The sequence below is a fragment of the Algoriella sp. genome (genome assembly GCF_036647415.1).
GTDB lineage: Bacteria > Bacteroidota > Bacteroidia > Flavobacteriales > Weeksellaceae > Empedobacter.
Genome location: NZ_JAVXKG010000026.1, coordinates 1 through 52036 on the forward strand (window position 1 = coordinate 1; position 52036 = coordinate 52036).

40 protein-coding genes and 1 tRNA gene are annotated in these 52036 nt (G+C 28.4%); 17 read left to right on the forward strand and 24 right to left on the reverse strand.

Features of this window, described 5'->3' with window-relative positions; translation table 11 throughout:
* The first annotated feature begins 1100 nt into the window (after positions 1-1100).
* From RSC72_RS11160 to RSC72_RS11180, 5 genes are all read left to right on the forward strand, one after another.
* Entirely contained in the window at positions 1101-2138 is a 1038-nt protein-coding gene (locus RSC72_RS11160; protein WP_332545415.1) for an o-succinylbenzoate synthase, read from the forward strand.
* Entirely contained in the window at positions 2135-2740 is a 606-nt protein-coding gene (locus RSC72_RS11165) for a DUF1684 domain-containing protein (protein WP_332545412.1), read from the forward strand. The genes RSC72_RS11160 and RSC72_RS11165 overlap by 4 nt, the downstream gene beginning before the upstream one ends.
* Position 2741: 1 nt before the next feature.
* Positions 2742-3764 (forward strand): AMP-binding protein, encoded by a 1023-nt coding sequence (locus RSC72_RS11170; RefSeq protein WP_332545410.1) that lies wholly within the window; start codon positions 2742-2744, stop codon positions 3762-3764.
* Between the two features lie 94 nt (positions 3765-3858).
* Complete coding sequence (locus RSC72_RS11175; RefSeq protein WP_332545408.1) at positions 3859-4731, forward strand: tetratricopeptide repeat protein; 873 nt, start codon at positions 3859-3861, stop codon at positions 4729-4731.
* 30 nt (positions 4732-4761) lie between these two features.
* Positions 4762-5142 carry a hypothetical protein gene (locus RSC72_RS11180; protein ID WP_332545407.1) on the forward strand — a complete coding sequence of 127 codons (381 nt, stop codon included), beginning with the start codon at positions 4762-4764 and terminating at the stop codon, positions 5140-5142.
* Between the two features lie 53 nt (positions 5143-5195).
* Here RSC72_RS11180 and RSC72_RS11185 read toward each other — a convergent pair whose 3' ends face one another.
* The 3 genes from RSC72_RS11185 to RSC72_RS11195 form a co-directional block, all read right to left on the reverse strand.
* Positions 5196-5534 carry a hypothetical protein gene (locus RSC72_RS11185; RefSeq protein WP_332545406.1) on the reverse strand — a complete coding sequence of 113 codons (339 nt, stop codon included), beginning with the start codon at positions 5532-5534 and terminating at the stop codon, positions 5196-5198.
* Positions 5535-5641: 107 nt separating this feature from the next.
* Positions 5642-6667, reverse strand: a complete 1026-nt coding sequence (locus tag RSC72_RS11190; protein ID WP_332545405.1) for a pirin family protein — start codon at positions 6665-6667, stop codon at positions 5642-5644.
* 99 nt (positions 6668-6766) lie between these two features.
* The gene (locus RSC72_RS11195; RefSeq protein ID WP_332545404.1) at positions 6767-7519 is read right to left on the reverse strand and encodes a tetratricopeptide repeat protein; all 753 of its coding nucleotides are present in this window, start codon (positions 7517-7519) and stop codon (positions 6767-6769) included.
* Positions 7520-7595: 76 nt separating this feature from the next.
* On the opposite strand from RSC72_RS11195, the gene mce reads away from it, so the two are divergent.
* Together mce and RSC72_RS11205 are read left to right on the forward strand one after the other, a co-directional pair.
* The gene (gene mce / locus RSC72_RS11200; protein WP_332545403.1) at positions 7596-7994 is read left to right on the forward strand and encodes a methylmalonyl-CoA epimerase; all 399 of its coding nucleotides are present in this window, start codon (positions 7596-7598) and stop codon (positions 7992-7994) included.
* Between the two features lie 89 nt (positions 7995-8083).
* Positions 8084-8157: transfer RNA gene (locus tag RSC72_RS11205), tRNA-Ile, on the forward strand.
* Between the two features lie 63 nt (positions 8158-8220).
* Here the strand turns inward: RSC72_RS11205 and RSC72_RS11210 are convergent.
* From RSC72_RS11210 to RSC72_RS11240, 7 genes are all read right to left on the reverse strand, one after another.
* Positions 8221-11337 (reverse strand): hypothetical protein, encoded by a 3117-nt coding sequence (locus RSC72_RS11210; protein ID WP_332545402.1) that lies wholly within the window; start codon positions 11335-11337, stop codon positions 8221-8223.
* The gene (locus RSC72_RS11215; RefSeq protein WP_332545400.1) at positions 11327-11860 is read right to left on the reverse strand and encodes an ABC-three component system middle component 1; all 534 of its coding nucleotides are present in this window, start codon (positions 11858-11860) and stop codon (positions 11327-11329) included. Before RSC72_RS11215 ends, RSC72_RS11210 begins: the two co-directional genes overlap by 11 nt.
* The gene (locus RSC72_RS11220) at positions 11844-13202 is read right to left on the reverse strand and encodes an ABC-three component system protein (protein ID WP_332545398.1); all 1359 of its coding nucleotides are present in this window, start codon (positions 13200-13202) and stop codon (positions 11844-11846) included. Before RSC72_RS11220 ends, RSC72_RS11215 begins: the two co-directional genes overlap by 17 nt.
* A gap of 3 nt (positions 13203-13205) precedes the next feature.
* The gene (locus RSC72_RS11225) at positions 13206-14270 is read right to left on the reverse strand and encodes a ComEC/Rec2 family competence protein (RefSeq protein ID WP_332545396.1); all 1065 of its coding nucleotides are present in this window, start codon (positions 14268-14270) and stop codon (positions 13206-13208) included.
* 2 nt (positions 14271-14272) lie between these two features.
* A complete protein-coding gene (locus tag RSC72_RS11230; protein ID WP_332545394.1) occupies positions 14273-17302 on the reverse strand; it encodes a type ISP restriction/modification enzyme in 3030 nt (1009 codons plus the stop codon).
* Positions 17303-17395: 93 nt separating this feature from the next.
* The gene (locus tag RSC72_RS11235; protein ID WP_332578508.1) at positions 17396-20011 is read right to left on the reverse strand and encodes a KAP family P-loop NTPase fold protein; all 2616 of its coding nucleotides are present in this window, start codon (positions 20009-20011) and stop codon (positions 17396-17398) included.
* A 75-nt stretch (positions 20012-20086) separates the two neighbouring features.
* Positions 20087-20353, reverse strand: a complete 267-nt coding sequence (locus RSC72_RS11240; protein ID WP_332578509.1) for a helix-turn-helix transcriptional regulator — start codon at positions 20351-20353, stop codon at positions 20087-20089.
* Between the two features lie 339 nt (positions 20354-20692).
* Here RSC72_RS11240 and RSC72_RS11245 point away from each other — a divergent pair, with 339 nt between their 5' ends.
* Positions 20693-21229 (forward strand): hypothetical protein, encoded by a 537-nt coding sequence (locus RSC72_RS11245; RefSeq protein WP_332578510.1) that lies wholly within the window; start codon positions 20693-20695, stop codon positions 21227-21229.
* 7 nt (positions 21230-21236) lie between these two features.
* On the opposite strand, the gene RSC72_RS11250 is transcribed toward RSC72_RS11245, so the two are convergent.
* From RSC72_RS11250 to RSC72_RS11280, 7 genes are all read right to left on the reverse strand, one after another.
* Positions 21237-21773, reverse strand: a complete 537-nt coding sequence (locus RSC72_RS11250; RefSeq protein ID WP_332578511.1) for a hypothetical protein — start codon at positions 21771-21773, stop codon at positions 21237-21239.
* A gap of 193 nt (positions 21774-21966) precedes the next feature.
* The gene (locus RSC72_RS11255) at positions 21967-22815 is read right to left on the reverse strand and encodes a toprim domain-containing protein (protein ID WP_332547045.1); all 849 of its coding nucleotides are present in this window, start codon (positions 22813-22815) and stop codon (positions 21967-21969) included.
* 197 nt (positions 22816-23012) lie between these two features.
* Positions 23013-24266 carry a primase-helicase family protein gene (locus RSC72_RS11260; RefSeq protein ID WP_332547043.1) on the reverse strand — a complete coding sequence of 418 codons (1254 nt, stop codon included), beginning with the start codon at positions 24264-24266 and terminating at the stop codon, positions 23013-23015.
* A 111-nt stretch (positions 24267-24377) separates the two neighbouring features.
* Positions 24378-24656, reverse strand: coding sequence for a helix-turn-helix domain-containing protein (locus tag RSC72_RS11265; protein ID WP_332547041.1), 279 nt, complete (start codon positions 24654-24656; stop codon positions 24378-24380).
* Positions 24657-24763: 107 nt separating this feature from the next.
* Positions 24764-25915 carry a hypothetical protein gene (locus RSC72_RS11270; protein WP_332578512.1) on the reverse strand — a complete coding sequence of 384 codons (1152 nt, stop codon included), beginning with the start codon at positions 25913-25915 and terminating at the stop codon, positions 24764-24766.
* Positions 25912-27153, reverse strand: a complete 1242-nt coding sequence (locus RSC72_RS11275) for a tyrosine-type recombinase/integrase (protein WP_332546633.1) — start codon at positions 27151-27153, stop codon at positions 25912-25914. Before RSC72_RS11275 ends, RSC72_RS11270 begins: the two co-directional genes overlap by 4 nt.
* Positions 27154-27568: 415 nt before the next feature.
* Positions 27569-27742, reverse strand: coding sequence for a hypothetical protein (locus RSC72_RS11280; RefSeq protein ID WP_332546631.1), 174 nt, complete (start codon positions 27740-27742; stop codon positions 27569-27571).
* 610 nt (positions 27743-28352) lie between these two features.
* Here RSC72_RS11280 and RSC72_RS11285 point away from each other — a divergent pair.
* The 3 genes from RSC72_RS11285 to RSC72_RS11295 all read left to right on the forward strand — a co-directional run bounded on the left by RSC72_RS11285 (position 28353) and on the right by RSC72_RS11295 (position 31969).
* Complete coding sequence (locus RSC72_RS11285; RefSeq protein WP_332546629.1) at positions 28353-28775, forward strand: SRPBCC domain-containing protein; 423 nt, start codon at positions 28353-28355, stop codon at positions 28773-28775.
* 460 nt (positions 28776-29235) lie between these two features.
* A complete protein-coding gene (gene katG, locus RSC72_RS11290; RefSeq protein WP_332546627.1) occupies positions 29236-31449 on the forward strand; it encodes a catalase/peroxidase HPI in 2214 nt (737 codons plus the stop codon).
* 307 nt (positions 31450-31756) lie between these two features.
* Positions 31757-31969, forward strand: a complete 213-nt coding sequence (locus RSC72_RS11295; RefSeq protein ID WP_332566018.1) for a hypothetical protein — start codon at positions 31757-31759, stop codon at positions 31967-31969.
* Between the two features lie 59 nt (positions 31970-32028).
* On the opposite strand, the gene tamL is transcribed toward RSC72_RS11295, so the two are convergent.
* The 4 genes from tamL to RSC72_RS11315 all read right to left on the reverse strand — a co-directional run bounded on the left by tamL (position 32029) and on the right by RSC72_RS11315 (position 43600).
* Complete coding sequence (gene tamL / locus RSC72_RS11300; protein ID WP_332566017.1) at positions 32029-34377, reverse strand: translocation and assembly module lipoprotein TamL; 2349 nt, start codon at positions 34375-34377, stop codon at positions 32029-32031.
* Positions 34377-39869: a translocation/assembly module TamB domain-containing protein gene (locus RSC72_RS11305; protein WP_332566016.1), complete on the reverse strand. Its 5493-nt coding sequence runs from the start codon at positions 39867-39869 to the stop codon at positions 34377-34379. The genes tamL and RSC72_RS11305 overlap by 1 nt, the downstream gene beginning before the upstream one ends.
* A 123-nt stretch (positions 39870-39992) precedes the next feature.
* On the reverse strand, positions 39993-41021 hold the full coding sequence (gene glsA, locus RSC72_RS11310) for a glutaminase A (RefSeq protein WP_332545757.1): 1029 nt from the start codon (positions 41019-41021) through the stop codon (positions 39993-39995).
* Between the two features lie 152 nt (positions 41022-41173).
* Positions 41174-43600, reverse strand: a complete 2427-nt coding sequence (locus RSC72_RS11315; protein ID WP_332545756.1) for an outer membrane beta-barrel family protein — start codon at positions 43598-43600, stop codon at positions 41174-41176.
* A gap of 211 nt (positions 43601-43811) precedes the next feature.
* On the opposite strand from RSC72_RS11315, the gene RSC72_RS11320 reads away from it, so the two are divergent.
* On the forward strand, positions 43812-44138 hold the full coding sequence (locus RSC72_RS11320; protein WP_332545755.1) for a hypothetical protein: 327 nt from the start codon (positions 43812-43814) through the stop codon (positions 44136-44138).
* Positions 44139-44184: 46 nt separating this feature from the next.
* Here the strand turns inward: RSC72_RS11320 and RSC72_RS11325 are convergent, their stop codons facing one another.
* Entirely contained in the window at positions 44185-45252 is a 1068-nt protein-coding gene (locus tag RSC72_RS11325; protein WP_332545754.1) for a patatin-like phospholipase family protein, read from the reverse strand.
* A 105-nt stretch (positions 45253-45357) separates the two neighbouring features.
* Here RSC72_RS11325 and RSC72_RS11330 point away from each other — a divergent pair, with 105 nt between their 5' ends.
* Both RSC72_RS11330 and ccoG read left to right on the forward strand, forming a co-directional pair.
* Entirely contained in the window at positions 45358-46239 is an 882-nt protein-coding gene (locus RSC72_RS11330; protein WP_332545753.1) for an AraC family transcriptional regulator, read from the forward strand.
* Between the two features lie 224 nt (positions 46240-46463).
* Positions 46464-47918: a cytochrome c oxidase accessory protein CcoG gene (gene ccoG, locus RSC72_RS11335; protein ID WP_332545752.1), complete on the forward strand. Its 1455-nt coding sequence runs from the start codon at positions 46464-46466 to the stop codon at positions 47916-47918.
* Positions 47919-47964: 46 nt separating this feature from the next.
* Here ccoG and RSC72_RS11340 read toward each other — a convergent pair whose 3' ends face one another.
* The gene (locus tag RSC72_RS11340; RefSeq protein WP_332545751.1) at positions 47965-48288 is read right to left on the reverse strand and encodes a HopJ type III effector protein; all 324 of its coding nucleotides are present in this window, start codon (positions 48286-48288) and stop codon (positions 47965-47967) included.
* Positions 48289-48446: 158 nt separating this feature from the next.
* Here RSC72_RS11340 and RSC72_RS11345 point away from each other — a divergent pair, with 158 nt between their 5' ends.
* On the forward strand, positions 48447-48767 hold the full coding sequence (locus RSC72_RS11345; RefSeq protein WP_332545750.1) for a hypothetical protein: 321 nt from the start codon (positions 48447-48449) through the stop codon (positions 48765-48767).
* A 97-nt stretch (positions 48768-48864) separates the two neighbouring features.
* Here the strand turns inward: RSC72_RS11345 and RSC72_RS11350 are convergent, their stop codons facing one another.
* Entirely contained in the window at positions 48865-49356 is a 492-nt protein-coding gene (locus RSC72_RS11350; protein WP_332545748.1) for an SPOR domain-containing protein, read from the reverse strand.
* Between the two features lie 409 nt (positions 49357-49765).
* On the opposite strand from RSC72_RS11350, the gene RSC72_RS11355 reads away from it, so the two are divergent.
* Together RSC72_RS11355 and RSC72_RS11360 are read left to right on the forward strand one after the other, a co-directional pair.
* A complete protein-coding gene (locus tag RSC72_RS11355) occupies positions 49766-51184 on the forward strand; it encodes a c-type cytochrome (protein ID WP_442879143.1) in 1419 nt (472 codons plus the stop codon).
* A 22-nt stretch (positions 51185-51206) separates the two neighbouring features.
* Positions 51207-52036 (forward strand): TAT-variant-translocated molybdopterin oxidoreductase (locus tag RSC72_RS11360; protein ID WP_332578513.1); only part of this gene is annotated, 830 nt, incomplete at its 3' end.

The following is a 52036-nucleotide window of genomic DNA, read 5'->3' on the forward strand; positions in this document are numbered from 1 at the left end:
GGGAGGAAAATAAGTAATAAAATACGCAGCAAAAATGCGCAATTTTGTATAACGAACCTTGTATTTGCGAAGAACGGGGAGAATTTGAACGAAGTTCAATTTCGTACGTTCAAGCAAATTGCTCATTTTATGAAACTAATTTAAGTAGAAGTTTTCATAAAAGCAATTTTGCGAGCGGAAAAAGCTGGGTTGAAAGTTTACTTTCAGCCCGTTTTTTCGTAAATACAATGTTATACATTGTTGCGAAATGTTTGAAAAATGGAAGAATTGGAGTTTTGGAATAAGTTTTAAAGTTTGAAAAAAATGATTTCATTTTAGAAAAAGCAGAATTTATGGTTTGAAAATATTCAGATGAAATAGTTCGAAAAATTATGAAAAAAGACTTTCGGAAATAGGAAAATATTGTTCGTTTTAAATAATGAAATTCAAGAAAAAACAACAAAACAGAATTCGAATAATTACTAAACTTGAAATAAATTTTCCTATAATTTTATAAAAAGATGAAACGTAGATTTAGAAAATTTTACTTTTATTTTCATTTATAACGCTCGAAAAATAACTGAATCCGAAGTTTGAAAATAGTGAGAAATAGAATTTAATTTGGGATGAAATATGTAATAAAATACACAGCAAAAATGCGCAATTTTGTATAACGCTCGTCGGATTTGTGATAGTCCAAAATTTAGTAACGAAGTTACGTGAATTTTGGATTTCTCAAATCCTATGATGTACGCAGTTCGAGCGATAGCGAGAATTGTGGATATCATAGGATGTAATCCGACGAGCGATGTAGCGCAATTCATAGCGGAGCGAAGAATTGCGCTACATCATTGTTTTTTTACGAAATAAAAATTTAGTTAGTTTCGTGAAAAAACATCTATATCTGTATTTCGTTAAATAATCCTCTAATATAATTATTTTTAAGGAAATTAGATACTTATGGAATAAAAAAAATGTGGGATAGCGAAGTAAATTGATCTTAATTTAAAATATAGAGTGGTGGATAGCGAAACAATTTTGTCAGATTCTTTTACATGAATTATGTTATTTTTCATCCAAAACATTTATCCTAAATAATCATATTTGTCTAACTTTGAAATATGAAAGCAAGTTTTGAACCTTATACGTTAATTTTCAAAAATCCGAGCGGAACTTCGCGTGGTGTTTTGACAGAAAAATTAACTTATCTTTTTACAATAGAAGAAGATGGAAAGGAATATATTGGCGAATGTGGTTTGTTTGTCGGATTAAGTTTTGATGATCGCCCAGAATATGAAGAAAAATTGCAATGGGTTTGTGATAATTTAGATTTGGGAATCGAGGAACTTTGGTCGCAATTGCGCGAATGGCCTTCTATTCAGTTTGGTGTAGAGCAGGCTTTTCAGAGTTTGTTTGCCAATCGCTATAACGACAATTATACAGATAAATTAAATCCAGATTTGTACGAATCTGCTTTCTCAAAAGGAGAGAAGGGAATCCAAACAAATGGATTGATTTGGATGGGTTCTATCGATTTTATGCGCGATCAAATCAAAGAAAAATTAGCAATTGGTTATACATGTCTTAAGCTTAAAATTGGTGTTGATTGGGAAAATGAATTTAAAATTATTCAGCAATTGCGCCAAGATTTTTCTGCTGAAGAATTAGAATTACGTGTTGATGCAAATGGTGGATTTACTTTTGAAGAGGCGAAAGTTGTTTTAGAACAATTAGCAGAATTAAAAATTCATTCTATCGAACAACCTATCAAAGCAGGAAATATAGAGCAAATGGCAGAATTGTGTGCAACAACGCCAACGCCAATAGTATTAGACGAAGAATTAATCGGAATTGTTTTTCAAGAAGATAAATTAACACTTTTAGAGAAAATAAAACCGCAATATATTATTCTAAAACCAAGTTTGGTTGGTGGAGTTAGAGGTTCTTTAGAATGGATAAATGCTGCTGATGCGTACGAAATTCCGTTTTGGATTACATCTGCATTAGAAAGTAATGTTGGCTTAAATGCTATTGCGCAATGGACAGCAATTCTTTATCCAGAAATGCCTCAAGGTTTGGGAACTGGCGGATTATTTACCAACAATTTTCCCAGTAGATTAGCGTTAAAAGGAGAGTTTTTATACAGAAATAAACCATGAGAAATAAATTATTTTTAGCACTTACCATTTGTGTGATTTTGGTAAGTTGTAATTCTACAAAACAATTGATAAAAATCGAAGATATTCAACTTTATCAAACAAAATTGGCAGCAGAATATACAAATCCAAAAACAACGCCTTTGGTTGATGAAGAACGTACAAATTTTAAAGGAATTACGTTTTTTCCTATTGATACAAAATATATGGTTAAAGCAAAATTTACACCAATAGAAAATGGTAAAATAATTCCGTTTCCGACTTCGGCGAAAAAGATAAAAAATTACAAAGAATACGGAACAGTAACTTTTATGATAGATAATCAACAACAAACGTTGACGGTTTATCAATCTTCACCAATTATGGAGAAGTACGAAGATAGTTTGTTTTTGCCTTTTATGGACGAAACAAATGGCGTAACTTCTTATGGTGGTGGTCGTTATTTGGATTTGAGTATAAAGGATTTGAAAGACGAAATTATCTTAGATTTTAATCAAGTTTATAATCCATATTGTGCGTATAGCAAGCATTATAATTGCCCAATTCCACCAGCGAATAATATTTTAGATGTAGAAATTAACGCAGGGGTAAGTTATCATAAATAGGATGTTGTATTTAGATTTTTCTCAAGATAATTTTGATATTCAAACCATTATTCCACAGAATGATTTTGAACAATCTGTAAAAGACTTTTTGGTTGATTGGTTTTCTGATTCTGATGTTATGATTGTGCATACTTCGGGTTCTACAGGAACGCCGAAAGAGATTATTTTGACCAAAAAAAATATGCGAAAAAGTGGAAATATGACAGGAAAATATTTGCATTTACAACGTGGTAATTCTGCACTTTTAGCAATGCCAGTTACGTACATTGCAGGTAAGTTGATGTTAATTCGTGCAATAGAAATCGGTTTGAAATTAATTTGTATTCAACCAACTTCTCATATTTTGTTAGATGAAATCAATAATGGGATTAATCAAAAGTTAGATGCAATAGATTTTGTTGCTTTAACACCAATGCAAGTCGAAAATTCGATAGATTTTGTGTTAAAATGTAAGAAATTAATTATTGGAGGAGCGCCGCTTTCAGATAAAGTAAAACAAGAGCTTTTTTCGTTTGATAATGAAGTTTACGAAACGTATGCAATGACAGAAACGATTACACATATAGCTTTCAAACAAGTTGCAAATCATAAATTTCCGAATATAAAAAATGCTTTTGAAGCTTTTGATGAAGTAAAGATTTCGCAAGATAATCGTGGATGTTTGGTGATTGATACGCCTTACGACGGTTTACAAGTTGTGACAAATGATATTGTAGAAATTATTGATGAACATACTTTTAATTGGATTGGACGCGCAGATAATGTTATAAATTCGGGAGGAATAAAACTTTTTCCAGAACAAATAGAAGACAAAATAAAGCCATTTATTTATTCAGAATTTTATATTACATCAAAAAAAGATGAAGTTTTGGGACAAAAATTAATTTTAGTGATTGAAGGTTCGGTACAAGAAATTGATTTATCAAAAGCTAATTTAACCAACTATCAAGTTCCAAAAGAAATCATTTTTCTAGCTGAATTTCCACGAACAGAAAGTGGAAAAATAAAAAGACAACAATTTTAAAATAGGAAAAATCATCAAGAAATTGATGATTTTTTTGTTTGATGAAACAAAACTCCTCAAAAAATCTTAATTTTATCCTACTAAAACCAATATTGTGGATTATAATCGATTATTTAATGACATATTTTTTCTGATTTTAGATGATCAAGTAGACGAAAATCAATATCCAGTCTGGAAAAATTTTACGTTTATTCATAATCCAATTCAACAATTAATTAAAGCGCAAGATTTACTAAATCAAGTGCTACAAGAGTTTCCACGCGATAAAAAAGCGTTATTTCTGAAAGGTGTTGTGCAACGAAATCTGAATTTTAATGAAGAATCTATTCTGTATTTATTAGAGGCGAAAAAGGAAGATGATTATCTGTTTGCAGCCAATTTTTATATTGCGGAATATTATATACAAAAGCTGAAATTTGAGGAAGCATCGAAGTATTTGCAAGAGTTAGAAATTGTATTTCCGGCAAACAAACGTTTTTTATTTCTTTCGGCTTTGGTTAATTTGGAGTTATTTAATTTTGATGAAGCGAAGCGTTATCTTAACCTTTTGTATCAATTAGAAGAAGATAAATTTGTGTTAGAAATGTTGAGTAAAAATCTGCAAATTACAGAAGAAATTGTCCTTAATACTTCGAATCGATTGGTGTTGAAAAACTTTAAATTGAAGAGTTTTAATTACAATCTTCAACTCAAAACAAATTTGATTTCGTTTTATAAAAATTTTGCTGATATTGGTGTTAATTTTAATGGGATAAATTGTTTTATTTTGGCTTTAACTCTAAAGCAAATAACACTTTATCCGAAATTTGAGAGCCTTGAAGTTTATAATGTTCAAACCGTTTTAGATTTTATAGATGTGGATAAAAAAACAGTTAAAATGCGATTAGAAGATATTGATTTTGAACATGATTTTGTGCAAAATTATACTGAATATTTAACGGTTGAAGCGTTGTTAAAAGAGGATTAATTTTTCTATTTTTGCAAAAATATATATACGATGGAATTGGTAAATAATAAGGAAGATATTTTTGATAATGTAGAATTATTTTTGGAGTATTTGGAAATGGGAACTCCGCAAGAACAGGAGAAAACTATTCAATTAATTAAAGAATCAAAAACATTTTTAGTGATTGACGCTGATGAGGTTTTGGTTTTTGTGCCAAGTAGTTTTGCAGGATTTAAGGAAAATTCTATCGAAAATTTTATGGGTAAATTATCTGAAAATACAACCAATGATATTTTGACTAAAATTATTGGTTCTACACCAAAAATTGATAAAACGTATGACGAATTATTTCTTGATTTTTGCGATGAAATAGAAATTTCGCGCAACGATGTGGGAATTTCTCGCGATTATTGGATTATAAAATCAGTTTGATAAATAAAAAATCCTTTAAGAATTTAATTCAATAAAGGATTTTAAACTATTTTTTAACTAATTGCATTATGCAACGGTTTATTTATAGGTTTAATGCCTTCTAAGGCACTATTTATTTCACATTTTAACAAACCACTTCCTCCACCAAAATGATGAATTTGTATAATATTTGTGTAATTATCATCAACCCACTTTTCTGTTTCTTCAACTTCAGAAGTTCCAATTCCACTGCTGTATAATAAGATTTTGATTGGATTATTTTGTAAAATTACTTTCAAATCTTCTTGTTGAATCGCAGGAAAAGCTTTCCATTCTTCATTATTATTGATAATACGTTCTAGCGTATCAATGATTTCTTTATTTTTCCCGAAAACAGCTATTTCTATTTGCATAATGTTGTCTTTTTTGTAAAGTAAGTTATTTAAAACTTGATTTGTATTGATTTAAGTTAAATAAATTTATAAAAAAACTCAACTTTGTAGTTGAGTTTTACTATTTTCTAAACGGCTGGTTTATCAATTACTTTATCAAAATCGTAACTTGCAAAACGTCCTGCATCTTTCGGATTTACTAAATCTGACTCTTTGTCGCCCCATGGCCAACCTCCAAACTCTGTTTTTCGGTATTCATTAAAGGCTTCTTGTAACTCTTGTTGCGTATTCATAACAAAAGGTCCATAAGCAGCTACAGGCTCGTTTATAGGCTCTCCTTCTAAAATCAAAATTTTAGCTGGAGAATCACCATTTATAATTTCTATTTCTTGATCTCCCATCAAATCTGCTAATTGATCTTGTTGTAATTTGTAAGAATCTATATCAATAGTAGATTTTCCGTCATAAAACAAAACATAACGCTTCATTGTAGAAGATACATTAGGCAAAGTAAATGTAGTGTTAGGGTCTAAGGTAATCATTGCAATACCTACGTGATTGTTAGGATCTGCAGCCCAAGAATTTTTAAGAGGATCTACAGATTTTACACCTTGATATTCTCCTAAAACAACTTTTACATTAACATTTGCACCATTTTTATCTTCAAAATTACCTTCAGGTAAATTCTCTTTCCAAATCATTTTATAATCTGGATCGGTTAATTTATTTTTTCCAGGAAGATTTAACCAAATCTGAAATAAACGTAAAGGATTTTCTTTGTCATCATTTACCAAAGGAAACATTTCTGAATGTAAAACACCAGATCCTGCGCTCATCAACTGCACATCGCCTTGTCCGTATCTACCTTTTGATCCTTTAGAGTCAAAATGATCTGCAAAACCTTCTGGCACGATAGAAATAATTTCAAAACCTCTGTGTGGATGATGTGGAAAACCCGGAATTTTTTCTCCGTGATACATTCTCCAATCATTTTCAGGATTAAAATCGTTACCTTTTTTTCTTCCACTTAACGATTCATTTGGTCCCATTTCTCCATTTCCTTTCGGAAATTTATCGTAATGATGAACTCCCATAATATATGGATCGCTAATAGGCATTGGCCCGCTTACTTTTGATATATTTTTAACTTTCATAGTCTAAATTTGATGTCTTTATATAAACAAATTCTATACCCAAACATTTATTTGCCAATATGTCAGTTAATATAATTGATGAAAATAATTTACTTATTTTTAATTCAGATTTTCTAAATAAGAAAGTCTTTCCGATGCTAAATAAAACTCAGGATTTAGATGTAAAGCCTTTTTATATTCCTCGATTGCTTCTGTCTGTTTCTCTAATTTTTCTAGAATTGCACCTCTGTTGTAATACGACAAGAAATGTTCTGGATTAAGATTAATTGATTGATTAAAATCTTCTAAAGCTTTTTCTAAATCTCCAACAACAAAATATGTATTACCTCTATTGTAATATGATAAGAAATGTGGTTTCATCTCAATCACTTTTGTGTAATCGCTAATTGCTTTGTCAAATTCTTGTAGTTGATCGTAACAAAATGCACGATTATGGTAACATGATTCGTAATCTGGATTAATTTCTAATGCTTTGTTGAAATTTGCAATTGCATCATCAAACTTGTTCAAATTCATCAACACATATCCTTTTTGATGATAAGCAACAAAACTTTGTGGATCAATTTCGATCACTTTATCAAAATTTTCTGCTGCTTTTGTCGGATTATATTGATTAAAATTTGCCATACCTCTATAGAAATAGAAATTAGGATTTTTTGGATCCAAATCTATCGCTTTATCAAAATCTTTGATTGCATCAGTATTTTGCTTCATATAATATTGACTTAATCCGCGTCCGAAATACGAATTAGCCACCTCAATTTGTCGTTTAATCGATAATGTAAAATAATCGATTGCTTTTCTATACTGACCTTTTCGGAGATATAGATTTCCATCATCATAAAAACTCATAGTTCAATATTACAACAAACTCTCGAAATTTTAAATAAAAATTTTAGAAAACTCTATCTTTACAAAAAGACATACAATGAAAATAGAACATATAGGTATTGCGGTAAAAGATTTAGGAATTTCAAATGATTTATTTGAAAAATTATTAGGAGCTAAACCTTATAAAGAGGAGCAAGTAGAGTCGGAAGGAGTGCGAACTTCTTTCTTTGAAGTTGGAGAATCTAAGATAGAATTGGTCGGTTCTGAAAAAAAAGATAGCGCAATTGAAAAATATTTAGAAAAAAATCGTGAAGGAATTCATCACATTGCTTTTGGTGTAGAAAATATGGAATTCGAAATTGAACGTCTTAAAAATGAGGGATTTATTTTTATAAATGAAACACCAAAATTAGGAGCAGATAACAAGCGTGTTGTGTTTTTACACCCCAAAACGACCAATGGAGTGCTAGTAGAGCTATGCGAAGATGTAAAATAATTTTGTTATTTAAAAAATAAGCATTAATATTGCACTCGAATTAAGCAGTAAACCTCAGCACTGAGGAGTAATTTAAAGCTATAAATTTTGGTCCTATAACTCAGCTGGTTAGAGTAGCTGACTCATAATCAGCAAGTCCTTGGTTCGAGCCCAAGTGGGACCACTTAAAATCCCGATAAACGCACTGTTTATCGGGATTATTTTTAAAAGGGGGTTGGTTTGGGGGTTAATATTTGACTTTTCCAAAAGCTTCTAATTCTAAAAACTTTGAATCAAACAAATTTGGTGGCATTTTTTTCATCAACAGATTATGAAAATTCTCATCATGAGTTGATAGAATAATTTGTTTACCCTCATTAACAACTAGGCTTCTAAATAAATCAACAGTAGATAAAACATTTACACTATCCATGGACTGTATAGGATCATCAATGAAAACACAATTATATTCTATTGAATTTAAAGCACTTGCTAAAAATATGCTTAAACTTAATATATTAATTTGAGCAGTGCTAAAATATAGATTTGGTATTAGGACATTTTCATTTTTAGTATTCTCAACAAAAACATCCAATCTTGGATGATCATAATCAAAGTTGGCCTTAAATTTTACTGACTTAAATTCGGGATGTGGATCTATTTTTTTATATAGTTTATTGATCAATTCTTCGTGGAAGAAATTTTTGATTCGATTTTCAAGATAAGTTCTGGCATTGTCGAGTTCTTTTTTTATAACACGTTCTACTTTCTTTTCTAAAAAGTCAAGATCTTTTATAGCATTAGCCAGTTTCAATTTAGCATTTTCTGATTGGAGAAACGGCCAAACATTCTCACTATATTTCTCCAGTTTTTGGTATTCTAATTTTATAGATCGTGTATGTTCCAAATCACTCTTGTATTTTGTCTGCTTATCTTCAATTATATTTAATAGGATCGTCTCGTTCATATGGGACGAATCAATATCCAAATTGTCTTTTAGGAAGTAATCGTAAGTAGTTAATTTGGTATCATTTTCATGAATTAATTTGGCCAAATCTAATTTCTCTTGCAACAAATTCTCTTTTTTAAACGATGTTAGCTGTTGATTAAGAGAAGCATTTTTTTCATTAGCTTCTTTAAGTTCAATAGCCAATTGACTTATATTTTGTATAAGTGAGGAATCTTTTTGGAAAATCAAATTTTTATTAATTTCTTTGTCTGGAAAATATTCATTAAACCATCGTTTTACAAAAAGATATTTGTCATTATTAATTAGACTTTTATTTTCTTCTTTAAGTAAATCTATCTGGTTTTTCAAGAAAAATAACTGCTCCTTGAACCTATCACTGGCTTCTTTATTAACAGAGAGTTTAGGATTAATAATATCTCTTAATTTATTAGCTTCTATTATGTTTGCATCAATTTGTTTTTCAAAATCTTCAATCGACAATCCTTTCAAGTCAAGTTTTTGAATTTTGTTCTTCTCTTTTAAGATATTCAGTTCAACCTCAATACCTTTAATATTCAGTTTTAGACTTTCCAAAGACTGTCTTTCTTCCTGATTTTTAATAGATAGTCCATCTAATTGCTGTGTATAAATATCAAGAAGCTGTTCCCTAGTTTCTTTTATATTTGTAGCTAAATCAAAAATGCGATATTCACTCTTACTTTTTTGAGTAAGAAGTGTTTTCAATGTTTCATCTAATGCCTTATTATTAGTGATTTTTTCAACTAATGTAATGTACGAGCCATATACCTGTTCACATAAAGGACAAGAGGACGCTTGACGTTCATCAACTATAGATAGACCTGTTTTTATAAAATCTGATATTGTTTGATTTAATGTTTCTTGTTGTTTAATAGTTGTGTTAAGAGATTTTAATGCTGTATTTTCATTATAAAGTAATTGCTCACTTTCTTTTAATGTATGCACTAATTCACTTATCTCTCGATTTTCGTCTTTATAAAATTGAGGATATTGACCATCTGTTATTTGCTTGATTATTTGTTCTAAATTCGTAATAGAACTATCTAATTCACGCTGTTCTTTTTCTTTCTTATCTACCTGTACCTTTTTATCGTTTAGTTCCTTATCTGTTTTTTCAATTAAATTATTTAGAAGTTCAGATTCTAATTTTATTTCAGGAATCTTAGTTTTTTTAGTTGCCAATTCTTCCAATTGTCTTAATACCGTTTCAAGTTGGCTTCGTAATTCTATTTCAGTACGATTTAGCACACCCAATTGCTTATTAATATCCTCAATACTATCATCGGTTTGCGATATTAATCTAATTTTCCCCTGTATTTCATTTAATATCCGTTCATATTCCAGAAAATCTGAAATCACCTTTGTTACTAGATTTTTATCATCTATATAATTTTGTTGTAATTTCTTTATATTATCTATTTCTATTCCTATTTTTTCAAAACTTTCAAACTTCTCTATCAGAGTTTGTATTTCGAATAACCTCTTGTGATTTGTTTGATTAATATCTTTAATAGAGAAGTAGGCTTTAATTCCAATAATCGAATCATTGCCTGATTTTAAGATATCTATATATTCTAATAATTTAATCAATTTAGATTCTTGATTACTGGAAATAGTTCTATTTGCGATAATATCTTTGAGTCTCTTTATGTCTTCTTGTGTACTTTCAAGTGACAAAAATGTTAAAGACTTTTCTTTAAAAATTTCTATTAATAATTGAATTTGATTATTGACAGTTTTAAGTAAATTTTCAGAATCTATATTTTGACAACGCTTTTCAAAGTCTGCTATATCCTCTTTAAGTTTATTCTTTTTAGTATTTTGAACAGAATAGGTTTGTTTAAGTTTATTATAATATTCGCTAATTATTGATAATTCAGGTCTATCCATAAACTTCTCATAACGATATTCCCCGTCTTGTTCAGTAAGAAATGCAGTTATCCATTCTTGGGATAAAATTACTTTGTGAAATTCGTGAGTAATAGGTTTATTCTTTAAATTTAAATCGTGAATTTGATTACCATGCTTTTTAAATTTTTTAATAATAGGGAGATTATTAGCAGAATCTGTTGTAATATTTACATATGTTTCTCTTTCCTCAGGTGAATTAATATTTCTTATAAAAGATAATTCGTTTTGTTGAGTTTGACAATCCGCCAATTTATCAAGTTCTCTATTACCTACAAAAAATCTATTTATAGAACCTGTTATACCATATTCGACTGCGTCATAGAACGATGTTTTACCAAATCCATTAGGTGCGTACAATGAAATAAAACCTGCTGGTTTATCTGACACTGTTGTTAAGTCAAATGTTGCGTCTTTAGGATCGTCATATATTCTAAAACCAGAAATTTCAATTTTTTTAAACTTCATCGCTCTCTACCTTTTTTAATTCTTGAATAATTTCGTCAAGTCCATTCTTGATATCTTCTGTAATTTTCTTTTTATAAGGAATTTCATTTAATATTTTCCAAATATTTAGATTTGGTTGGAATTGATTTTCTACAAAATCCATAATAGACTGTATTTTTATATCATCATTCTTTATATGTTCTTGAATAATTATTTCAACATCTTGGTTAGGATATATAATAATTTTTCTACTTGAGAATGTGTCGTTTTCAATGATATATTTTAGATCATCTTTTATTTCTTGTTCTAGAATAAAAAATAGATAAATATTCCATACACTAAATTCATTTCTGAGCGACGATTGAAAATGTACAGCGATAAATTCAGTAATAGCTTTCCATTTATTTGTTAGATTTTCTTCATCTTTAATATTTATAAAAAAAGTTGGAATAATGCCACCAAAATTTATCTCACTATATTCGAATATGATATCAGGAAACTCATCTTTTATATCAGATCGTAATTCTTCAGTTAAATAGTTCATGGTATTCTTGCTTTAGTTTAGTTAATAGTTGTGCTTCATCTAGATGTTCATATTCCTCTAGTTTATTAATAATGCATTCTGTTTTATAGTAATCTAGATGAACAAAATTAAATGACTGAAAAGGATCAATGCCAAAGTCCGTTCTAAAACCTCTAACATCTTGAACTTTAGTAATATTACGTGGTATTCCGTTAGCAAACTTAAATGGTTTTTTTGGTGCGTTTTTAGAGTTTATCACTACTGTATTACCTTTTTTCAAGCCTGTATAGTCTGACTTTGAAAGTTTATCTTTAAATAGCGTTGTACAATCCTCTACGTGAGTATATTTTAATCTAACGCAATCAAATATTTCAAGCAATAGTTTTTCATCAAGATTCTCATCTTTTACTATATTGAAAATGGTTAAAAACTCAAGCCATCCTATCCAAATATTTATTGTATCCAAGCAACTGAATTCATCCTCATCAATCAATAATTTATAATTGAATAGTTTTTTTATACTTATAGGAGTTAACCCTGAATTTATTACTTCAAAAGCTTTATTTCTTAAGTATGTTCTAGTATCTTCTATTTTATTTTCGTCAATAAAGTCTACTTCCAGTGTGAAAGCAATATCTTGAAGAAAATCAAATTTACCTAAGTAAGTGGGATGTAGTGGAGTTAGCAATCCATTGTTTTCCTCATAATTGATTATCTCAGAAAAATATTTCATAGGAACAAAACATATTTTACCATTAGCCCAGTTCGCATGTTTCATTTCGCTTTGTATTCCAATAATATAAATATTTTCGCCTTGGATTGAAAGTATGCCCCCACCTGACATCCCCTCAATTTGAAGCTTGTTAAGAGTATCATTTATTAGCTGTGCATTTTTTAGGCCTGTAGCTGGTAATCCTAAATCTCTAATCTTGTAGTCGGTATCCTTGTTTCCAATTGCATTACCCCGCATTTGATTAGGAAATCCATACAATGAATAAGTGTCAATTTTATTAGGAATTTCGATTGATATTATTTTGTCGAACCCTTGTAAAGAATCAATTTTTAAAATTGCAGCATCAGCTTCTTTATGAGGAAAATAAGTTTGACCTTTTGTTAGAACAAAGGGAATTATTTGCTCTTGCCAATGACCATCAACATTAACTTGCCTCATAATTGATATTTCTGTTCCGTCTTGAGTTACAAACTTTATATCATTACCATCTTTATCCTGTTTTACACCTTCAAACAGATGCTTAGCAGTCAAGATATACATATAACTATTTTCAGCTATGATAGGTTGAAATAAACAACCACTTCCATCCATTACCCGAACAGTATACAGCTTTAATTCATCTAATGTCATAATTTAAAAATCTAGTTCTTTGGTTATTCGGGCTTTTATATAAAAATCTTGTCGATCTTGTGGATTAAATATATCATTTCGAACATGCTCATAATTAAAGTGAAAAATTGCTTTAGGATTAGCATTTATTATTCTAGCTAAAGTTCTTTTATTGGGATGATTATGCCCAGAACTATCGGTACTGATAAAGTAATTTTCTGTTTTTACAATTTTTAACAGTTCTTTGTTAGTATTTGCCTTACTACCATGGTGAGAGACCTTCATTAAATTTACTTCTAAAGGATTATCTTTGTTATATCCAAGTGCTTTTAATTGTTTTATTACACCTTTGGGATGTGAATCGCCCAAAAATAAAAAGTGTTTATCTTTAAAAGTCATTATAAATGAAATAGAGCTCCCGTTTTTCACACTACGATCCTGGCTAAATTTGAAGTCAGATTTATTTTCTTCTTCAATAAAATCTTTGATGTTTTTATGCCAGTCTTTTCCTTTACCAGCAGTATATGCGGAATCACCAGTTTTATCTTTATATTCTTTTAGAAGTCTAATTAATTGTTCTTCACTAGGAGATAAGATTTGAATTTTTATACCACATTCCTCAATTTTTTGCCCCTGAATTATAATCTTTTTATTCCAAATATCTTTGTCAATTAAATAATCCTCAAAATCTATTGCTTCGTGAACTCCCGTTTTGGTATCTGAAAAGATTTTTAATCCCACTCGTAAATCTTCAATTTCTGGTTCATTGAGATAAGTTGCAATTAATTTCCCAGAATTAAACCAAACGTTTTTAACCATTTCATAGGCTTTATCATCTAATTCAAACCACTTTAGTAAACCACATATATGATCATTGTCTATATGAGTTAAGATTAGAAGATCTATCGTTTCACCACTGTCTTTAAGATAATCTAACTCAGTTTTTAGATCACCTTGTGTATTTGCATTTTGAGAATAATACGTTTCAGAAGTACCCCCATCTATTAATATATTACGATTTTGTTTGCCATCGTTAAAAGAAATTAAAAAAGAATCCCCATTTCCTGCTTGTAAAAATTTTATTTTCATTTTTAAATTTCAAACGTGTTATCAATTTCTTTCATTAATCGGTCTGTTTCCGTAAGCGCTACAATTATTTTATTGTAGTGCATAATATCCTCGAAACCTAATTCAATTTCTTTACGGTCTTTTAACCATTTTTGAGCAGGTTGATAACCTCCGATGTAGAAATTCCAAGCGACTTCGGGTACATTATCAAAGTATTGTGTATCGTTAATATATACTTTACCATCTGCATATTTTGGTTTGCCAACAATGTTAGATCCATCTATAGGATATGAAGAAATAAAATCATCAACTTTAGGAGATTCTAATAAATGTATTTCTCTAATCTGTTTTCCTAACGCTACAAGCTCCCAAAATTGTTTTTGGTCTGTTGGGTAAGGTACACGAGGAAAATCGATTTTAAGGAACTCTTTATACGTTTCTCGATATTTTGGAGAATGTAAAACCGCATAGATATAATCTAAAATATCTATTGGATAAAATTGATTCGTTTCTTCTGTTTGATTTGTGTAATCAGGTTTTTCGGGTGAAAAGTGTAATCCTAATTTTTCTCCTATTTCATTTACGATCTCCATATTAAGATTTGGAGTTCTTTCTGTAGTATCTACTATACTCGTTTGATTCAAATTTTTATATTGATATAGAGGTGCAACGTTTGATGTTGAAGTTGTACCTGGACGAACAGCACCTTGATCACTTAGTTCTTTAGTTATAAATGGTGTATTTATATCATTATTCGAAGAACCTCTTTGAAATATTAATCCAATATTATTAAAACCTATAAAATGTTTCATAGTCTTAATTCTAGATCTACCAATTTTTTTTAAATTAAAATCAACAAATCTAAAATCGAAAGCTTTAAATAAATAGACTTGGTTATCTTTAGTGTCAAATTTTTTAAAATTAACTAATTCTTTATCATTATGTGTTCTAATACAAGGAGATGATTCTAAAAATAAATCTTTTACTGAAATGTAATTATTAAATCTATACTCTAAATTTGAATCAACGAGACTCCAATGCTTGTCTCTTTCAGCCTCTAATAATTTCCAATTTATTGAATTTATATTTTCAGAGTATAAAAAATCATATTTAAATTTTCTTGATCCTAATAAATCAAAAATTCTTAATTTATTTGAATCCTTTTTACCATTTGAAACAAATATATTTATTGATACTCCAGTTAATATATCAAAAACATTTTTATCAATCTTCCCATTTTCATCATATTCTTTTTTAGTTGAATCACCATGTAAATCAAGTATATATATTGAATCAAATGTCTTTATTAAAGAATTTCTCATATTCTTAAAAGTAACACCATTAACAAATGCATTTGGACATATGAATGCTAAAATTCCACTTTTATTTTTTTTGATTAATTTCTCGGATAAAGCAATGAATTTAACATAATCATTATCCAATGAAACAGTATTTCTTTCGTTTAAATTTTCCTTGTAAATAGAGATTAAACTTTTAGTAAAATCATTATTATTATTTGAATTTCTATTATATGGGGGATTACCAATAACCACCATTATAGGCGTATCTTTCTTAATAACATTGGCTTGTGCACTTTCGTCCGAAAGCCAAGAACTAAATAATGTACCCGTTTCTTTATGTGCATCTTCTAATGAATTGGTTAAGAATATACGAAAACGTTGGTCGTCTGTGCTTTTATACCCTGTTTCTTGCAACAACATATCCATTTTGAGATGTGCCATTGCATAAGAAGCCATTAATAACTCAAATCCATTCAAACGAGGGATCAAGTCTTCTTTAACATATTTTGGCCACAAACCTTCCATCCCTTTAAATTTTGAATGAATATGTTTTACGGTTTCGGCTAAGAAAGTACCTGTACCAGTTGCAGGATCTAAAATTTGAACGCGATGTATTTCTCTTTCTTCTTGTTTATATCCAGTAGATGAACGCTTATCAGGATTTTGTGAATCAACTTTGATTCTTGTTTTAGACGTATCGGCTAATCCACGAGGTAAACCAAATTCATCTTTCAAAATATCATCTACTGCTCGTACTATAAAATTTACCACAGGTTGTGGCGTGTACCAAACTCCTCTAGCTTTACGTAATTTACTATCATATTCAGACAAAAATGTTTCGTAAAAGTGAATTATAGGATCTTCCATCTTGGTAGATTTTCCAAAATTCTGCATAATCTTGGCTACATCAGTTGCTAGGAAAATAGAGACTAATTCGTCAACAATCCAAACTAAACGATCATCTAAATCAAAACCTGCAATATCTTGGAATAACTTACGTAGAAAGGGATTAGATTTTGGGATTAGTTCAGCAGCTTCTAAACGAGAAAATGTTTCTAATGTTGGATCGTTATAACGAGCAGCAAACATCCCATAAGCAATTGTTTGTGCATAGATGTCCGCAAAAGATTTATTATTAATATCGTGGATTAACATTCGTTTGAAAGTATTCATCTGATATTTTAAATCAGAAGCTCTCTCATGTTTATCATCATCATTTAAAGATTTTTCGATAACATCAGCCATTAAACGTGCCTTACCTGCTAATAATTCAGCAAGACGTTGTGGACTTTTTATAGTTTGTGAAACTGTTTCAGCAAAGTTTTTAATTAAACTTGTAAATGTTTCGAAGTTTTCGGGTTTAGCAATTATTTTACCATCTACTAATTCCGCAATTTCAATACTTGTTGTTTTTTCTCCATCACGATAAAAGTCAAAAAGCATATAATCCGTAATGATTAAGTTGGATAAACCATTACGGTATCTATCGAATTGCTCTTTCAGTGTTTTGCTGTCTAATTTTACACCAATATCTTTTGCTTCAATATATCCTACAGGAATATTTGCTTTACCTTTGGTTAAAACATAATCTGGTGCGCCACAAGCTACACGAGCAGGTTCATTAGTTACTAAAATATCTGAAGGTAGAATAGAGGCTAATAATGTTTGTAAATCACCTCTGTATGAGTGTTCTCGTGCATTACCTGTTTGATAAAGTCGGTTTAAATTTTCTAAGTATTGTTGGGTTGTCATTTTAAGTTTTAATATGATTCTAAAATTACAATATTTTAGATTAAATTAAAAAGAATTAAAATGCGTTAAAGTAGTGTTGATTTGGTTATATTGTTAAAAGTTTTTTCGATACTTTGATTTTTCTAGTTTTTCAATTAAAGGAGGAAAATTGATGTTGATTTTATTATCTTCAATCATTAAATCCTTATTATTATCTAAATCACCTAATTTGTTCATGAAATCAATAAAATCGACTCTAAAAAATGACGGATTTTTTAATTGTTTATAAAAAGATTTAGATTGTAATATTTTTTTTAATTCATTATAACTACCAAAAATTTTAGGTATTTCTTTAGAAATGCCAATTTTGTTATCATTTTTTTCATCGTAATAAAAACTTTGTGTATTCACAAAACCTACTAAAATACTATCAAGATCTTTTTTCATAAATTCTTGAAATATTACAATCGCTTTTGGATGAATAAATTTTTCTTCAAAATGTCTATTATCTATAGTTTTCCATTTTTTGAAATAACAATTGTAAAATAATCCCCAAAAATCTGAGTTAATTGTTTCATTATTTTTATTAAAATTTTCAAAGAAATTAACAACTACATTATAAAATTCGTCTTTTTTGTAAAATTCATTTTCATAGATATTTTCATCTACCATTTTACAGTAATGTATGATAGAATAATCATAAGAAGCTTTATTTAGAATATCTAACACAAAAGACTTTAGTTCAGTATAGTTACCATTATAGTATATATCACTAAATTCTTTTATTCTTCCGATTGTATTATACCATAAAGTTTTATAATTAATATTGATAAAATCACTAGAAATTTCATAAATGTAAAAACATATTGATATTAAATTTTCATAAATCTTTTTACTATCTAAATTATGATAGTTTGTATTATAAAGATAATATAGCACTGAGTTAAGTTTACCTTCAGATATGTATTGATTAATTCTTAATACCATTTCTTGATATGATAAATTAATAAAATTATTAAATTCCGATTTAGTTATATCTGAGTCATTTAATTCTTCTCTAAAATATTTTGAGAGATTTTGTGATTTATTAATAGATAAATCTGAGTAGTGATATCCATATCTAGGGAAAATATTATCTAATAAGTTACCAAGATTTTCAATCTCTTTATCGGTATAAATTTTAAATTCTTCAATTACATTTTTTATTAATGATTCTTTGAATGATACATCATTGTGAAAATCACTTTTAGCAGGGGCTAGAGTAAGAAAATTTTCATGATAACTTACAGATTGATAACTCTTGCTTTGAATCAAATATCCACCTTTAAACAATAAAAGATAAACATTGTAATACTTAAATTTAATCAATTGAAGTATTAGATAATCTTTAAAAACTACATCATCTTTAATTGAAGAATAATTAAAACTGAAAGCGTTAGTATATCGTTTTATATCTCGAATATTATGTAAAATATCTTTAAAATTAATTGTATGATAAATATTTACTCCATTAAAAATAGAATTTATATCTTCTTCTTTATCGGGATGATGGTTTATCATAATATATTTTGACACCTCTTTTATAGCATCAGGTGTAAGAGGAAGCAATTTTATTTCCTCTACAAAAATTTTCTCAATATATTTATTTGAGTTAGGAATGTTTAAGTTATTTAAAGATTCAAGAATATAGTCTTTATCGTATGCGACGATGTAATAAAAATTATAAAAATTTGCAGTGTTTCTTATTAGTTTTAGAATATTTAATATTTCAGAAGGCTGTAATCTATCTAAATCATCAATAAATACAATAACTTTTTTATTTATTTCCTTTAATGTATTATTTATTTTTTCGAACTCTTCTGTTTGATTTTTCTTATTTCTAATATTTAATATGTTTATTATATTTTCTAATGTGCCAGTTTTATCAAGTTTAATTACTGAATCGCCATATTCTTTAATATCTTTTGAAATAGAAAAGCTATATTTATTTATATCTGTTTCAATGGTATTAAAAAAATCTTGAGCTATATTTTCAGAGCTAATATTTAACCAAGGATTAAAATCTATAATTATACAATTATTTGATTTATAATTTAATATACTCTTTTTTAAAAGATTCATAAAAGAAGTTTTACCTTCCCCCCATTTACCTGTAATTCCAAATGCAATTGATTCTTCGTTATCTAAATTGATAATTTTTCTTTTAACATTTTCAATTATATTGTTTAATACTAATAAATCATTTTCTGCACTTTTAATTGAAACATCTTCAGTAAATGCTATTTTTTCATTTTGTCGTTTCTTTCTTTTTTTAAGCTTATTTAAAGTAAATAACAGCAATGGAATTAGACAAATAAAAATTAATATGTCAAAATAGTAGATATTTGAATATGATTTTATGCTTAATAAATTGGTAGAATATTTAAATCTTATAATAATAAAAAGGATAAGGATAAAACTAGTTTTTATTATTTGACTTTCTTTTATATAATAATTGTTTTTAGCCTTTGGGATAAAATAATATAGAATTGAGAGAAAGATGAAAATAGTAAAAACTAAATCTAATAAATATGTTGAATTAATATGAATTAAAATTTCTTCTACTATGTATTGTTGAAATTTTGCAGATATTAAATCAAAAAATGCGATCAATATGATTACACAAAAAATATAGATTTTGTTCTGATCTATGAATTCTTTTATTTTATCGTTAAAATATGATAGTTTCAAAATGTTGATTTTATTATTTAAGTTATTAAGTGCTATTTATATAAAATCAAAAATACTTAGCTTCCTTATATTAAACTAATACATTGATTTACTATTGTCTAAATCTTCAATTTTATTTGATACTAATTGATTTAGAGAATTCATTTTGTCAAAATAATGTAGAACTTTTAATAGTGTTTCAAGTGTTGGGTTTTCTCCATTTTCAAGATTAACAATTGTGTAACGCGAAAGTCCAAGTTCATTTGCCAATTCTTCTTGCGTTAATTTTTCGGATTTACGCATTTTTTTACACCATTCTCCAATATTATTTTTAACATCTTTAATTGTAATAAAGTCAAGCATAAATGTAAATTATATTACACAAAATTAATATTATTATACAAATTGTTGATTATAATAAACATTATTAAAATGATTAAGGATTTAAATTTTCATATTTGTAAGCGTAATAATGAGATAAATTTAGTAATCATTTTCTATCTTTACATCATTAAAATAGTAATTACGTATGCGTAAGCTATCGTTATTTGGTTAAAGAAAACTGCGAATCTTCTATACATCCAAAATTTCGATAGACTTACGCTCATGCCATATAGTGGCGTGGGCTAAGTCTTTCTGGATGTAGGGTTCTTCGCAGTACCTCTTTAACGGATTGTATTTAGTTTCACGCCATTTTTATTTATGGAATATCTACAAAAATTATCTGAACGAGGAAAAAGTCCATTGCAAGTAATCAATCTTATTTTCAATCTTATTTTGTTTGAAGACTACAACAAATCTATAGAAAAAGAAAATTATACTAAACTCAATCCTGATTTTATAAACGAAGTAAAATTGTATCAAAAAACTAATGATATTGGAGTTGATAATCAATATCTACTTAATAAAATCAATGATTTTTTAATAATTGAAAATCCTTCAATTAAAACTGCTATAATTTATTTGGTTGTGAAATCTCCTAAATTAATGACGATTACAGAATATTTACTAATTCGTAATTCTCTGAATTATGATTCATTAGTACAATATTCATTTAATGATTTCGAAAACTTCCTTAATAACAATAAACAAGACTATAGAATTAAAATGTTTTTATACTTTTATTTTCAAGATGTTTATGATATCGAATTTGAAAATGAGTATATTTCTAAAGAAGAATATGAAAATAAATTAGATTATTTTTTGAATAAATCAATTGAATATTCAAATTTTCTTTAACACGATTTTAAATCTTATTTAATTGTAATTTGAGTTGATCCATCAATCGATTATATTCAACCAAATCAATTTCCACAACATTTTTTTCTCCATTAAACTTACTTTTCTTAGTTTGATCTAATTCCAAAATCTTAGATTTGATATCATCTAAATTAATATTTTTTTGTGGAATTTCTTTTTGAGGAATAACACTCAAACTTTCTGCAATTTCAATTACTTTATGTGTATTGGAATTAGTTTGATTAATCATATCAATCATTGTTTTATTTGTGTTTATATACTGCGTTTTTATTTCAAAAAGTGTAGGATTTAAACGTTTATTTATAAACTCACAATGAATTTTTGATATAGTTCTTTTGAGTTCAAAAATTTGTTTGTGCAAAGAAATATTTGCATCTCTTGGTGATGTTTCGTTATCAATAAAAAATTTAAAAATATCTCGAAAAAGATCATCATAAGTTGGATAATTATATAATCTTTTCATCTTAATTGCTTGCTCTCTTATTGACTCATCTAATTTAAAAGTAACTAACTTATTTTTCATTCTACTACTTTGTTAATATTGTTAATACTACTGATATTTAATATGTTATATTTGAAAGTAGTATTTTAAAGGGTATGTTAATACTACTTTTGTTTTATAATCATTTGAAAAACATGGAAATATGCAATTAGAATCGGTTACCCGCGATTCCCTCTTGCTATTTCCTAATTTTACTAAAAACTATAATTTTTGGCTATTTTTCAAAAATTATGAATTCATTCAAATCCTTATAATTTTTATAAAAATTTGAATCATTTTTCACTTTAGTTTTTAATTCTGTTTCTAAGAAATTTGTTGCAGATTTTCCAGCGTCATCGTGATCAAAATAAGACTGAATAGATTCATATTTATTTATCAATTCTATATTTTTTCGAAGTAAAGCAATTGAATTTAAAATCAGATAATCGTATTCAAATTCGTTGGTTGGAAATAGAAAAATGTAACTGATAAAATCGCTCCAACTTTCAAAAATTTTTAATTGATTTTGATTGTTTTTAATCAAAGAAATATCTTTTTTGACCAAACACATTTTGACATATTTGTTTCGAATTTCAAAACCATTTTGATTGTTTGGAAAAGCTATTGCGTAATATTTTTTATCATTCAATTTATAATGAATTTCTTTACAATATCGTTTTACAATTTCCAAAGGTAATTTTCTTTCTTCCAAATATTGAAGCAAAGGAAACGATGAAATTTCTTTCAATTCCAAAATTTCATATTCATTTTTTGTTTGATTTTTTTCAAATTGAAAATCATTTTGCTTTTGAAAAGAAAAAGAATTTTCGTTGAATTTTTGAATGATTTCTTTAACCGAAATATTTTCGAGTTTAGAAATTAAATCAATTAAAGTTCCTCCAAAACCTTCTCCAAAATCATAAAAACGATTGGTAGAAACATCAATTTTAAATGAAGCTGTTTTTTCATTTCTAAATGGACTTAAATACCAAAAAATATTCTGTTTACTATTTATTGGATAAATATCTTTTTGAGCTAAATAATCAATCATTCTTATTTGTTTGTTTATTGTTTTGCAATTCATTTTCTGTGTGGTTAAGATTTTACAAAATTTTTGATGATTGATGACAGAAGCTTGTATTTAATTTATTATCAATAAAATAAGCTGTCATCACTTTGTCATCAATCATCAAACTCAAAATTTATTTTCCTATTTCTGTCATCAAACTAAATTTTGATGACAGTTTGATGACGGTTTTGATGACAGTATTTTATTATATTTCAAATAGTTATAAGGCTGTCATCACTGTCATCAAAAAAATGACGTATTTCGCTGAAAATTATAGAATAGTATCTTCCTTTACGATCAATTTTTACGAATTCACCATGTGGTAAAAATTCATATCCTTCATATTTATTTGAATTATTAGAAGGGGTTAAGTTTAGAGTTTTTAATACGTTTCTTGCGTCATTTATTTCAATAGAGTTTCGTCCATGAATTCTTTTAGAAATAGATTGAATATCTTTCGGAGCAATCAAAATTTCATCCTCATTAAAATTTTCATGAATTTCATTCAAAATTTCAAATACTTTTTGTTTTGCATTTTCATTCTCATAATCCATTAATCTTGCTAATGCCTTTGTTCGTATTTGCTCTGGAGTGAACCACATACGTGTTTGTTTCGGAGTTGAATATGAAATTCGAATTAAATAGTTTAAAAAGAAAGGGATTTCCTTGTATAGATGCTTATCAAACTCAGGGTTTTTAGTAATTGAAGGGATTTTTCTAACCCAGAATCGAGTTTCTTTCTTATCGATTTTGATGAAATTCTTTTCAAAGTTGGAAGTCATTACGAATTTGTAGAATGATTCGACTTCTTCTTTATCTTTTCCTTTGCTTTCAATCTTGTTTCGGTCTGCTGTACTAAGGAATTTAATACGTTCTGTTACCTGTTGATTATCTGTAATAATTTCATCAACCAAAACTAAAAGTTTACCATTTAAATCCGAATTGAAGTTGTTTACAAACGAATCTGCATTGATAAAAGTGGCATTGAAAGAGAAAATTTTGCGAAGCCATTTCAGAAATGTACTTTTTCCTGTTTCACGTTCTGAGGAAACCAACACAAGTACAGGTAAAATTTGTGTTGGATTCTCTAATAATATTTTGAGATAATCTAAACCCAATAAATATTGTTCTCCGAATATATGTTTGATATATTGAAGGGTATAAGGAATCTTTGATTGTAGTTCTTGCAAATCAATTTCTGACTCAATTTCGATATCATAATCTAATGGATGATAAATATTATAGAAATCTCCTATTTCACGCTCATAATTGATATGTTGAGGAATACAGCAAAATCCGTAATATTTTTTGATAGCGGATATATAATCTTTACCAAGATCATTTACAATGGTTTCTTTGTTCCAAGAAATCATGATTTTCTCGGTATCTTTTGAGATTGTAGGACGTTCAATTATAGCAAAATATGACGTGCCCACTCGAATAAATTCGGCAGAATCTAAGTTCATAATAAATTGTTTGATTAATTGTTATGTCTTATATTTGCCATAGGATTATAGCAAAACATAACGTAAGTTGTTTTTATAAATGAGAGTTTAATGTGGGATTAAACTCTTTTTTTATGCTTTTACTAAATCTTGATTTTGTGAAGCTATTTTGATTAATTGACTTCTTGAATAGATAATATGTCGTCCAATCTTATAGAATGGTAATTTCCCTGCTTTTCTCCAGTTAATAATAGTTTGAACGGTTGTATCAAACATTTCAGCTACTTCAGCCTGTTTCAATCGATCTTCCTTTATAGGGAAGCTTGTTTTCTCAATAAATTTTATTGCTTCATTTTTTCTTTCAAGAGCAGAATTATTTTCAACTCCTTTGTCTACAAATCTATTACTCATAATATAAAGTTTTAATTGTTTTTAACTGATTCAAACTTAGAATGATTTCAGAAACAAAGGTTACACCTATATTACACCTATTACTTAATTGACAAGTAATCAGTGTTTTAATTAATTGATTTCCAAAGGTGGTTTTTATAATTTTCAATTATATGATTTGAGTTTTTGTTCAAAAAAACGTAATTTTTTATTGATTGTTCGCTTGCTGAATTAACATTTAGATATTTTGCCAATAATTTAGGAAGTAGTTTAGATAATCCTTCCAGATACTCTGAATCTTTTAAAAATGATAATACTGCATATAATTTGAATAAATTCTCTTTTTTTGATAAACTAATATTAAAAGTATTTCGACAATTATTATACTCAACATTTGAATATTTTGTAGGATTAATATTTGTTAGATTATCCAAAATTACTCTAATCATGTATTTGTAATCTTCATTATAAAATTCACGTAGTAATATTATTAAAGCTTTATAGATTAAATAGTTGTGATTATTTTTATTTAAATAATTTACACTTTCTATAATAACATTTTTATCAAATTTTGATAGAGGGATTGATCGTTCAATATTTAAACTTCCATTTAATAGACTTAATAGTTCATTTTCTTGAATTTTTGTGTCAAATGAATCAATTGATTTTACATTGATTAATGGAATGTAATCAAGATTTAATATTTTAAAGAAGTTATTTATTTCGAATGTTAAATTAATAAAAGTGTGCGTATTATTCGATTCTTCTATAGTATTTAGAATATTGTTTTTTAATAATCTAAAGGCTTTTGTATGATCGAAAATAAAAAATGAAAATAGACAATCTTTTAAATGAAATTGTTGTTTATTTTCAAATTCTAAATCTAGTTTAGCTGTGTTTTGTATTATTTTAATATCTAAATCTTTAATATATTTAAGTTTTAAGTTACAAAATATTGGGTTTATTAAGATTGTTTCAATTTCCTTTTTTATAGATATTAAATAAGCTATATAATAACCTGTTTCAAATAATTTAGAATATTCAAAGATGTTTGTAGAATATTTTTTTTCAAAAAACTGAATATTTAGATTTTCAATTTCAATCAATTGATTTCTAAGTAATGGAAAATGATAGTCTATGTAATCAAATAGTGTAATTATTTCATTATAACTCAGGTATTCATTTATCGAATCTAAAAGATTTTCAATTTCAATATCTCCATTTTTGTTTAAATGAACTAAAATCTGATTCAAGGGACTGTTTATTGTTAGTTTGTTCATTTAGTTTTGTATTTAACTGTATTCCAAATATCCATTTCCTTCTGCTTTTGAACTTCTTCAATTTTAACATAGCGTCTGAAAGATTTTTCATCTTTACTATTAGTTATATTTCTTAAAACTCGTTCATTCATTCCTAAGATTAAACCATTTGTAATAAAGGTTTTTCGTGCTACATGAGAAGTGATTAATTGATATTTTTGAAATGTCTTATTAACTCTTTCAGTTCCAATGTATCTCACTAACTTAACTTCATCAAGCCATTCTAATTCTTCACAACAATCTTGAATTTTTTTATTTAATTTCTGCGAATAAATTTTAGGAATTGGATTATAAATTGTGTTTTTATATTTTTCTAAAATAGCTTTAGCAAAATCATTTAATGGAATAATATGATCGTTAGTTTTGGTTTTTATCAAGGATAAATTAATATAATCGTCATAAATATTTGCATTATCAAGATTGTAAATATCCGAATGACGTAAGCCTGTAAAACAACCAAAACAGAAAAAATCTCTTGCTCTTTCCATAGATTTATTTTCAAATTTATGATTGTACAACTCCATTAATTCATCCATTGAAAGGTAAATAACTTCTATTTCATCTTCAGTACGTTTTATTCGTTTAAATTCAATAGAATTATGATATTGTCGATCAAAACTCCATTGCATAAACGTTTTTATGATAGAAATTAATTTACCGTAATAATTATTTATCGTTTTGCGCTCTTCAAAGCAGTAAAGCATAAATACTTCCTCAAATTTCTTATTTATAGAATCGAAGCGTAATGGATATTTTGTAAAAGTTTTAAAATCATTTAGGAAATTCTGAACAGTAGTATATTTTTTAATTGTTCCAGTAGCTTTAGTTAGTTTAGAAACATCAATAAACTCTTGAAATGCTTCAAAAAAGTCGATAGAAACTTTAGTATTATCTTCATCAAATCTTTCATTAAATATTTGTTCTGAAAAATCGATTTCATTGTATTCAAAAAACTTGAAAATAAATTCTACTTTTTCTATTACAGTTTGGATTTCTTTATTTGAAGCTTTATAAAATTCATAAAACGCACTCTTTTTATGATTATTAATTGAATAGTTATCTTTATTCCAGTCAATGTCAATGGTTTTCGCATTAATATTCTTACGAATTCTAGCTTTTCCATGCGTAACAACTAATCTAATAGGAATCAGACCATCTTTGTTTATTTTATCTTTCCTTAGCTCAAAATGATAATTCATTATAACAACTTTTAATTAGGGGGTCAGAAAGGGGGTGTTTTTGAAATTAAAATAGGTTAAAATTAATTAAAACAAATTCATATAAAACACTAACTGTCTGTTATATAATGTGTAAAAATACATTAAAAGCTGACAAAAACAAACAGAACTCCAAGTGGGACCACAAAAGCACCTTTTAAAAGGTGCTTTTTTTAGTTAATAATGCTGATTGTTAATGATTTATATTTTGCTACATTTTAAAATCATCATTTTTCACCATTGTTTTGATACCCAAATAATTTTACTCATCAATGAAGTACATTTTAAGCGAGTATATCAATAGAATTTTTAAAATTGAGTTTTAATTACTGATATTTAATGTTTTAAATTTGATAAATTATTTTCCACCTATTAAGAATTTATTGAATAGGTCAAATTAAATATCCAGCTCATATCTCACAGAACGTCCTGCACCTTCGGTAGTCAAAACATTTTTATCTACTAAATCTTGTAAATCACGTGTTGCAGTAGCTTTAGAAGTTTTGGTAATGGATATGTATTTCTTTGCAGACATTTCGCCTTCAAAGCCTTCAGCTCCTTGATCTAACATATTTAGAATTTTGATTAGACAAAAAATAAGTGTGATTGACTCCAGTTCTAAATAATTTGCAATCAAAAACATCTTTTAGTTGATATTTATCGCAAATAAATTTACCTATTTCTATGGGTGATACGATTGACGCTATTACTGGAAAAATTTTCATTTAAAAAGAACATTTTCTGTGATTTTGGCTAAGATACTAATAAGCTAAAAATCATATACAAACTATCATAAAATAATCTCTCTGTCGTATAATGAGACTTATGTGTCAAAAATTCTTTACAATAGATTACTGTTTTACATCAAACAAAGAATAATTATGTTTTTGTAGCATAGTAGTATTAGATTTTAATAATATTAAAAAGTATTTTATGGTTGCAATTTTTACAATACGAATGGTCTCGATTCTCTATTAATTGATTCTGTAAATTAATATATATGGTGAATAAAAGACAATTGGTAAATTGAACAAAATCTTCTTTGATTCTTTCCTGTCTTCTTTTATAGAATATTTACCCTTGTTTCTGTAGTAGGGATTAAATTTTTATTGCCATGTTGTATAAAAATATAGATTTATAATAACGTAATAATATGTATTTTAGATTAAAATAAAATCATTATGAAACCATTAGAGTATACAATACAAATAAATGCTACGCCCGAAAAAGTATGGCAAGTACTTTTTTCACAAGATGCTTATAAAAAATGGGCTTCTGCGATGAATGAGGGAACATATTTTGAAGGAAATTGGGAAGAAGGTAGCATTATGAAATTTTTGGATTCAAAAAATAATGGTATGTATAATCTTGTTGAAAAAAACATTCCAAATAAAGAATTAAGGATGAAGCATCTTGGATGGATTTTGGAAGGTGAACTTGCACCTCAAAACTGGGAAGATTCTACATTAGATTATATTTTAGAAGCAAATGAAAACGGAACACTTCTTATTGGGAAAGTAAATTCTTTAGATGAATTTGTTGATTTTTTTAATTCAAAGTATCCGAAAAATTTTGAAAACATTAAGCATCTCGCCGAAGAATAAATATGAGATTTTTTGGTATTAAAATTCTATTCTCGATACAATTTTTATTCATTTCTAAAAATCACTCGAACAGACGAATTTTAATTCAAAATGAACAATAGGTCTGTAAATAATGAAAAAAATCGCTTTAGGTGGTTGTCCTATAAGCGATTCATGAAAAATTAGTAAGTTTAGAATGTTGGTTAGTAATTCGGTTATTGTTTTTCGATTGATTTCGTTATTATCTATACTTCAAAATTCAGAAAATTATTTAGTATAAAAAATCCCTATTTATAGCTAAATATTAGATGAGGTTAAAGAACACTTCCTTTTTAATTCTATTATAAATATTTTAGATAATATCTTATACATAATAGTTTTAAATTATCGAGAAATAAAACAATACAATTCAAAAATCTGCAAACGATTTGTTATATTTATAATATTTACAAAAAGTTTAGACGACAATAAAACAATCAATATGGAAAACAATTCAAACGACATTAGTAAATGTCCATTTCACAATGGATCTATGGATAAGCCTGTAGCTGGTATGGGAACAACCAACGAACAATGGTGGCCTAATCAACTAAAAGTAGATATTTTACGTCAGCAAAATAATAAATCTAATCCGATGGATGCTGATTTTGATTATGCGACAGCTTTTAAAAGTTTAGATTTAGAAGCGGTTAAAAATGATTTGAAAGCATTGATGACAGATTCACAAGATTGGTGGCCTGCGGATTTTGGTCATTATGGACCATTTTTTATTCGTATGGCTTGGCATAGTGCAGGTACATACCGTGTGCAAGATGGTCGTGGTGGTGCAGGTGAAGGTCAACAACGTTTTGCTCCGCTAAACTCTTGGCCAGATAATGTGTCTTTAGATAAAGCACGTCGTTTGATTTGGCCAGTAAAACAAAAATATGGTAACAAGATTTCTTGGGCAGATTTAATTATCTTAACAGGAAATGTGGCATTAGAATCAATGGGATTCAAAACACTTGGGTTTGCAGGTGGACGAGCAGATGTTTGGGAGCCAAATATTGATGTGTACTGGGGATCAGAAAAAACATGGTTAGAAGAAAGTGGAGGCGAAAATAGTCGTTATTCTGGTGATCGTGAATTAGAAGATCCTTTGGCTGCTGTACAAATGGGATTAATTTATGTTAACCCAGAAGGTCCAGATGGTAATCCAGATCCGTTAGCTTCTGCAAGAGATATTCGTGATACATTTGCTCGTATGGCGATGAATGATGAAGAAACAGTTGCTTTAATTGCAGGTGGACACACATTCGGAAAAACACATGGAGCAGGTCCTGCTGATAATGTAGGTCCAGATCCAGAATCTGCAGGTCTTGAAATGCAAGGTTTAGGATGGAAAAACTCTTTCGGGACTGGTAAAGGTGCAGATACAATCACATCGGGTATAGAAGTTACTTGGACAAGTAAACCAACAGAATGGTCGAATTTATTTTTAACTTATCTATTAGGTTTTGATTGGGAATTGACAAAATCTCCAGCAGGTGCTCATCAATGGCAAGCTAAAGATACAGGGTCAATAATTCCTGATGCACATGATCCAAGTAAAAAACATAAACCAACAATGTTAACTTCTGATATTGCTTTACGAGAAGATCCTGAATATTATAAAATAAGTAAACGATTTTTAGAGAATCCAGATCAATTTGCAGATGCTTTTGCAAAAGCGTGGTTCAAGTTAACACACCGTGATATGGGACCTCGTAGCCGTTATTTAGGTGCAGATGTACCACAAGAAGAATTTGTTTGGCAAGATCCTATTCCAGTAAGTAATTCAGCTATAATTTCTGAATCTGATATTACAGATTTAAAAGCAGAATTATTAAATACAGGCTTATCAGTTTCAGAATTAGTTTCAACAGCTTGGGCTTCTGCTTCAACTTTCAGAGGTTCTGATAAACGTGGTGGAGCAAATGGAGCTCGTATTCGTTTGGAGCCACAACGTAGTTGGGAGGTGAACAATCCGGTACAATTAAATAAAGTTTTAACAGTTTTAGAAGATGTAAAAGCTAGATTTGATGCTACAGGTAAACATGTTTCTTTAGCAGATTTAATTGTTTTAGGAGGAGCTACAGCGATAGAAAAAGCAGCTAAAGATGCTGGTTCTGCAATCACAGTTCCATTTATACCTGGAAGAGAAGATGCGTCACAAGAGCAAACAGATGTAGAATCTGTAGCTTATCTAGAGCCAAAAGCAGATGGGTTTAGAAATTATAGAAAATATAAAAATAGAGCTGTTTCTACAGAAGAATTATTAATTGATAAAGCACAATTATTAACTTTAACTGCACCAGAATTAACTGTTTTAATAGGAGGAATGCGTGTTTTAAACACAAATTTTGATGGTTCGAAACATGGTATTTTTACAGATAAACCAGGTCAGTTGACAAATGATTTCTTTGTGAATTTATTAGATATGAATACTAAATGGAAAGCGATGGACGATCATAGCGAAGTTTATTTAGGAACAGATCGTAAGACTGGAGCTCCGAAATGGACTGGATCTCGTGCTGATTTAGTGTTTGGTTCTAATTCTGAATTGAGAGCAGTTGCAGAAGTTTATGGAAGTGCAGATTCTCAAACTAAATTTGTAAATGATTTTGTTGCAGCTTGGAATAAAATAATGAATGCAGATCGTTTTGATGTAAAATAATCTTACAATAACATATATAAAAAAAATGGAGGTAAATTTATTTACCTCCATTTTTTTTATTTAATCCACTACCTGTTAATGTGTTATATTATCGTAAAAAGGAATTTATAGTTAACAAAATTTGTCCACCTCAATGTCTCTTTTATAAATTATTTATCTAATAAATATTTTCTAATTTTATTCAAAATCATTTATTCTCAAAAATTATTTTTTCAAAAACTACCACCTTTTATTTTTATAATGATGTAGAACTACATTAATTATAAATTAAATATTGATTTATCGAAGTATAATAAAATGTTAGGTTATGAAAATAATATTATTGATTTGTCTTTTGGTTTGTCTGCCTTTTGGTCTAAAAGCAGAGAAAAAAATGAATGAAGTTAATTTAAATAATACTAGTACAGTTACTTCTTCTAAAAAGAGTACTACAATTGATACTTATGAGGTTGGACTTGTTTTTATTGCAGCAACAGTAGGATATTTGTTCAGAAGGAAACTTTTATTATTCAGAAAATAAATAGTAATAAAAGCTTCAATTTTCAGAAAAAAGAAGCCTTTATTTTTCTTTAAATTTTATTAAAAAGGATATCCAATTGCAATGTTAAGAATCAAATTGTCTTTTCTCCAATCTTTGTTACTAAAGTCAATTTTATCAAATGCCCAGCGATCACCTTTTTCGTAATAAGGTACACGAAGCGGCATGGCTAGATCTAAACGAAGTACCATTATCGAGAAATCGAAACGTAAACCGATTCCAGCTCCAACCGCAATTTCGCTCATAAAATCTTTTGAGAATTTACCACCAGGTTTATCAGGATCATCATTCACCAACCAAATATTACCAGCATCAGCAAAAATAGCTAAGTTTAGAAAACTAAATAAATTTGCGCGATATTCTGCATTCAATTCTAGTTTGATATCTCCAGATTGATCAAAGTAAAAATTAGCATTTTGTGTTCTAGGATCATAACTACCAGGACCTAATGTACGCGCTCGGAATGCTCGAATACTGTTACTTCCTCCAACAAAAAATTGTTTAGAAAACGGAACAAATTCTGAATTACCGTAAGGATAAGCTATTCCACCAATAAAACGTGTTGCAAAACTAGATTTTTCGGAAATTTTATGATAAAAACGGACGTCATGTTCCATCTTTGCATATTGACTATATGGTATTTTGAAAATTTCTTTTTGATTATCTTTTTTTACATTTGCTCCAGAAATTAATCCTGTAATATTTGCAGCTAAATCAACCATTCCACGGTAATAGAATGTATTTTTTTTAGGTAACATTGTGGTTGTATACGTGTAAGAATAAGTTGGTCCAAAGATTAATTGCTTATCTACAACTCGTTTTAAACTAGGATTTTTGATAGATCCATCAGGAAAATAAATTTGCTCGTTATATTCGTCTGTTATTTTTTCTGGAAAAACTAAAGTGGCATCAAATATTTTTAAATCATGTTCTTTTTTTGCATTTTCTTTCCAAGTATAGCCAAACGAAGTATTGAAATTATGTAGCGTATATAATTTTGTTCTATTTTGATACTCATATCCAATATTTACATTGGTACGAGGTACAAAAGCACTCGAAGAATTGAAACGGAATGGCGCTATAATTCTCGGAATTGATAATTGAGAATTAAAACCTGCTCTAAAAATATTATTCCCGTTTTTTGGACCTCCTAATTGTACGTCAAAAGCACCGTATAAAGCCATTTTTAATTGTTCAGCTCCTTTGAAAATATTTCGATTTGTCCAATTTAAATTTAACTCACCTCCACCATAATTTGCAGAATTTGTACGTCCTAAAACTTCAAATCGTAAGGATTGAAAATCTCTTGGAGTTAATAAATAATAGGCATCAAATTTATGATTGATAGAGTCTGTAAGAACAAAATTATTTTTAACGAATTTAAAAACACCTAAATTAATTAATCGATTTAAGCTTAAATTATGATTTTCTCGGTTGTATAAATCTCCTTTTTCAAAATATAATGCACGGTCGAAAATCTTAGGTTTAAATGTTTTTTTAGAATCAATAACATAATAATCTTTGTATGCGTATTTTGCTAAAGAATCGTTGTGCATAGGTATTTGAATTGATTCTTTTTTTGAGTTTCTAATATTAAAATTCGGATATACAATAACATTTTCTATTGTAAATTGTTCTTTTGCTTCTTGTGGTGTGTTATTTTTTAGCTTAACAAAAAGTTCTACGTGATGATTTTTACTAACCGTACTATCAGCTTGAACGATGATATTATCTGGATGAAAATAATAAAATCCTTTTTCTTTTAGACGATTATCAATGCGTTCTCGTTCAGATTTTATAACATCTAAATCAAAAGGTTGATTTGGTTTTAGTAATGTTTTATCTTTTGTTTTTGCAATTTCTTGGTTAATAATAGAGCTTGTATCTGACGGGAAATTAATTTGACTAATATAGTAACGGGCTTTTGGTTTTAAATTATAATATATTTCTGTTTTTTTATTTTTAGAAATCGTATCACTTACTGCTTTTGCATTGAAATATCCTTTGTTTTCGGAATAATTCACCAAAATGTCTTTGTTAAATTCTATATCAACATTGCTCAATAAAACAGGTTTTTCGCCAACTTTATATTTTAACCAATATCTAATTCCTTTTTCTTTTTTAGGCTCTTTTGTTATATTGTAAATGTATAATCGAGGTCTTAATCCAAAAAAACTTGAATTAGGTTTTGGAATAATTGTATTTTCTAATTGATTTTTTAATTCAGATTTTTCTTTTTTTGTCAAAGAATCACCTTCTACAGTTAGTTTAGAACCTGTATATAATTGTTGTCCTTCCTCTAGAAAACGAGTATTGCTACAAGATGAAACCATTAGAATTGTACCAATAGTTACAAGTAATTTGACTGCTATTTTGTAATTTTTCTTCATTATTTGGTTTCAGTTCTTTGGTTTTTCTTATATGATTTGTTCTGTTTTCTTTTCTCAAAAATTTCTCGAAATTTATTGTAATCAATTGTAATAATAAAACCAACACCAGTTTCTACAATTTGTCCTTGTAAAGCAACTTGATATTCATCTTTTCGATATGCTCTTAGCATATATCGTCCGTCGCGAGATAAGCTATAATCGATCGTAATATCGCCTGCAATATTTGTCATATTTTCGTTTTCTCGTGCTTGTCCTTCCAAACCAAAATAACTTCCAATAGATACTTTTAAACGATCATTTAGCAAACGTTTGCTTACTGCAACATTCAAATCTGTTCGTGTATTTTTAGAACCTGTAGAATAATCATCTTGTGTATCTAAACCAAAATCGATGTCAACTCCTTTTATTAGATCAGCTGCTAAATTGTTTAACTGCTGCGACAAAATATTACTTACACTTTGTTTAGCCATTGTTTCTGCAGATACTCCAGATTGACTTTGAAATGGATTTTCTCCGATAAAACGATTTAATAATAACAATGCAAAAACTTGTTTATTCATTTCTGCTTCATCATTTCTTAATTGCTCTAATTTTGCTTTTGTATTATCTAAAACTGTTGTTGCAACAGAAGGATTATCTTCATTCAAGGTAATGTCGAAAGTAATTTCGGGCTTCAATAATTCGCCATTCAGTTTTAGTAACGTGTTAAATGGAATACGTTGCTTGTACATATTCATTTCAGAAGAAGATAATCCAGAAATTTGTTGTTCTATCAAATCAATTGGAGCTGCTTCTGTTTTGTAAGCCGCTGTAATGTCTAAGTTTGCGGTTGTAGGTTCTCCAGTCCATGTGATTGTACTTCCTTTCTGAACATCAAACTTTCGTTTTAGTAAACTGACTGACATTTCGTAAGCTCCTTTTTCTACTTGATAAATTCCGACCAAAGTCACTTTTCCAGAAGGATCTATTCCTCCAGTTAATTGTGCTTCACCTTGTATTTTTATGAAATCGCCATTTGCTTTATCAATAATAAGTGAAGTTTTGGCATCTTTATCAATTTCAATATTAACATTAACGTCTAATCCTTTTATTTTTGTATCGCTACTAATTTCGTTTGGTTTGATCGTTTCTTGTAAAGCAATCTGATCTTGATCTATAAATTCTACAATACCATCACGCGCTTGTAATGAAGGCGAAGATTGAGGTAGGACGAATGTGAAATCTGTGTCTTCCGTTACTTTTAATTGTCCATTAACAATAGGTAAATCTAAATCTCCTTTTATTTGTAAAGTAGCATTAATAGCTAAAATACCGTACATCAAGGCATCGTTTGACTTTTGTGAATTAACGACTTTAAAATTTCGAGCGTTTGCGGTTAAATTGAAAGCGAAATCTTGATAATTTGACGTTAAAATCTCTCCATTTACAGTTAAAGAATTTCCATCAGCATCATTTATTTTGAAACGATTTAGTTCAATTCCTTTATTTGTAAAGTCAATTTCATCATTTATTTTTCTGAAATTACTACCTGTTTCAGCAACAGTTAATCCAACTTCATTGAACAGAATTTTTCCTAAAATAGAAGGTTTATCTACAGTTCCGGTTACATTTAAATTCCCTGAAATAAATCCTTCTGTATCTTTTATAGCATTCATAGAAAAACCTTGAATCGACTTCATTTCCAAGTGATTTATTGCTAATAACAAGTCAAATACACTTTCGTTGGTATTATAATCACCTGTAATTTTTAAATCATTATTGTTTCCAGTTAATACAATGTCTGCATTAATATTAGTTGGTGATGTGTTTTTAACTTTTGCTGTTAAATGACCAATTGGATTTCCGAATGCTTGTAAATCTGAGATTGTAAGATCAGATGTAAACGTCATTTCTTTGTTCAAATCTCTAATTTGTACTGTTCCATTTATAGTTCCAGCAGCAGGCAGATCATCTTTTTTAATTAATTCTGTAATCGTTTCGATTTTAAAATCCTTGATTTGAATATTTAGAAGACTTGCTCCATCATTATTTTCAGATTGAAGAAAAATCTCACTTCCATCTTTCGAAATTCTAAAATTATTTGCAACAATACCATCTTTTTTTAGCTGAATACTGTTGTCATTTCCAACTTGCCATTGTTCGTGATTTAAGATTAAACCATTTGGATTTAAGTTAATTTCGGTAATATCATTCAATGCTTTTACATTACCTGCAACCAAAAATTGTGTGGCATCTTTATCATCTTTTGTAGAAACAGTATAGTTGATAATATTTTGCGCAATATCTCCGTTGATATTAATTTTTTTGAGCTGAAAACTTTCACTTTTCAAACCTCCAATACTCAAATCATATTGTAATGCATTATTGTTATTAGAAATTTGAAATTTACCAGCATCAATTGTATTTTTATCATACGTTAAATTTGGAATTTCTCCATTTACTAAAATCTTTTGTGAGTCAGCTTCATACGTTGCATTTAAACTTATTGTTTCGAAATTCTTTAAATCTGGAACAAATTTTCTAATCAAATCATCATCTTTTATTTTGGCATTTAACGTAAAATATTGATGAGGATCAATTTCTATTTTCTGATCTTTTTCTTGAAAATTATAATATTCATTAAGTGTTGCAGATAAGGCACTAAATATTTGAGTGAGTTTAAATTTTCCTTTTAATTCAGCATCCGCAATTTGAGAATTTAAATTAATTTGATTTGAATCTTGTGTAGAAATGGCTTTTAAATTCATTTCTTGGATAGGAAAAATTTCTTTTGTATCTGAAATTGCAAAATCAGTAAGATGTAAAGAGCCGTTTAATTGATCTGGATTTAGATTAGAGAAACCTGCTGTTATTCCACCAACAATAATCATAGGTGTTGCGTAAAAACCTAATTTGTTGAGGTCTAATTTATCAATTTTTCCATTTATTTTTACGTCAGACAAGTCTTTTTTGTAAACACCAGAAGCCGTTAAATTAAGATTTGCATTTGGATCTTTTGAAAGTAAATGAGCATCAAAAACACCATTATTTATTTTGGCTTTTAAATCAATATTCTGATAAGTATAGTTGTTGTAATTAGCAGAAATAATAGTTCCGTTAATGTCAGCGTTTGCTATTTCAGGATTAAAACTTTGTCCTTTTACGTCAATTTTAACCGTTATTTTACCAATATCTTTGTTGCTAATGAGTGTACCGACATCCAAATTTTGTAAATCAGCTTTTACATCATATTTTTCAGCATCTTTTTTATGTAAATCAATTTTGGCGTCAATATTAGTATTTCCAAGAGAAGAAGTCAAATAAAACTGCGTATTTACAATTTGGGTTGTTCCTTTTGCTTTTCCTTTGATGCTTAACTTTGATGGAATTCTAATGTTGTTTGGAATTGTATTTTTTGGAACAATATTATAAATCGTTTTAGAAGAAGTCGAAAAATTCTGAATAGATAAGTCATAATATAATTTATCAGGATTCATCACATTTACGATACGTCCAGAAGCAATAATTGATAGATCATCTAATCCAGATAAAGCTAAATTATTAACCGTTAAATCATTTACTTTTCCTCTAACTTGTGTATTAATATTAAGAATTGCATTGGGATATTTATCAAAAGGAATCGTATTTTTTAATGTTGGAACTAAGTTTAAAATATCTGAAAAACCAATTTTAGAATTTCTAATTTTTGCATTTACACTAACATTTCCTGGATTTGAAGTAAGCTGATTAATTGAATTGTATGTTAAAAAAATTTCATCACGAAGCAATGTTTTCGGTGTTTGTAGGTGTAATTTTTTTAAATAAGTTTGCTTTTCGCCGTAAAGAAAATCGGTATTTAATCGTAAAATATTAAGACCTCTTACTTCTTTTATTTCTCCTTTTTTTACTGATCCTGCAATTGCTCCGTTAAACATTTTTAAATTTTCTAGATCAAGATTTAATTTAGAAAAGTTAAGATGATTATAATCCATTCCTTGCTTGGTGCTTGCAATTGCGGTATTGTTATATACAATTTTTGTATCGTCTAAAATCAATTTATTTAAAGACAAATTGATAGGAGTAGAGCTTTCTGTAGACGATTTTGAAGTTTGAGAAGTACTAGCTAAATGTAAATTAGCAGTGATATTTGAACCCTTTAAAATGATGTGATCAATATCGTAAATAGAATTTTTTAGATCAAGTTTATTTATTTTTGACTTGACATTGTTTAAGTTAACTTTTGCAAAAGTTTTTGAATTTTCATCTTTATAATCAACTTTAATTTTAGTCAAATTTATTTTGTTTAAACCAAGTTGTAAAGGTGCTTGAACAGCATTATTTTCGGTACTATTTGTTGGGTGAATACTGTTTGTTTTTTGGTTGTAATCTAAATCTAATCCATCTAAATTTATATCACCAATGTTGTATGAATTAGTTGCTAAATCTATTTTTTGAATGATTGTTTCAAATTCTTTTAAGCCAATTTTTGCATGCATTTTTGATTTATCATCACGATAATCAACGTTTATATCTGCTAAATTTATTTTGTTTAAGCCAAGTTGTAAAGGTACTTGATTTGTTTTTGTATCAACTTTATTTGGGGTGTTTGAAAAGTTATTTTTATTGATTTTTTGATTGAATTTTAAATTCAAACCATTCAAATTTATATCTCCGACAGTATATGAATTTTTGTCTAAGTCTAAATTTTTGATTTTTGTTTGAAATAATTTAAAGTTTAATTTGGCAAATAATTGTGTGTTGTCATCACCATAATCAATATCGAAGTTGGTCAATTTAATTCCGTTCAATTCAACTTTAAGTGGATTTTGTTTAGTTAAAGAATCTACTTTTTCGTCTACATTTTTAGCAATTTCTTTTACTAAATCTTGCTTTAATTTTAGCTGTAAACCGTCAATTAAAATATCATCAATTGCGTATGAGTTTTTATCTAAATCAAAGTTTTTTACATGAGTGTCAAACTCATTAAATGCTATTTTTATGTTATTACCAGATTGTTGGTCTATAAAAGAAATAGCAATTTTTTTCAGTTTTATTTTATCTAAAGAAATAATAAATGGTTTCGATTCACTTTCTTCCTCATCTTTTGTTGCAAAAGTATTTATGATATAATCAAAATTGAAAGTTCCATCAGGTTTTCGAATAACATTTGTATTTACACCTTCTAAATCAATTGATTTTATATCCGCCTTATTTTTTAGTAATTGCCAAATATCTAGACCAACATCAAATTTTTTGACATACAATAATGTATCTACGTCTTGACCTTGTAGATATAAATCTTGCATAACCAAACTGGTTGGGAAATCAACATAAACTTTTTCTAGACTTACTTTTGTTTGGATTTTTTCTTCTAAATAATCAACTAAATATTCTTTTACATAATTTTGAACAGCAGGTATTTTTAAACTGAAAACTAAACCAATCAATAATAAAGTTATTGTTAGTAGTGTGATTAATAAATACTTAATTGTTTTTTTTAGGTTGAATTTCAAAAGAATTGAGTTTTTTCGTTGTGTCTTAGCGTTTTAGTCTATCTTTTGTCTACAAGGATAATACCAAAATAGGTGATAATTTCTAAGTAAACTAAAAAATAAGAAGGTAAATTATATTTAGTATCAATCAAATAAACCTAATTCGTAACGATTTACTAAGTCTAAAATCATGTGATAACCAGCTAAAGAGTTTCCATGATAATCTAAAGAAGGACTAAAAGTACCGATACCTATTTTTCCTGGAACTGATACTGAAATTCCGCCTCCAACACCAGATTTACTTGGCAAACCAACTGTACGTGCGTATTCTCCACTAAATTCGTACATACCTGCAATCATCATTTGAGATTGAATAAGTTTTGCTAATTCTGCGTTTTTATACGTTTTATCACCATCAAAACGTGTGCATTGATGTGCAAAAAAGTAGCCTATTTTGGCTAAATCTTCTGCCGTTACTTCTATAGAACATTGTTTGAAATAATTATTTAATTTCTCTTCATCGCCATCAATTAATCCTGTGTTTTTCATCACATAAAACATTCCTCTATTGCGATTTCCGGTATCTTTTTCGGAATTATAAACAGATTTACTATAATTTATTGAAGGATTTTTGGTGATAAAACGAACCATGTCTAGTATTTTTTGGAATGGAATTTCGCCTTCACCCTCAATCAAAGATGTTGTTAAAATTGCGCCAGCATTCATCATCGGGTTTAAAGGTTTTCCTGAGTTATCTAAATTTGCAAAATAATTAAACGGTTTATCAGTTCCGAAATATCCCATTTTATCAAAAATATTTTTCTCTCCTTTTTCGTTTACCGCAATCATCAAAGAAATGATTTTAGATATACTTTGAATAGTAAATTTTTGATTTATATCACCAACATTTATTATTTTTCCATTTTCATCGACCACAGAAAAGGCAATTGCTTTAGCGTCCATTTTTCCTAATTCGGGAATATAATCAGCAACTTTTCCGTCTTTGTATAAAGCTCTATTTTTTTCTAGAATTTCAGTCAAAACTTTAGTAGAAATACTCGTTTTATTTGTCGTTTTTTCTACAGTTTGTTGCGCATAAGTAATTCCATTGATTGGTAAAAAACTCGTTAGGAATAATCCCAAAATTAATGTTGATCGTTTATTTTTTTTCATGATAAATCCGTTTCTATAAAAATGATAAATTCTTTATTCAAAAATAGCGTATTTATTCAGTTATAGCGTAAAATTAGTTTTTAAAATGGATTTTTATAGAAACACAAAATGCCCAAATATTGGGCATTTTGTGTGATGAATATTTTAACGAATTATAATCTTGATTTTATTGTACTATTTGCTTCGTTAATATCTCTTGATTTTTTAATTTTTTGATTCCCGAATTTATATGTAACGCTCAATGTAAATTGTCTATTATAATTTTTTTGATATACATTATTGAAATTTCCATTTGATTCATTGTTATTTATTTGAACATTTGCAGTGTCAAAAAGATTTTCTACTTCAAACAAAACGGTCCAATTTGTCCATATCTTTTTTAGATTTAAATCAAAACTATGTTGTTGTCCTAGTTTTCCTAATTCTAATTCAAAAGATGATAAATACCAATAGTTAACACCCAAAAACCAATCTTTATTTGCAGATAAACGAATGTTGTTATCAAATTTGAAATGAGCACTTGTAGATGCAGCGTCTACAATATATGGATACAATGTTTCTTCTAAACCTGGTTGTGGAATATAAGTAGGATCAGATTTTACTATTCCACTATATTTTTGGTACATAAATGTTGATGAATAACTAATGTTCCAAATTCCATTGTAAAGCGCTTTATTAACACCAATTGTTGCGTTTAATGTTTTTTTGTCACCATAATTCATACGGATGTAACGTAGAAATTCGGTTGTTTCTCCTGTTGCTAAGTTTTTAACTGATCCTTGTAATGGAATTTGACCAGATGCGTCTTCTACATATTCAAAATCAACATTTAAGAAATAAGCTCCTTTCAAAAGATAATTTAATTCTTGTTTATAATATTTAGAGCTTGACATGAATGGATTATTTTGCAAATAATTGGTTGGTGTCATGTATGTACGCGCAGGATTTAATTCCCAAAATGCAGGTCTTTTAATTCGACTAGAAAATGTATAGCTTAAATTATTGTTTTTATTGATTTCGTAATTTAATGTTAGATAAGGTAAAAGATTTGTGTAATCATTTTTGAATGAATTATTTTTTCCAATAATATCACCTTCTGTTTTTGTGATCTCTAGACGAGAACCTATTTTCCCACTTAATTTTTCAGATAGTTTTCGCTCAAAAGTTAAATACAATCCAATAATATTTTCTTTGTATAAAAAGTGATTTGTAAAAACTTGATCTGGTATGTAATTTCCATTAATTAAATTATCTTGTTTTGTATCGTTGTCTGTTTTTGTGTAAATATAATTTGCACCAAATAACCATGTATTTTCTTTTTTAGTTTTTGCAATATAATCTGCATTTAAACTAATATTGTTTATTTTTTGAGGTATAATTTGTCTTAATGATTGATATTCGCTATTGTCAAACGGAAATGTCTGATTTGTACTTTCCATTCCTCTTTTGTAGAATAGGATAGATGCATTTGTCATTAATTTACTTCCAATTGTATCTGTTTTGATTTCATAATTAAGATTAAGAGAATGATTTCTGATTTGTGCGTCTTCAACTTTTGTTGTACGATTCATCAAAATTCCGTTATATGAATTATCGAATGTAAATATGGAATTAAAACTTTTGTTGTATCTATAATTGTACGTTAATCCAATATTTTGATTAGCAGATAATTCGTAATCTAACCCAATATTTCCACCAATATTTGTGTTTGGATCAGCAATGTAACCGTTTGAATTTGTGATAAAATTTTTATTTCCGTTTGATAATTCAATTTTTTCATACGATTTATTAATTCCAGTATAAACTCCAGTATTTACGGCTAATTTATCTTTACGGAAATTAAAGCTAGCATTCATACTTGGATTATTGTAATAACCTTGATTGTCTACCAAACGCACGTTTCCATTATATCCATTTGTTGTAGTTTTTTTCATCACAATATTAATAACACCAGTATTTGCTTCAACTTGAAATTCACTTCCAGGAACTGTGATAATTTCTATTTTTTGTATATTTTCTGAAGGTGTATTTTTCAACATTTCAATAATTGCCTCATTGTCCATGTTAGATTTTCGTCCATTGATATAAATAATCACATCAGATTTGTTCAATATTTTTAAATTTTTTCCATCTGTAGAAGAAACAAGAGGTGTTTGTTTTAATAGATTAAAAGCATTATTTCCCTTTGCAATAGAAGAATTACTAACATCAAATACAAAACGATCTGCTTTTTTCTGAAATACTTTTTTAGCAATAACAACTTCTTTTAAATCAACATTTGGCGAAGAAATTTTAAGTTGTTTTTCGGTATTTTGAGTCAATTCAATTTTCTCTTTATAAATGGTGTCAAAATTTACAAGAACAGCCATTTCGTAAATTCCTGTTGGAATTTGATCAAAAGTAAATTTTCCATTTTCATCTGTCAAATTAGATAATTCAGTTTTATCATTCGCTAAATAAATCTCTCCAAGAGAAATCGGTGCATTGGTTTTATCATCAACTAAACTTCCAGAAAAGTTAAGTTGAGCAGATGCAGTTATGCTGCATAATAAGATTATAAATAGAAGTTTGTTTTTCATAGTAATGTAATTTCTACAAATCTATGTGTTTTACACTACTATGCAAAACAAAGTAGTGTAAAATTTTTAAATTAATTATAAGAAATGATTGGTTTTCTCTTGTATGCTAGATGAATAGAGAGAAAAATATTTTATGTTTTTTGATAAATTATATCATTTTACATTGGCTTTTATACATTTCTTTTACTAAATTTGAGTAAAACATAGGTTTATGAAAAGAGTATTTTTTGAAAAAGACAGCCACAAAGATTATTTATTTGTAATAATTGATCAAGAAAAAGAGTTGGAGCAAATTTATAAAGTTGATAATTTTACAGACGAAACTGGTCGCGAGTATGTGTATACTTTGATTGGTGAACGCAAGGCTTTGACGCCCGAAAAACTAAATGGACATGTTGTACCACAGGTTAATGGTAAATACAAAGATTTTAATAAAATAGGAGAGTTAGATTCTGCAAATGCATGTTTAGAAAGTATTATAGATGATCGTCAATTAAATAAAGATCAAGATATTTTTATATATGTTAGAAGTAAGTAAATATTAAAAAGGCTTTATTCTTATATAGATTAAAGCCTTTTTGATGTTATTTTATTTCAATTTTATTGAAGATTAATTTTTGTACAACTTCATCTAAATATTCTTTATTTTTTGCAACATAATCGTTCGCAACATCTATTAAGGTTTTGATATTTGTATTGGATACATTTCCTAGGTCTATTGAAGATTCGGGAATTTCGGGATTAAAACGATAATAATTGTGTTGATATTTCGGTTTCAGTAAGCTATACATACTTTTCATTTCCATATCAATCATATTTACACCTGTCGAAATAAAAATATCAACCAACGGATCTACCCATTTTGATTTTGATATACCTGTTAATTCATTGTGTTTATAAGATTTTGCGCGAGATCCATTCCCAATAGAAATGGTAATAAATTCTTGTAAAGGCGCAGTTCCATCAAATTTTAAATCATCTTTAAAATATTTATTAAAATTTATTTTTTGAGATTCTATAAAACCACAAAAAGTAGGATTATTTGCAAATACACCACCATCAATACAAGAAAATTCTTGTTCTGCAAATGACTTTATTTTTGCTGGTTCAAAATAAGTTGGTGCAGCTGAAGAAGCGCGACAAACATCTTTAATATAAAAATTTCGGAAAGGTGAAATTCCATCAATCGAATTGAAAATTTTCGGTTTTTGATGTTCTGTATCATAAGCAATCAATGCGCATGGACGAATTAAATTTTTGAGTTCAGCATCTTTAAAAACAATTTCTAATTGACTTTCTAGTACCATTGTAGAAAAATTATCTTTAAAAACAGCTAATGGATTGTTTAAAATAGTCCAAAAGGTTTTAGAAAAAATATTTTTTCCTTCTCCTAAATAAATATTTAATGCATCTGTAATAGAATGTTTTGCTTTTTTTGGATGTTCATCTGATGGTAAAAGTAACAAAGATGCAATCAAAGCACCTGTACTTGTTCCGGCAATAAAATCGACATAATCGCCAATTTTAGCATCTTCACAATCTTGTTCTTTTAGTTTATCCTCGATATATTTTAGGATTATACAAGAAATAATTCCTCGTATTCCGCCACCATCCAAAGAAAGTAGAATAATTTTTTTCTCTTTAAATTCCATTTTTATAATCGCTTACAGCAATAAAGTTAAACTTTTCAAATCATAAAAAAGAATGATTTTATTCGAAATTATAGTTTGTACTTTTGTCTTTCATAGATTTTGAAAATGGATAAGCAGCAATTTCCGACATTTGATATTTGTAATTTAAATACACCTAAAAATATAAACGAATTACTTTCTGTAGATCGTTTTAGAGGGTATGTGGAAAGTAATCCTCATTTGCAACAAGTGCATAACCATAATTATTACCATTTGGTTTATTTTACAGAAGGAAGTGGAGAGCATTTAATAGATTTCGAAAAATTTCCTGTAAAAACAGGTATGATGTATTTTATGAAACCAGGACAAGTGCATCAATGGTATTTTAAAGAAAAATATGATGGATTTGTTGTGAATTTTTCGAGTAGCTTTTTTGATTGGATTGGAATTAATTCAGCTTTACTTCAGAAGTTTTCTTTTTTACAATCTATAAAAATTACTGATCATGTCATTGAATTGAATAAAGATTTACAACTCATAATTTCGTCTTTATTTGAAGAAATTATTAATGAAAATTTGTTGAACGATCAGTTTACGAACTTAAAAATAGGAACACAATTATTAGAATTATTTATATTAATTGAGCGTCATTATTTTTCGGAATCTAATACTATAAATGATTACAAATCTGTTCTTTTGAATAATTTTCAAACCCTAATAGATCAGAATTTTAAGATTAAAAAATTGCCAAAAGATTATGCCGAAATGCTCTATGTTACACCAAATCATTTGAATGCCTTGTGCAAAGATTTAGGTGGAATTTCAGCAGGAGAATTAATTAGAAGTCGAGTTGTTTTAGAGGCAAAACGTTTGTTGGTAAACAAAGAACTGTCTGTAAGCGAAATTGCGTATGAATTAAATTTTCAAGATGCATCTTATTTCGTGAAATTTTTTAAGAAATACACCAATTTTACTCCCGAACAATTTCGTAAACAATATTATATCTAAGCAATTATTTGATCGATTTTAAGTCCATGTATTATAAAATAGGATAAGTTTTTTTATAGAATTTTCATTTAGAAACAATCGTTTTCTTTAATAAGTTACAAGTTAGTTTTTGTTTAAAAAAAGAATGATTTTTATCAATCCATAAAAAATACCATAGAAAACATAATTAATGCCAAAGTTTTGGAATGCTTCAGTCTTAATTTTGCTCTCTAATTAGATAAGGTATGAGTGATTTTGATCAAAATACAGTTCAGTTTAATGTTGCAGATGAAAATGAGAAATTTAGAACAGAGGTTGCAACAATGGAAAGAAATGGGACAAGGAAGTGGGTTTATGCTAAAAAACCTTCTGGTAAATACACAAATTATCGTTCCATAACTTCAACGTTATTATTGGTTTTATTGGTTGTTTTACCATTTATCAAGTTACCTAACGGAAATCCTTTATTCAAATTTGATGTTTTTAATACCAACTTCATTTTATTTGGTTTTCCCTTTTTTACAACAGATTTTTTCTTGTTAGCTTTTGGAATGATTATTACGGTTGTATTTATTATACTATTTACAACTGTTTATGGTAGATTGTTTTGTGGTTGGTTATGTCCTCAAACTATATTTTTAGAATTTGTTTTTCGTAAAATAGAATTTTTAATAGAAGGTGATCGTAGCAAACAAATCAGATTAGATAAACAAGATTGGGACGAAGAGAAAATATTGAAAAGAGGAATAAAATGGTTCGTCTTTTATTTAGTTTCTTTTTTCGTGACAAACATATTTGTAGCTTATTTGGTGGGAGTTGATGTGTTAGAAAAAATGATAATCGAAGGTCCTTCCGAACATAGTGGAATGTTCTTTGGAATTGTCATTTTTAGTTGGTTGTTTTATTTTATTTTCGCTTGGTTTCGTGAGCAAGCCTGTACATTGGTTTGTCCTTATGGTCGTTTTCAAGGTGTGTTAATCGATAAAAAAACAATTCAAGTTGCGTATGATTTTCGTCGTGGGGAAGGAGAAAGTGGTCGTTCCAAATTCAGAAAAAACGAAGATAGAAAAGCTGTAGGAAAAGGTGATTGTATAGATTGTGGACAATGTGTTGCAGTCTGTCCAACTGGAATTGATATCAGAAATGGATCGCAATTAGAATGTGTAAATTGTACTGCTTGTATGGACGCATGCGATGATATTATGACTAAGATCGATTTACCAAAAGGTTTGATAAAATATGCATCAGAAGAAAATATTATTGAAGGAAAACCTTTTAAGATAAATGGTCGATTAATTTCGTTTACTACAATTTTGATTGCAATGATAGTTGCTATGAATGTATTTTTGCTGAATAGGAGCGATGTTGAAGTTAAATTTTTGCAGGTTCCAGGAAAAGATTTTGTTATAGAAGGTGATTATGTAACAAATACATTACAATATAATTTGATGAATAAAACCAATCAGCCTTATAAATTAACTGTTAATGTGAAATCATTCAAGAATGGTAAAACGGAGATTTTGAATGAACAAAATCAATATATCGTTGTTAAACAAGGAGAATTGAAACAAGGATTAATCAAAATTAAAATTCCTAAAAAAGACTTGACTTCTTATAAAGTTCCAGTCGATTTAGAAATAAAAGAAGCGAAAGGAAAATCAATCGACGATTATGTCATAAGTTTTATGGCTCCTTTTTAGATATTTTACTCAACAAAATAGCCTCGAAATTTCGAGGCTATTTTAATTATTTTTTAGTCAAAACTTCATTTTGAAACGAAACACCATCCCAACCATTTTCCATAAATTGACGAATGTTGTTATGATCTGTTCCATTTGGCGTTTCCAAAACAGCTTTATAATGTTCTGCAAATAATTTTAATGTATCATTTTCGGTATAATTATTCAACTTTGCAAAAGCTAAAACCTTAGCACTTCCCTGATTTTGATCTACAGTATTTTCTTGATTTCCGTTTGTAAAAGCAGAAGGTGTATAGTTATAATTATCTTCAATATAAGAAAGCACATCTACAAAAACTATTTCGTTATTATCTAATTTTTTTAGTATCATTTTTTTTAATTTCATCAAAAATACAAACAATATTTATATGCAATAAATGATTTTCAAACTTAAAATTTACGTTACGATAAATGATTAACTAAAATTTAACAATATATTGTTTTACAATTAGTTAGTTTAGATAAATAATCTAAAAAAAAATAAAAGATATGTTTGAAAGAAGACAATATAATTACGAAACCTCTAGTGTTGCACTTCGTGAGCTAGCAAAGAAAGGTTATCAAGAAGATTTTAATTTACTTGAAGGTGAATTGATGGATCATCCTCATGATTTTAGAATTATTTATATCTATCGATATGAAGGTAATTCTAATCCAGAAGATGAATCAACCGTGTATGGAATAGAGAAAATTTCGACAGGAGAAAAAGGAGTTTTAGTTGCAGGGAATTTAAGTTTTGCTCAGACTAATTTAGCAGAAGCATTAATTCATTTAGAAATAGAAGGTCGAAATTTATATCTAAACAATTAAAAATATTAATAATGAATCATCTACTAAATATTACCATAAAAGAATAAAAGCGTTATCAAACCAAAATTTGATAACGCTTTTATTATGTAATATAACTTTATTTCGCTTTTCTACACAAGACTTTATAAGGAATAGAAAATGCACTATTATAATTTGATTTTAATCGACGAATATCTTTAGATGCAGAACTTTTAGAGAAATAATCTCCAACTAAAACACGATAATCCGGTGCGTAATAAACGACTTGAGCCGACATATCAGGATAAATTTTGTTGAACTCAGCTCTTACTTTGTCTGCATCAGCTCTATTTTTCGAATAATAAATTTGTATCTTAAAACCGCTAACCTGAGGCATTCCTGCACAAGGATCATTAGATTTTACAACAACAGGTTTTTTATCAATAGGCTTTTTAGTTGGCGATGTATATGTACAAACCGCATCTTCTTTTGCCTTTATTACATTATTTATTCTACTGTCAATTTCCATATTAAGCGTACCATTATTAATAATTTGTACGGTGTCAATTTTTTCTTGAGCAAACGCTGAAGCTGAAAATATAAATAAGAATAAAACGATAAATTTTTTCATAGGATGAATTAATTTGTGCAAATATACTTCTAAGAATTAAGTTAAGAAACTATAAAAACTACTTTATTCTCTTTCTACTAATATTGTTCCAAAAAACTGAATTCATCATAATTTCATAAAAAAGATTGAAATTTGAGAAGCTTGTCTGTATTTAATAAGTGTTTGCAATAATTTTCAGTTCACTAGGTTTAAGTTCATTTTTTTTAGGTTGATTAACTAGAATAGATTATATTTATGAGGCAATATTTTTTAACAATTAATTTAGAATTGTTTTAAATTAAGCTGAATGATAAAGTTCAGTATGTAAACTTTATGATTTTATTAAGTATTGAAACTATTTTTGCTGTTAGTTAAGTGTTCAAATAAAAACGAATTAAAAGAAACAACGAACTGAGATTATTTTAAGTAAATGAAGGCAAGATTTCTAAAAAGAATACGTTTATGGAGCTGCGCGATTATAATGTCGACGTTCTCCTTAGCAAATGCCCAAGATGCAGGTAAAGGTTATGAATTGTTCGAAGCCAACTGTACAACTTGTCACCAGATAGATGGTAAGTTAATTGGGCCGGAATTACGTAATGTCGAGAAGCGTGTAAAAGACGAAGCTGGACTAGGTAAAGAATGGTTGCATGCGTGGATTAAGGACAACAAAGCGTTACGCGAGTCTGGAGACGCATATGCAAACAAAATTTTTGCTGAGTACAATAACACAGAGATGTTAGCCTTCCCAGGTTTATCAGACGGTGATATTGATAATATCTTAGCATATACTGCAGACCCAGACGGTGGTCTAAAAGCATTTGAAGAAGCAAAAGCTGCTAAAAAGAAAGAAGCTGCTGCTGCAAAAGCTGCTGAAGCTGGACAAGGCGGAGGAGCTAATTCGGGTGTTATCGCCGTAGGTTTTGTTGTTTTAGCAGCATTATTATTGTGGATTTTGGTTCGCGTTAATGCATTAGTTAAAGCTACAGCAACAGAAGAGTTGAATGCAGATAAAGAAAAAGCAGCTGTATCATTATCACATGTATTCGAGAAATACAAAAAAGTTGGTAGTGTACTTGTAGCGGTTTTAGCTTTCTTAGCATTATACAACGTCTACTGGGGATTAATGGGAATAGGTGTTGATAAAGGTTACGAGCCAGAACAACCAATCTATTTCTCTCACAAAGTTCACGCAGGTGTACAAGGTATCGATTGTCAATACTGTCACAGCTCTGCAAAATATGGTAAGGTATCAGGTATTCCTTCACCAAACGTTTGTATGAACTGTCACAAAACAATCAAAGAATACAAAGGAGATTATTTCGAAGAAGAATTAATCACTTCTGGTAAATTTGCTGATGAAGAAAGCGTGAAAAACTTCTACACAGCGGAGATACAAAAAATGTATAAAGCGATTGGATGGAATCCAGAAACTAACAAGTACGATGGTCCACAAAAACCTATCGAATGGGTTCGTATCCACAATATGCCAGATTTCGTTTTCTTTAGCCACTCACAACACGTTGTAGCAGGAGAAAAAGCAATCAAGAAAGCAATAAAAGACGGTACTATTCCAAATTCTAAAGAATTAAACATTGGTTCAGGAGATCAAGTTTGTTTCGCATGTCACGGACGTGTAGATGAAATGAACGAAGTTAAAATGGCAAATGACTTTACAATGGGATGGTGTATTGAGTGTCACAGAACTACTGAGGTAGATATGGACAACGAGTATAACAAAGAATATTACGCAGAGCTACACGAAAAACTGAAAAAACAGTACGGTGACGCAACTAAAATTACAGTTGATGCTATCGGAGGTTTAGAGTGTGGTAAATGTCATTATTAATATAAAAAAGAGAGGAGTATAAATGGCTTCGAAGAAAAATTACTGGAAAAGTTTTGAGGAGTTAACTGACAATACGTTAAACGATAAGTTAACTACCAATGAATTTGCAGAAGAAATTCCTGTAGACAATTTCTTAGGGAATGATAACGCCATGGAGAACAGTCAAACTTCACGTCGTGACTTTTTGAAGATTTTAGGATTCAGTACAGCCGCTGTTACATTAGCAGCCTGTGAAGCTCCAATCGTAAAATCTGTTCCTTATGTAGTAAAACCAGAAAATATCATGCCTGGTGTTCCTACATATTACGCATCTACAGTTTTTGATGGGTATGACTACGCGAACGTATTAGTACGTACAAGAGAAGGTCGTCCTATCCGTATCGATGCAAATAAAGGCGCAACATATTTTGGTTCTACAAATGCTCGTGTTCAAGCATCTGTATTATCATTATACGATTCAGATAAAATAAAAGCACCATTAACTAATGATGGTGATAAATTTAAAGCAACAACTTGGAAAGATATTGATGCTAAAGTAACAAAAGCTTTAGCAGCAGTTGGTGGTAAAAAAGTGGTTATCTTAACACCTTCTTTACCTTCTCCAACAACTAAAAAGTTGATTGCAGATTTTGCAACAAAATATCCAACAACTCAACATGTAGTATATGATGCTGTTTCTTATTCAAACGCATTAGACGCTGCACAAGAAGTGTACGGAAAAAGAGAATTACCATTCTATGATCTTAAGAATTCTGAATTAGTTGTTTCTTTCAACGCAGATTTCTTAGCAGATTATAACGGTGGTGGAATGGAAGGTGACTATGGTGTAGCTCGTAAACCAGGAGTAAACAT

Coding starts and splice junctions, on each gene's coding strand:
- RSC72_RS11160 (WP_332545415.1), top strand. CDS start 1,101: ATGAAAGCAAGTTTTGAACCTTATACGTTAATTTTCAAAAATCCGAGC.
- RSC72_RS11165 (WP_332545412.1), top strand. CDS start 2,135: ATGAGAAATAAATTATTTTTAGCACTTACCATTTGTGTGATTTTGGTA.
- RSC72_RS11170 (WP_332545410.1), top strand. CDS start 2,742: ATGTTGTATTTAGATTTTTCTCAAGATAATTTTGATATTCAAACCATT.
- RSC72_RS11180 (WP_332545407.1), top strand. CDS start 4,762: ATGGAATTGGTAAATAATAAGGAAGATATTTTTGATAATGTAGAATTA.
- RSC72_RS11185 (WP_332545406.1), bottom strand. CDS start 5,534: ATGCAAATAGAAATAGCTGTTTTCGGGAAAAATAAAGAAATCATTGAT.
- RSC72_RS11190 (WP_332545405.1), bottom strand. CDS start 6,667: ATGAAAGTTAAAAATATATCAAAAGTAAGCGGGCCAATGCCTATTAGC.
- RSC72_RS11195 (WP_332545404.1), bottom strand. CDS start 7,519: ATGAGTTTTTATGATGATGGAAATCTATATCTCCGAAAAGGTCAGTAT.
- mce (WP_332545403.1), top strand. CDS start 7,596: ATGAAAATAGAACATATAGGTATTGCGGTAAAAGATTTAGGAATTTCA.
- RSC72_RS11210 (WP_332545402.1), bottom strand. CDS start 11,337: ATGAAGTTTAAAAAAATTGAAATTTCTGGTTTTAGAATATATGACGAT.
- RSC72_RS11215 (WP_332545400.1), bottom strand. CDS start 11,860: ATGAACTATTTAACTGAAGAATTACGATCTGATATAAAAGATGAGTTT.
- RSC72_RS11220 (WP_332545398.1), bottom strand. CDS start 13,202: ATGACATTAGATGAATTAAAGCTGTATACTGTTCGGGTAATGGATGGA.
- RSC72_RS11225 (WP_332545396.1), bottom strand. CDS start 14,270: ATGAAAATAAAATTTTTACAAGCAGGAAATGGGGATTCTTTTTTAATT.
- RSC72_RS11230 (WP_332545394.1), bottom strand. CDS start 17,302: ATGACAACCCAACAATACTTAGAAAATTTAAACCGACTTTATCAAACA.
- RSC72_RS11240 (WP_332578509.1), bottom strand. CDS start 20,353: ATGCTTGACTTTATTACAATTAAAGATGTTAAAAATAATATTGGAGAA.
- RSC72_RS11245 (WP_332578510.1), top strand. CDS start 20,693: ATGGAATATCTACAAAAATTATCTGAACGAGGAAAAAGTCCATTGCAA.
- RSC72_RS11250 (WP_332578511.1), bottom strand. CDS start 21,773: ATGAAAAATAAGTTAGTTACTTTTAAATTAGATGAGTCAATAAGAGAG.
- RSC72_RS11255 (WP_332547045.1), bottom strand. CDS start 22,815: ATGAATTGCAAAACAATAAACAAACAAATAAGAATGATTGATTATTTA.
- RSC72_RS11260 (WP_332547043.1), bottom strand. CDS start 24,266: ATGAACTTAGATTCTGCCGAATTTATTCGAGTGGGCACGTCATATTTT.
- RSC72_RS11265 (WP_332547041.1), bottom strand. CDS start 24,656: ATGAGTAATAGATTTGTAGACAAAGGAGTTGAAAATAATTCTGCTCTT.
- RSC72_RS11270 (WP_332578512.1), bottom strand. CDS start 25,915: ATGAACAAACTAACAATAAACAGTCCCTTGAATCAGATTTTAGTTCAT.
- RSC72_RS11275 (WP_332546633.1), bottom strand. CDS start 27,153: ATGAATTATCATTTTGAGCTAAGGAAAGATAAAATAAACAAAGATGGT.
- RSC72_RS11280 (WP_332546631.1), bottom strand. CDS start 27,742: ATGTTAGATCAAGGAGCTGAAGGCTTTGAAGGCGAAATGTCTGCAAAG.
- RSC72_RS11285 (WP_332546629.1), top strand. CDS start 28,353: ATGAAACCATTAGAGTATACAATACAAATAAATGCTACGCCCGAAAAA.
- katG (WP_332546627.1), top strand. CDS start 29,236: ATGGAAAACAATTCAAACGACATTAGTAAATGTCCATTTCACAATGGA.
- RSC72_RS11295 (WP_332566018.1), top strand. CDS start 31,757: ATGAAAATAATATTATTGATTTGTCTTTTGGTTTGTCTGCCTTTTGGT.
- tamL (WP_332566017.1), bottom strand. CDS start 34,377: ATGAAGAAAAATTACAAAATAGCAGTCAAATTACTTGTAACTATTGGT.
- glsA (WP_332545757.1), bottom strand. CDS start 41,021: ATGAAAAAAAATAAACGATCAACATTAATTTTGGGATTATTCCTAACG.
- RSC72_RS11315 (WP_332545756.1), bottom strand. CDS start 43,600: ATGAAAAACAAACTTCTATTTATAATCTTATTATGCAGCATAACTGCA.
- RSC72_RS11320 (WP_332545755.1), top strand. CDS start 43,812: ATGAAAAGAGTATTTTTTGAAAAAGACAGCCACAAAGATTATTTATTT.
- RSC72_RS11325 (WP_332545754.1), bottom strand. CDS start 45,252: ATGGAATTTAAAGAGAAAAAAATTATTCTACTTTCTTTGGATGGTGGC.
- RSC72_RS11330 (WP_332545753.1), top strand. CDS start 45,358: ATGGATAAGCAGCAATTTCCGACATTTGATATTTGTAATTTAAATACA.
- ccoG (WP_332545752.1), top strand. CDS start 46,464: ATGAGTGATTTTGATCAAAATACAGTTCAGTTTAATGTTGCAGATGAA.
- RSC72_RS11340 (WP_332545751.1), bottom strand. CDS start 48,288: ATGATACTAAAAAAATTAGATAATAACGAAATAGTTTTTGTAGATGTG.
- RSC72_RS11345 (WP_332545750.1), top strand. CDS start 48,447: ATGTTTGAAAGAAGACAATATAATTACGAAACCTCTAGTGTTGCACTT.
- RSC72_RS11350 (WP_332545748.1), bottom strand. CDS start 49,356: ATGAAAAAATTTATCGTTTTATTCTTATTTATATTTTCAGCTTCAGCG.
- RSC72_RS11355 (WP_442879143.1), top strand. CDS start 49,766: ATGAAGGCAAGATTTCTAAAAAGAATACGTTTATGGAGCTGCGCGATT.